Source organism: Legionella jordanis (assembly GCF_900637635.1).
GTDB classification, from domain to species: Bacteria; Pseudomonadota; Gammaproteobacteria; order Legionellales; family Legionellaceae; genus Tatlockia; species Tatlockia jordanis.
The window spans coordinates 2898356-2956026 of record NZ_LR134383.1 but is presented as its reverse complement, the minus strand read 5'-3'; the positions used below and the strand labels follow the sequence as shown (position 1 = coordinate 2956026).

Below are 57671 nucleotides of genomic sequence, written 5' to 3'. Positions count from 1 at the left end.
ATGAAGGTGAACTGTTTGTTTGCGGGCGTTTAAAAAATTTAATCATTATCAATGGTCAAAATTACTACCCTCATGATTTTGAGCAAGCCGCTGCTTATTCACATCATGCTGTCCGTAAAGGTTGTGTGGTAGCATACTCTGAGTTGGTGCATGGCAAAGAAGCTTTGCATATTGTTGCCGAAATCAAAGCCGGTACCGCCAGTAAATCCTACGGCGAAATTGTCCAGAACATTTTGAGTGAAATCAGCAATCAATTTCATCTCAGTCCTTACCAGGTTTTATTAGTTCCCCCGAAAGCTATTCCCAAGACAACCAGTGGTAAGTTGCAACGAATTAAATGTCAGGAAGAGATAACAGAAAAAATCATCGTGCCCTTGCACATTTATCAATCGAATGATTCAGCACCAGAAGAAAGTAAATTCAGCGAACAAGCCAGGCAAGCGGCTTCAACCGACGAGGGGATTGAAACAGATTGGTGGGGCATTTTAAAGCAAAGCAAACCCAAGCATAGAGAGGCGAAGCTTTGTGAATTGATAGTGGGATTAAGTAGGCAGTTATTAAATGTTCCCCCGGAACATCCGATTGACGTTGATAGCGGATTGTTTACTCTGGGGATTGATTCACTCAGTGCCGTTGAACTGCAATGTGGTATACAGTCGGCATTGGGTGGAAGAATTCAACTGGATCCTGCCTTGGCATTTAACCATCCAACCATAAGAAAATTATCCCGTTTTTTATTGTCGCAATTGTCATTCCAGCAGGATGAATTGAGCAAGTCTGAAGTCGAGACAGGAATGCAACTTAGTGGAAAAATTACAGCATATCCTCGCAACGATAAAGGCATTTACCCAGCCTCATATGCACAAAAAAGACTCCATTATATTCACCATTATGAGGGCTCAGGAGCCATAAATTATAATATTCCGGTCGTTTTGGATATCAAGGGGAAATTAAATATTCAGCGATTGCAAGACTCACTCAATGTATTAATCGAACAGCATGCCATGTTTAGAACATCTTGGCTATTTGATGCGGAAGGCTTACAACAAGTGATTCAACCCCAGCTGAAAGTCACCATTACAAGCCGGCAGATGAGCAGGGGAATGGCATTGCAGGACATGCAGATGCAGCTTTCACAAAGCTTTGACTTGCAAAGAGCCCCTGCGTTTCGGGCTCTGGTATATCAATATGAACCTGAAGCCTATTTGTTGTTCTTTAATTTTCATCACATCCTCATCGATTTCTGGTCTTGTAATCGAATATTCTTGCCTGAATTGTTTAAAATTTATGACGATTTACTTCAAAAGAACTCATCGGAATTGAAATCTCCGAAATTGGAGTATATTGATTACGCTCTTTGGCAGAAGCAAGCCTTCGAATCAGGGGCTATGGACAGACAAAAGCAGTTTTGGCGGGAAAAACTCAGTGATTTAAATCCAGCCCAGCTGCCAACACAAGCCGGCCCATTCATTAAAGGCAACCCTGTTGGCAGTATTCAGCAACATCTAAGCCCTGAGCTCTGTGAAGCCATTTATAAAACCACGCAACAACACAATGTTTCTTTGTTTATTTTTTTCAATACAGTGTTATCGTTTTTAATTTGGAAATACTCTGATCAGAAGGATATTTTAGTAGCTAGTCCAGCATCCAATCGTCACCATCAAGGTTTAGAAGAGATCATTGGCTTTTTTGTAAACACCATTATCACGCGCCATCAAGTAAATGAAACATTTCATGCCCATGACTGGCTTGCACATTGTCGAAAAAATTGCCTTGAAGCATTGCAAAATCAAGACCTGCCTTTTGATGAGGTTTTGAAAATCATCTCGAGAAATCAGGATAATCACCGTCACTCCATGTTTCAGGTGATGCTTGTCCTGCAAAAGCTCGGTTCGCTAGAAAAGATTGATGTGGCACAAATCAACTCCATTGAATGGCTGGATATTGAGGAATCGGCACGTACGGACTTAACTTTGAAAATCAATTTGCTTGATAACAAGATTGCCTTAAATTTTTGTTACTCCAAAAAGTTATTCCAAGAGCAGTTCATAGAACAGTTTTCACGGCATTTTGTAAGGGCGCTAGAGGCTTTTTGCAGCGAGGGAAATCCTCTGTTGACCGATATAGAGCTTTTAGCCGAAGAGGAAAAAACCAAAATATTGCACCTCCTGCAGGGAGACGTTCTGGACTATTCGTCTGATACAAGCCTGCATGGGAAGTTTCAACAGCAAGCCCAAGCCACTCCCAAGAGAATATGTGTGCAGGATGAAAGGCAATGCTTAACTTATGAGGAAGTGGATAAACGCTCCAGTCAAATGGCTAACTATCTCCTGGAGCAAAATGTCCCTCACAATGCAATCATTGCCGTCTACATGGAAAGAAATGTTGAGCTCTTGGTGATTCTGCTTGGAATTCTAAAGGCAGGCTGCGTTTATTTGCCTTTGGACTTAAACCATCCTAAAAAAAGAATTGAATTGATTCTTGAAAATGCAAAACCCTATAGGATTTTTACCCAGGCATCATTCATGCCGCTATTCTGTGCTGAGCAGACTATAAATGTAGAGCAGCTATGGCCTAAACTCGCAAGTCGAGATTATTCCCACAGCCAAGCGCTTCAAAGCAGAGAGAATGAGATAGCCTACATCATGTTTACCTCCGGTTCGACGGGGCAACCAAAAGGGGCATTAAATACTCACAGAGGTGTCCTAAACCGTATTCAATCGTCACAAAATCTCTGTCAAATTGGCGAATCTGATCGGGTCTTACATAAAACGACATTGAGTTTTGACCCTTCCATTCTGGAAATTTTTTGGCCCATTTGTCACGGGGCCACTTTAATCATGGCTCCTCCTAATGCCCATAAAAATCCCGAATGCCTGGCGAAAGTCATTAAACAACAGCAGATTACAGTCTGTTATTTTGTCCCTTCACTGCTTAGTATGATTTTAGAGATGGCCCCAGAACACGCTCTTGATTCCTTGCGTTATGTTATTTGCGGGGGCGAGCGCTTGTCCAAAGTCATCAATAGGCAATTTTTTCAAAAAACCAAGGCCATCCTATATCACACTTATGGCCCCTCGGAATGCTCCATCAGCATGACGGTTTTCAAATGTGATGAGGACATGGAGAAAGATTATGTTCCCATCGGGCGTCCGATTCTAAATACCAGAGCCTATATATTTGATTCTCAGCTAAAGGTGGTTCCACAAGGAGTGGTCGGTGAATTGCATATTGCCGGGGTTGCTGTAGGGAAAGGCTATTTAAATGACCTCAGGCAAACTGAAAGCAAATTTATTGCAAATCCCTTAAATCCCAATGAAACACTCTATAAATCCGGAGATCTGGTCAAACTTTCATTTGAAGGAAACATCGAGTTTGTGGGGCGAAAGGATCACCAAATTAAACTGAGGGGAAACCGAATCGAGCTTGAAGAAATTGAAACTTGTATTTTGCAGATACCTGGAGTGAACAATGCGGTGGTCAAAGCGGTGGAATGTCATGGCCAACAACTGCTGGTGGCTTATTATGTATCAGCCATTGCAGCAGAAAAAATCAAGGAAGAATTAAGAAACCGCCTGCCCGATTATATGATTCCTTCTTTATTTTACTCGCTTAAGGCAATGAAACTGTTACCTAGCGGTAAGGTCGATCGCGTGGGTTTACCTGCTCCCGATCATGGGCTGCGAAATGGCACTTCGGCAACAGCCATGCAAACGGAGACGGAGAAAAAGGTCCATGCAATTTGGCAGTCCCTATTTGCTATGGACTCTATTGCTCCACAAGAGAATTTTTTTGATTTGGGAGGACACTCTTTATTAGCGGTAAAGCTCGTTTATGATCTTAATCAACAATTGGGTTGCCACTTTACAGTAAAAGAATTGTATCAAAATCCAACCATTCGGGATAATGCTCTCTGGATTGAGCAGCATGGAAAAACTAAACCGTCGCTTGAAGATAGAAAATCAACGGCAGAGTTAAAGCAAATTTGTCCCCAATTACAGTTAACCCCTCTGGGTGACTGTGTAGATAAGCCTTTTGAAACTATTTTCCTGACGGGTGGGACGGGCTTTTTAGGTGTTTACCTTCTTCGTGATTTATTGCAGACCTTTCCGGCTGCCACAATTTATGTGCTTGTCAGGGCAGACGATACAGCAACAGGGCTTAAACGGCTTCAAAAAGTAGCGCAGCAATACAGGCTTAAGATTGATTTGGATCGCGTTGTCCCTGTTTTAGGTGATTTGGCCGAAGCGCAATTTGGCCTGGAGGCTGGTGAATATTTAGAAATGTCTAAACGCATTGACGTTATTGTTCATAATGGCGCACTGGTTAATTTTATAGATGATTACCAAAAACTTGCGGCGGTGAATGTGGATGGAACTGCAGAAGTTCTCAAATTCGCTGCCTTATCCCGTCATAAACCAGTCCATTATATTTCAACCTTATCAGTGGTTCCGAGGGATGTTGAAGGAAATAAACCTAAACCATTTTTTGAGGAAGGCGCCATTAACTCAGCCGGATTTATACAAGGTGGCTATGCGCAAACCAAATGGGTGGCCGAATGTCTTGTAGAAGAGGCGAAGGCTCAGGGTCTTAGAGTTAAAGTGTATCGCCCAACACGCATTGCCGGGGACAGTCAAACGGGGATTGGCAATGAAAATGATCTGTTCTATCGATTCATTCGCGGTTGTTTGCAATTAGCCGCTGTACCTGATGTGGATTTTAATTTGGATTTGGTGCCCATTGATTTTATTAGCCAGTTTGTTGCAATGGAAATGCGCTTGGGAAGCGGAAGGGACAGTTTTAATTTGCTCAATTCCAAAGCCATTCCCTTTAAAACCATTGTCGGCAGCATGCGCAAATACCGCAAAGTAAACCTCCTTCCTTATGAGGAGTGGTTAAAGCAAATCTCTGTGCCTGAAATTGAAGGGCAAGAGAATTACCTCTTTCCTCTGAAAGATATTTTCCCCAGAAAAGAACGAGATTTCTACAGCCTGGTTGCTCCACGTGATATTGACAACAGCAATATGTTGGCCACTTTGGAGCAAGGGAAGCCTTCGGTTAATCCTGAAATAAATGAGGAAGTTCTGGCCGCATTCATCGAATTTTCAATGACAAAAATTTAAAGGAGATAAAGAGGAATCGCTCTAATTTTACTGTTTCTAACCATATTGACAAAAATTTAATGCAGCATCTAATCTAGTAGAATATTGGAGAAAGCATTCTTTCCCCAAAACTCCCCTAAACATGCTTTGACTGAGTGTCAACTAGGGAGAGTCCCCCCTCCGTGTTGGAATAACAGGTGGGATTTTTAATCTAAGGAGAGATTATGTCATCACATTGCACTAGGATGTGCTATTGGGTGGGGTTAGTGGTTCTTTGTTTGCCTATGACTCTTTTTGCATCTAAATCCATTAAATCGATGGTGGTATTCGGCGACAGTTTGTCTGATATTGGAAATACCACCCATTTGTTAAAAAGTTTGCGGCAAGACGAAAGTCCTGCCTATCTTGTTCGCCCTTTAAAAGTCTTTGTGCTCAATAAAATGGAAGAGTTCGCGACTGAGTACTACGTCCCACAAGTGGTTTTGGATGCTGGTGTCGAAATCGTCACCAATTTTTTTGATACGGAATTCGGCCCATTTTTGGCCAATTTGGTAAGCAAAGTGAAGAAAGTACCGGTCCTTCCTGGTGAGCCTTATTGGCAATCCCGGTTCTCCAACGGTCGGGTATGGAATGAATACCTGGCGCCCATGATTGGCATTGATCGCGAGGATGCACATTTCTACAGCAACCAAGCGTTCGGAGGCAGCTGGGCTGTAACCTATGATTATCAAGTAACCACTTGGAACCTTATTCGCCATCCGCTTGCTACGTTAAAAACCTTAATCGTTGGAAAATTAATACCGCCAAGCCTTGGTTTAACGGTACAGGCTTATTTGATGATGAATGAATCTTTGGATGATAGGACCGTCTATTTTGTATTAACCGGGGCAAATGATTATCTCAATGTGTTGGTTTTTGAAGACAATTACAATCCCGCAGTTATGAATTTCTACATTGATAATGTATTGGATGGCATTTCTTCAGGCGTTCACAAGTTGGTGAAGGCTGGAGCCCGGCACGTTGTGGTGATGGGGTTGCCAAATATTGGCATTACACCGAAATTCGTGCAAACAACCGACAGGCCTGTGTTAGCGGCGGCTGTTGAGCAACATAATCAACGTCTGCAACAACGAGTTGCAGAGTGGCGCGAACAGTATTCTGAAGTTGATTTTCTGTACATTGATTTACAACAGTATTTGCAAAAAGCCTTAAATGAGCCACAAAAATATGGCTTTAGCAATATTACGGATGCTTGCATTGATATTAAGTTTCCCATGTTTCATGCTTTTGCAAACTCTCCGTTTGCCCATAATTATGTTCTGCAGTATGCGCAAGTTTTGCAATATCGCGATAGCCATTTTGGACCTAATGAAAAGAATTATCACCTTTGTGATAATCCTGAGAGTTATTTGTTTTGGGATGAAATACATCCGACAACCCATGCCCATCAGCTGCTGGCCAATGAAATTTGTGATGCGATGAAACAGCATGGTTATGAAACTTCCTGCCAACAACCAGCAAATCTTTAGATTTTTTCGCTGAATGTGGCATACTTTGGCAACTTTTTTCAGATATCCTGCCAAACCACTCACAAGGCGGGTGATATCAAGAAGATTAAGGAGTTTGTATGTGCGGGATCATGGGTGCTACATCACAACGTGATATCAGTAAAATTTTATTGGAAGGGCTAAGACGTCTGGAATATCGAGGCTATGATTCCGCTGGAATCGCAGTAATTGACGACACGGGCTCTTTAAAACGGGTTCGCATTCAAGGGAAAGTACAAGGTTTAGCCGATGCGATGCAGGAAACGGCAATCACCGGCCATTTGGGTATTGCTCATACTCGTTGGGCTACGCACGGTAAACCTTGTGAAGAAAATGCCCATCCCCATATGTCACATGATGAAATTGCTGTGGTTCATAACGGCATTATCGAAAACCATGATGCCTTGCGTGAGAAACTTAGAGCAAGTCATTATGAATTTACCTCAGAAACTGATACGGAGGTGGCAGCGCACCTGATTCATTTTTACTACCAGCAGCATGAAGATCTTTTGCAAGCCGTTCAACAAGCAGCTCGTGAAATGCATGGTGCTTTTGCTCTGGGTGTCATCCATCAGAAACGACCCAATGAATTGGTGGCTATTCGCAAGGGAAGCCCTTTGGTGGTGGGGTTAGGAATTAACGAACAATTTATCGCTTCCGATGCCCTGGCTCTTCGTTCTTTTGCCCAATCCGTTATTTATCTGGAAGAAGGGGACAGTGCTCATTTGACTGTCGATAAGGTTTCGCTGTTTAACTCAAAGGGAGAAGCCGTCAAACGAGACTCCCATCCCCTTAATGGTGACAACCAGGCGGTGAGTAAAGGGCCATACCGGCATTTCATGCTGAAAGAAATTTATGAGCAGACTAAAGTGCTTGCTGACACCCTCGAGGGCCGAATTGCTTCCCAGGAAGTTCTTAGGGCCAGTTTTGGTGAAAAAGCAAGTACTCTATTTACTCAAGTAAAACAAATCCATATTGTTGCTTGTGGAACGAGTTATCATGCAGGTTTGGTGGCTCGCTACTGGCTTGAGTCCTTAACTGGCTTGCCAACCCAGGTTGAGATTGCCAGTGAATACCGCTATCGCGATGTCGTGGTTAATGACAACACCTTATTCATTACCGTCTCTCAGTCTGGCGAAACGGCCGATACATTGGCTGCCCTTCATAAAGCCAAATCAATGAATTATTTAGGCAGTCTGGCGATTTGCAACGTCGCAACCAGTACCTTGGTTCGTGAAGCCGATTGCGTGTTTTTAACCCGTGCCGGAGTGGAGATTGGTGTGGCTTCCACAAAAGCTTTCACCACCCAATTGGCTGCTTTCCTCATGCTGGCTACGGCTTTGTGCAAAGACAAAAGGGCAGGGCAAGTCTTAACCCAGTTGGAAGAATTACCCGCTTGTTGTGAACGGGTCTTGCAGATGGATGCTGAGATTAAGAACCTGGCTTCTCTCTTTGTGAACAAGGCCCATACACTCTTCTTAGGCCGAGGTGTGCAATATCCGGTTGCCTTGGAGGGCGCTCTTAAATTAAAAGAAATTTCCTATATTCATGCTGAAGCTTATCCTGCAGGGGAACTCAAGCACGGTCCTTTGGCATTGGTGGACAAAGACATGCCAGTGGTTGCAGTTGCCCCCAATGATGAGTTGTTGGACAAATTAAAGTCCAATTTGCATGAAGTTAGTGCGCGTGGTGGGCAATTAATCGTTTTTGTCGATGATTCACAAAATTGGGAGCCCGATGGCGCACGTCTTATCCGAGTGCCAGGCTGTGGTCAGTGGATTGCCCCCATTGTTTATACCCTACCCTTGCAATTGTTAGCCTATCATGTCGCAGTAGCCAAAGGGACTGATGTGGATCAACCACGCAATTTGGCCAAATCGGTGACAGTTGAGTGAACCGTGCCAAGGAGTTTTGGCTAAGTATTTGGCAGGAAGGCAGAACACCATTTCATCGGGAAGAAGTTAATCCTGATTTAATCGAGTTTTGGCCTTCCTTAAAGCTGACTCCCCACGCCAGAGTGCTCGTTCCTTTATGCGGCAAAAGCCTCGACATGCTGTGGTTAGTCGATCAAGGGTTTCACGTAACAGGAATTGAGCTCAGTGAAACTGCTGTGCAGCAGTTTGCCAAAGAGAACCAACTGGAGTTTAGCAAGCGCAGCGTTCATGGCTTTGATTTATACTGTACTTCGGCGATTGAGATATGGCTTGCTGATGTTTTTGATCTAGGCCTAATGGATGTGCCCCCTGTAGACGCTATTTATGATAGGGCTGCCTTAATTGCTTTGCCTGAGAAGGTACGTCCTTCCTATGTTGAGCACTGCCTGCAATGGCTCCGGCCTGGTGGAGCTATCCTCCTTAAATCGATGAGTTACCAGGGAAGCATGGAAGGTCCTCCCTATAGCGTAGAACACAGTGAAATCAAAACGCTCTATCAGCAGGCCAGTCAGTTGAGCTGTTTGAAAGCAACTAAACAGAGCTTGCGTGGCGAGGATGCTTTGAAGGTCCGCGGCTTGGATGAGTATATAGACAGTGTTTGGCTTATTCATTATTGACAGCCAAGTAGCTAATCCCTTAGGGAATGGTGGCAATTTGCTGGGATTAACCCAGCAAACCGGCAGATTAAAGCGTATTCACGCTGAATTCTGACTCCGGCATTTCGGAGTTCTGCTTTGAAAAGGCTAATTGATTTTTTGAGGCAAAAAAAGTTGGAGTTTGCAGTTGTTGTCCATAGGCAAGATGGGAGTAAAATCTAGCCGGATAAAAGGGGCTATGAATTTCCCTTAATTTATTCTCTATTTGTTGCCGTCTTTCTGGAGTCATTGGGATAGTATCAATGGGCGAAGCTTGAATGGGACTTGGGAGATCGGCATTGGTTTGTGGGGGAGGATTATTTCCAAACTGAAGGTGTATTGATTCCTGATGCTCCTCTGCCAGGCATTCCACTGAACCAAATTGCCCACTATCTACACTTAAATTCATTTCAAATGGATGTGCTTGCATTGGTGCTGTTAAGACAGGAATGGACGGAGACGGCAGGAGTTGCGAAGTGGTTAGCAGTTGCTCTTGAAAGCTTTTTGGTATTCTGCTGAGAGCTCCCCAGGTTACTTCTTGACCATTCACATAGCATTTCCCGTCATGAGGATTGTATTTAAGATGGCGGCGGACCTCCTCGCGCGGTAAAACCTGTGAAGGCGTGCTCACAAGGCGGAATTTTCTAATAAAAAATGCCTCTTCAGTAATTATTTTTCGGCCATCCAATTGTCTAACGGCTTTGACCCAATCGGTTATTCGTTCTGCTGGAATAGGTTCACCATTGTCAAATCTATATTTTATTTTTTGTTTTGAATTCAAGTAATACCAATAACCAAGCGTGATGATTTGCCTCCCGCACGGTAATGTATAGGGTTGTTTCACTCGCGCATGCCCATTGTTTTGTGGGTAGAATGATTCGGGTACGAATTTCTCCTTTAAGGGAATGGCCCTCGGCATCAAATCCAAATAGACCCATTTGCGGCGATAAACAGAAGAGAATGTTGGGGTTGATGCATTTTTGACTGTATTCTCTGGAGGAGAGTTGTCTGGCGCCTTTCGTTTCCGAGGGGGACCGCTCTCTTGTGATTCTAAATGCCCAACTAAAGGTAGAGTTAGTCCAGCCATTGCATCTCCATGAGACTGCAAGGTAGAAGCATCCTCTGGGAAAGTAAATGCAGGATTAGAGGGTTCTATTAAAAAACCTTCTCTTTGAAAAGCATCAAACAATTCCTGAGGTAAATCAAATAACAGATTTTCTGTTTCAGACTCAATTTTAGGTTGCTGGGTGTTTGTACTTCCTGCGCCTTTTATTCCAAACATGCTTTCTCCTATGAAGATGCCTGACACACAATAATTCATCCTGCTACTGGGTTCAAATGTTTTAACGGAAAGCTGACAATAAATTTTTACAAAAAGTACAATAATTATTCTTTAATGCAGGGGAATGTATTATTATTTATCTATAAACACAGCATTAAGTGCATTTATTATGAAAAAATCCCAGTCGTTAAACCCTTCACTCTCTTCAGATGAGGAACAAAAACGCATTAAACAATCGGATTCTGAATCCAGCGATAACGCTTGGGAAAATTTAACCGATTCAAGCCGTTCAAATGCTGGCGAAAGTTCGCAGTATTCGACTGAGGAAGAGAAAACAACGGTCTACGTTAATCATATTATTGAAGATGAAAGCGCAAGCTTGGAGATAACCAAGTGCATTCCAGCCACAACCTCTTTGGCAGGCAAGTCTCTTGAACAAAAAGTTCCAGATACACCATCCAAGAGAAAAGCAGAAGAGGAGGTGGAGGGGACAGCCACTAAGAAAAAATCAAAGGAACCATCGTATTCAAGCTTTTTTAATTTGCAAAAACAAGACGAGCCAAAAGATGATGACCAAGATTCGAGCTTAACTCCCTAGAGCTGTTCTTGCTGTAAAAAACCATTTGTACAAGTATTGCAATTAATTTCATTAAAATTGCCCACGTCAAAGTTCGCAAAAGTTGAATTAATCGGTATATAATGTTTGCGTTTTTTTAAACGTTTTACGGGGATGTGAATGATTCAAGAGACATTGGCGGCAGCGACTATTATTGCTCATGAGCTTAAAGTCCAAGTTTCGCAAGTTGAAACGGCTATTCGTTTACTGGATGAAGGAGCAACCGTTCCCTTTATTGCGCGTTACCGTAAAGAAGCCACCGGTGGACTGGATGACAGTCAATTGCGGCATTTGGCAGAACGCTTGCTATACATCCGTGAATTGAGTGAGCGTCGAAATGTGATTTTGCAATCCATTCGCGATCAGGACAAACTGACGCCTGAACTTGAAAAAGCCATTCTTGCTGCAGATACCAAAACTCGTCTTGAAGATTTGTATTTGCCTTATCGCCCGAAACGCCGAACGAAAGCTCAAATAGCAAAAGAGGCCGGTTTGGAGCCACTTGCTTTGGCTTTGTGGCAAGATCCCAATTTACTACCAGAAAGCTACGCTGCAGATTTTATTAATGTTGAAGCGGGTATTGAAGACAGTAAAGCTGCTCTTGAAGGAGCTCGGCAAATTCTTATGGAGAAATTTGCTGAAGACGCAGAGCTGCTCAATGAGCTCCGTGAATACCTATGGCAACATGCAGTTTTAACATCAACCGTGGCTTCGGATAAGAAAGCAGCAGGTAGCAAATTTGCTGATTATTTTGAGTATGCTGAGCCGATTAAAAAAATTCCTTCTCATCGGGCCTTAGCCTTGTTCCGCGGACGCCGCGAAAGCATTCTGCAGCTCAGTCTCAGTTTGCCCAATGAACCAGAGTACGGTGAGCGACGTACAGCCGCCTATTTTAACATCAGCGATGGCAAACGTTCTGCAGATACCTGGTTATTGGAAACGGTTCGCCTCACCTGGAAGATTAAATTATTCACAAAATTGGAGTTGGAATTATTTTCTCGCTTGCGCGAAATGGCTGATGAAGAAGCCATTCACGTCTTTGCGCGCAATTTGCGTGATCTTCTCTTGGCAGCCCCAGCTGGGCATCAAGTGACTATTGGCCTTGATCCAGGAATCCGTACGGGTGTGAAAGTCGTGGTGATAGATGGGACTGGTAAACTGCTTGACTACACCACTGTTTTTCCATTCGCCCCGCAAAATGAATGGCACCAGGCAATTGCCGAATTGGCTAAATTTACAGCCAAATATGGGGCGAGCCTTATTAGTATTGGCAACGGTACCGGTTCTCGCGAAACGGAGAGATTGGTCGCGGATATGATGAAAATGTATCCCGATCTAAAAGTGAACAAAATTGTCGTGAATGAAGCAGGTGCTTCCGTGTATTCCGCTTCTGAATTGGCTGCCAATGAGTTTCCAGATTTGGATGTTTCTTTGCGCGGGGCGGTATCAATTGCCAGACGGCTGCAAGATCCTTTGGCTGAATTGGTCAAAATTGAACCTAAATCCATTGGGGTTGGACAATACCAGCATGATGTGAATCAAGCTCGCCTTGCACGCTCTTTGGATGGGGTTGTTGAAGATTGCGTGAATGCTGTGGGAGTCGATGTCAATACGGCATCAGTGCCTTTATTGACCCGAGTTTCTGGCCTTAATGAGGCCTTAGCGCGTAATCTCGTCCAGTACCGCGATGAACATGGTGCCTTCAAAAACCGTGAGCAGCTTAAAAATGTGGCGCGCATGGGGGAGAAATCGTTTGAACAAGCCGCTGGTTTCTTGCGGATTATGAACGGTGATAATCCCTTGGATGCTTCTTGTGTACACCCCGAGGCTTATCCTTTAGTTGAAAGAATTTTAACTGAGAAAAACGTTGAAATTGGCCAAGTAATCGGCAATCGCGAACTGTTGCAAAGCATTAATGCCGAGCATTATACAGATGGTCATTATGGGTTACCCACTATTCGCGATATTCTCAAAGAATTGGAAAAACCAGGCCGTGATCCACGCCCCGAATTCAAAACGGCTAATTTCAAAGAAGGGGTCGAAGACATAAAGGATTTGGAAGAAGGCATGATTCTGGAAGGGGTTGTGTCTAATGTCACCAACTTCGGAGCCTTTGTTGATATTGGTGTGCACCAGGATGGTTTGGTTCATATCTCTGCAATGACTGATCGCTTCATTAGCGACCCTCATTCTGTGGTGAAAGCAGGTGATATTATCAAGGTAAAAGTCATCGAGGTGGATAAAGAGCGTCGTCGAATTGGTCTCAGCATGAAGCTGAATGAAGAGAAAATGTCTACTGCAGCGAAAAAAGTATCCAAGCCGCAGCAGGTGGTAAATAAAAAAAGCCAGACTCCAAAAAAAGTGGCAGCAGTTAAAGCGGGTGCTAAGAAAGCAGAACCTAAGAAAACGGTTTTCAATACAGCCATGGCGGATGCATTGGCCAAATTAAAGCGCAGTTCCTAAGCTTATGAGCAGACCACGTGGAGAAATAACAATCCAAACCCTGGCCATGCCAGCAGACACCAACGCCAACGGCGATATTTTTGGCGGTTGGTTGGTGTCACAAATGGATCTGGCGGCCGGTGTTTTAGCCAAAAAAATTGCCCATGGCCGCGTTGTAACCGTGGCTATTCATAGCATGACTTTTCTAAAGCCCGTTCATGTTGGCGATATTGTTAGTTGCCACGTTGAGTTAATGAAAACAGGTAACACCTCTATGACCATCGCGGTTGAAGTATGGGCTGAGCCGGCTACTACAGGTGGACAATTCAAAGTCACTGAAGGAACTTTTGTGTTTGTCGCCGTTGATGAAGAAGGAAATCCCAGAAAGGTTCCCAACAATAATGACAGCAGACTTTGATAATTTAAAAATATGGATAAGGGACATGGCTGCGCTTATCGATCAAAATGCAGACCCTGATCCACAGCATTATACTCCCTTCCTGCAAGATCCAAATCTAGCCCTTGCAATAGTTAAACTCATTGAAACGCTTGAAGATGATGAGGTGGATAGCGAAAGGGCTTTTTATTCAGCTTGCGTGTTTGCCCTCGATATCTGCGTTGCTCAACTACAGGCTGCAGCAGAGACAGGCAATAAAACGGCAGGGAGAACGATTAATCAATTAATGCTTAGGATTGCCGAGGCAATCAATAAAGGCAAGCAGTCCTTAAGCTTTTGGTTGCCTATCTTAAACGCTTTTTATGAGGTACATGTCGAATTGTCTTCAGAGTTGCAAGATGCTTACCTCAATTTGGCAGGGCAGGAAGGAGAACTAACCGCCGAAGAAGAGCTTGATCACCTGAATGCCATCCGAGAAATGATTAACGATTTATCCGACTTATCTGAGTTCGACATTGCTGAAAATTTTTTCGCACAAAGCTATGCCATGCCTGCGGATTTTTTTGCCGATTTAATTTTGGATTTGTACAGCATAGAAGAGGGACAGGACATTGCAATTTTAACTTTACTGCATCCCAAAAAAGAAGTTCGCGATGTGGTGATGGCGGTTTTCGATCAATTATTTAAAACCGTGACGATAAGTTCCATCTCACTATCACGTTTGCAAGCAATTAAAAATTGGTATCCTTCAATTTATCATGATCAATTTGATTATTGGATAAAAATGCAGAGAATGAGGGGGGTAGTATTTAATGCTGATGAATTTACGCCTAAAATTCGCATTCAAGCCAGTGAGGTTGATGGCAGTGGCGCTCAAGGTGTTTTTATCCATGTAAAAAAGAATCGGAAACATCATTTATGCGGTTTGTTGTTTAAACAAGATTTCGGAATTAAAGACGCATGGGTTACTGCTGAAATTCCAGCAGGCGAAGTTCCCAAATATTATTCCGAAGCTTTTGATTCGAGCGTTACTTTACGAGAGGTCGAACCCAGTTATCTTAAAATGATAACCAGCCATTTTCTGGCTATCATGATCGCCCAAGGGGGCATGCCCGATTTGCATTTGCTTGAACTGCAAGAATTACTAAACTGGCATTTTCTTCCGCAGCTTATGGATATTCCCCATCTAATTGAGCATCTTAGCATTCAAATTAGCCCGTTTACTCCCGAGGCCATGGACAAATCTTTTCAACGTTCCAAATTCTGGCCAAAAAACAAGCGTTTTACCGAATCTTGGTTCGTCGAGAATCCACATATTGATAAATTAGTAAACCGCTGCTGCACCATTGTTGATGGTGTGAAAGCCTGTGCCATGGAGGAGGCAATCGATGCAGTCTTTAATCAGGAATTCGAAAAACAAAGGGAAAAATGGTTGTTTCATTTCCTATGGATTGCACTATGGGTAAAATCCAAAGCAACCCGAAGGGAAAAAATTTGGCAAGACAGTCTTTTTATTGCTTATGCCATTCATTCAGGGCGGCCTTTACGCGATATACCTATCATGAATGAAATTTGCTATCAAACAGTAATCAATAGCATTGAAACCATGAATGAAAGAAGGACTTATTTGAATAAAGAATGAGCTCCTGCAGGTTCCTTGCAATGCTGACAAAGACACTGTGGATAATTTTGTTTATAAAAATAATTTCTGCAAAAAAATAAGTCATGTACACCATTAACTTATTGAAATTAATAAAGAACTTTAAGTAAAAAGATAGAATGAATAATCCACAGAAACTGTGGATAAACTTGTGAATTTTAACTTGAATTGTAGAAAAAACCGAACCTTAGCTTACTGTTCTCCTTTCCGCCATTGACTTACATCAGGGACAATCCATTGCTTTCTATTCGCCACTTGGATAATCTTGCACCTTTTTCCAATGCTTGGATTTATGTCGGATCATATAGCTTCTTTTTTTCTTTTATTTAGTCACGCATTAATCATTATTCCTGTTCTTTGCATCGGCTATATATGGTTAAACCGGGAGTTATTTTTTAAACTCATTCACCTGGTATTGCTGACCATCCTGCTCAATATCGCTTTGAAGGTAAGCTTCCAAGTTCCTCTGCCTGCTTCTTTGGGTAAACATTGGTTTGCCTTTCCCAGCGGTCATATGCAATTGGCGACAGCCCTTTATGGCTGGTTTATTTATCAATGTTCAAATGTGTTTTTACGTGCATTGCTGCTGTTTTTGTTAAGCGGCATAGGTTTTAGTCTGGTTTATTGTGGCTATCATGGTCCTCAAGATGTAATAGGTGCCCTAATATTTTCCACCTTACTCCTTTGTTCATTTCAATTCCTGACCTTTCGCTATCCACAGCATTGGCATGGGGTTGTACTGACTGTGGGATTGTTATTGCTGCTATACAGCCAGTGGATGTGGCCTCTTCCGGCTCATGCCTGGATGGCTTTTTATTCTTTATTAGGCCTGAATTTGGCAGAGTTACTATTTAATGTCACTTACTTAAAAAGTTCGACAAAGAAAAAAATAATAGCTTCTGGGCTAATCCTCATTGTGGCTTGTCTACTACAAGCGGTTTTTCGTTTGACTGTTATCAAACAGGGGCCCATTTACTTACAGCAGAGCCAATGGTTATTTTTAGCATTTGCTTTTCCTTTGGTCTGCTGGCAAAGACGCTCATCGCGTCCCTTGCCCCATGCAGACAGAGATCAGTACACTATGTGAATACATGACTTTTAAATGGAATTAAATAACCTTAATTTTAGATTGAGAAAAATAATTACTGACCGGTTTCAAATTGTCAGGCAGTGGTTCTGGTTTCTTGATGGGTTCACTTTCATTTGGATGCCCAGGTTCAGTTTCCGGCCGTTCAATCGGTTCTGGCTCGGGTCTATCAGCGGGTAGAGGTTCACTGGGTTCTGGTAGTGATGGCTCTTCCATAGGGGGGGTGGGGATTTCCTGATTTTGTTGCAGTTGTTGATGGAGCATTCCTACTAATTGAAACAGCGCAATTTTAATTTCTACTAACTCCTCGGCGATACGGTTTAACTCAAAACTTGCTTGTACGGTTTCTTTTGAGACTTCCATTTCTAACTCCAAGTACCTTAAACGATACAGTTATTGTTTAGATAGGAAAGTAAAATTGTCCTCCCTAAAAAATAAATACTTTCCAATTGATAAAGTATTGAAAAAAATTAAACACTCACTTTAAACTTAACACAGTCAAGCGGCTTGTCAATTGGGTATGTCTTCGTATTTACAACAAGTAGTTAAGGCTAACCCTGCCTCATTTTTTTACGAAAGAAATTTTTCCGGTACCTTCCAGGTAAGCAAAGGCTATTTCTCTTGGATCATCACTGTGAATGGTACTTCGCATGGATGAGAACAGATCCGCTTCTGTAATGTGATATTTTCTCAATTGATGAAACAAAATTTTGCCATCTTTAATAATCAGATGGGATTCTCCTTTAAAGAAACATTCAATATTCTTAAAATAGAAAGTAGCCACCGCGATAAGCCGATGAAAAACAACAAGGCTGACTGTGGCTACAGCGCTGCTTAAAAGAGTGGCGGAACCATTGATCCCACGGCTAATGACGGAACCTAGGATAACCAACAACAAATAATCAAAGCCTGTGCTTAAGTTGAAACGGCGATTACCATAACGTATTAAAATGACACTTAGGGCGAACAACAGTAAGGAGCGAAGCATCACATACAAAATCCCAGGATTGGAATTAACATTTATCAGAAAATCCATTTTAAATACCGGCGTAAATAGTTGATTGTAAACAGGCCTAAGGTCAAGGAGCAAGGTTATCTTTGCAACAGTAGCTTCCCATTTCTAACGCACTCCTGGTTTATGACGCCTTAGGAGGTAAAATTCTTCTTCATTCCTAGTCTTGCTAATCATTAATTTAACAAAATTCATCTAGTCTAGGAGAATCTTCCCGATTTTATTCACTTAAAAAGTCACTACAGAATTATAATAATAGTGGATGAAGCCTCTAGAATTTCTAAAGCAAAAATAAAAAGCCACGTCCCCATGGAATCGTCTGCAAGAAATAGTGACTTGAGAAATTTTGCTAAAGTCCTATATGCATTTTTTATCCCAGGTATTTAATAAAAAACTCTGTCAGGATGATGCAGGTTCTTTATTAAAAATTGAAAGTGCAACTGCTGCGCCACCCAAGGCAATGGCTAAACAATATGACCTTGGACTGGTAGCCAGTCCATCGGTTTGGGGACAAATCTTTAAACATTTAAAAACTAATGAAATTGCAATGACAGTGGCTAGCCCAACTCATACTATTGCGACTCCCGTGGTGAATGGCGAGTTTAGAGTTTATGATCCCAGTCAAGGTAAAATCTATATTGCTAGCAACGAATCGCTCCTCGCTAAAAAAATATTGCCGCAGATTTTTTCTCAAAATAATGATGAGCTCCTTCCCCTTACCGTCAATGTATTTAGCCATCCTGATAAAATCAACCAGGTTCTCACCAAAACAATAATAATTTTGACTCTTTAGCAATGGCTGCTATGCAAAACTATGAAGAGTAACTTCGTTTGCTATTCAATTGGGGAGCCAGGAACCCAGAGGTGGTCTTAAATTAGCTGCAAGGGATAATCGTCTAAATCACTGGAAGTGCTTTTAGAAGAAGGGCATCGAAGGCTATTAAAAACTCTAAACAAATTTACCTGAAAACCTGTCTGATTTCATGGGAATCAGGTCGGCATGAAGCATTGAAGGGCTTATGAAAGACACAGAAATTGAGAATATTTTTTTGTCTTATCTAAGCGACACTAACAATAATTATTACCACTGAAATGGGTTGCTCAATCTGGTGGAATTGCTTGTTTTGAGCCACTGATTAATTATTATAAACATCAGGGAATTGATCTTGCCAATTAGATGGAATTGAAGAAATAATTGGCCATAACTGCAATCGACAGTTAATTTTGATCGCTTATCGATACTCCTAACAATTTATGGTTTTGAATTCCTGCCATGGTTATGCCACTTCAGCAATTAGACTTTGCCATTTAAAACGAGCAATTTGCAATTAAATTATTCACCAGGCCATCAAAGCCGTCATTAATGACCTGGTGGTATTCTAGACAGTTGTCGCTAAAAATTGCGGACACATCGAATGGATTGTGGGTTACTGGTTTTAATCGACTGGCCTTGGGTAGAGCCAACTGCGAAATTTTGTGTCCAGGCATAGAGGTTTGGGTTTACACTGGTATCTTCGCTGGAACTGAAAAAAGTGCCCACACCAAATCCACCAATATTGCCGTTTACCCTTAAGTTTGAATATATATTCTGAAGTAAAGGGCTACCTGAGCTACCACAACCACTGCCAAAACTTTGCCCATCATATCCCATCTGACAAATGGCCGGTAAATACCAGTCGGTAAAGCCCTGGGTTGTTTTATTGATGCATGCCTGGGCGGCTGGGAATTGTCCTACCGGTGTTGCCAGGGCGGCGGTGTTGGAAGCGCCATTGGTATTGCTGTTTACGCCGGTGATGCTGAAAACGGTTGACCATGAGAGGCTGCCTTCATTGGTCGTAGCCGCAACCTGGCCCCCGATACTGCCCGTGTTTGCTGTTGCATCGTTAACGGCAAACAAGAATCCCCCCTGATAAACGCAGCCGTAACCTAAGACAACGACGTTGGTCGACACAGCTGTGGCATTAGCCGCTGAAACCTGCACTACCCCTGCTACGGGGGCGGTGCCATTGGTGCAAGGGGTAGTGCCATTGGAAGTGGCCGTATTGCCGGGGGTAATGGTAATGGTGCAAGAACTCCCACTTCCCAGGGTGCTTCCACAATTGGTAGAACTTGTGGTGCCACTCGGCCAGGTGGGTGGGGTGACCGTCAAACCGGTCGCTGTGGTGCTTCCGGCGTTGGTAATGGTGATGATCCGCGGGTTGCCGGTTAACGCGGGGTTAAAAGCGGTATTATTTACTGACAGTGCCAAATCTGTAAGGCTGGTGGTTAAGGTGGTGGAGTCAATACAGGTTACCGCAACGTTTGTAACATTCCCACTTCCAATGGTTCCACTGCCATTGCTTACATTACAGACTTGCCCTGCGGGTTGGGTGAGTACTGTTACATTGTAAGGGGAGCCTTGAGCTAAAGGAGTAGAAAAGGTAAATGGGCCATTGCTGCTGATGCTCTCGTCATCGGCATTGTTGTTTTGCAAAACTACTGTCCCGGTTAAGCCGGATACGGTTCCACCCACAGTATATGTGTTTGCAGCACAGGTAACCAAGACATTGGTGACGTTGCCTGCACCAACCGTTCCGCTAGCATTGGTGACTGTACAGTGCTGGGCCGCAGGTTGAGACAGTACAGTCACATTATAAGTCGACCCTTGAGGCAAAGGGGTGGAGAAGGTAAAAGGCCCGTTGCTGCTGATGCTGTTGTTATCTCCGTTGTTATTCTGCAAAACTACCGTTCCAGTTAAGCCGGATACGGTGCCACCAATTGTAAACGTATTGGTAGTACAGCTAACCTGGACATTGCTGACATTGCTTGCACCAACCGTTCCGCTTGCATTGGTCACAGTACAGTGTTGGGTCGCGGGTTGGGAAAGTACGGTCACATTATAAGTGGAACCCTGTGCTAGCGGAGTGGGAAAGGTAAAGGAGCCATTGCTAGTAATGGCTAGGTCATCCGTGCCATTATTTTGCAATACGACAGTACCTGACAAGCCAGACACGGTTCCACCTATGGTGCGTCTGTTGGTCGAGCAAGTAACTACTATATTGGTGATACTGGCATCAGTAATGACACCACTGCCATTGGTTACCGTACAGGTTTGTGTCCCTGGTTGGCTTAAAATGGTGACGGCATAATGACTGCCGCTTTGGAAGCTCTCCGGAAAGACAAAGCTGCCATCGGCAGTCATTGTTATTGTTTCAGCCCCATTATTTTGCAACACCAGAGTCCCTTGCAGGCCAAAGACGGAACCCCCTACAGTATATTGGGCATCTCCTTTAATAATTTGGAGACTGCTAGCGGGGCTGGGTTGATAGCATTGGGAAATACTGCCTACCTGACATACAACAGGCCCGCCGCTAATGTTTCCGGGCAAAGCACTTCCTGTAATAGTTAAATTCAGGATGCAGGATTGGTGCCCTGCCAAGATAAAGGGGTTGGGGCAATTGCCTGCTGTGGTCACCTGAGTAATACCGGGGATGGCCCTCATTGCCAGGGTGTGTGCTTTGCTGGATTGGTTGGTAACCGTATACTTAACAGACGCAGTACCTGTCACCGGGACTGTCAGCGAGGTCGCCGTTAAAGCCGTGAATGTCCATAGAGGGCTTCCTGCATGGGCTATTGTTATAGCGAGGCTGCTTAACATTAAAAGGATAATCTTATTAATAAAAGAGCTTAACTTCATCATGGTGTCCTTACACAGAGATAGTGAGAGTAATAACGTGCCGGGCACTGAGGCAAACATTGCTCAAAGCCAGGCGACACTAAATACAAAGCTGAATTTGTTTATAATGGTTTGATTCTGATAGATTATTCTAACTATTTTTTACATCAAGGGATATAGAAGTATTGGAGAGTAATTTTTGAATTGGCTGGGTAGCTTTAACGAACACTATCCAAGTGCATGGAGAGTTTATTAAAAAAGTTAGCCTGGCAAGCATTGATGATTCGTGTGGTTGCTGAGAAATTTAATTGGCTTCCATTCCCTTTAAAAGGTTAACCAATGAAAATCAATATTTCTCCTGTATGCTCTGAGGGGGCAACGCTTATCAAGAGCGTTTGGTTTTCTTAGTCGTGGTTTTAGTGCCTGTTTTGGCACTGGTTTTCTCGGCTGAGCCCTTTGATGATTTTTTCTTGAGGCTCTTTTTTAATAGACTCATAAAATCCACCACATCATCGGATTTTCTGGCCATTTCTTCACTTTCTTTCGTTTCAACTTGCCGCGTACTGGTTTTATTTTCAATCCATTTCATCAGGGCTTCACGGTATTCATCATGGTATTTTTCCGGTTTCCATTCACCGCTCATATCATCCACCAGGGCGACCGCCATGTCTATCTCCCGAGGGCTGATGCGATATTCCTTTAAGTGTTTATCGGGCAAATCAAATTCATCAGGTTTCTTAATTTCCTGATAATAACGAAGCAAGTTAAGAACCAATCCATCTTCATAAGGCATGATAATAGCCAGGTATTGTTTGGTTCGGAGAACGACCTTGGCTACTCCAACTTTCTTGGTTTTCTTTAATGCCTCTCTCAGGAGCACGTAAGCTTTTTGATTGGCACTATCAGGAATAGCATAATAAGGTTTTTCAAAATAAATGGAGTCCACATCTTTGATGTCGACAAATTCTTCAATGTCGATGGTTTTAAATGCTTCAGGTGCAGCCCGTTCAAAGTCTTCATCTTTTAAAATGACGTAATTATTTTTCTTAAATTCATAAGCTTTAACTACATCATCCCAAGGCACTTCCTTTCCCTCCGTGTTTACCCGTTCATAATGAATGCGCGATTTATCACGAGAGTCCAGCAAATGAAAACGAAGCTCATTTTTTTTCTCAACGGTGTGTAAATTAATTGGGATTGCCACGAGGCCAAATGAAATAAAACCCTTCCAAACTGGTCTTGCCATAACCTGTCCTTATTTAATTTCCGCAACACTTACTTATATTGATTATAGGAAATGAATTGTTTTTTGAATAAAGAGGCACTTTGATAAATAGTGAACCTAAGGAAATCCTTCCCATAATCTTGCCAAGTTTTGCGCAATTAGGCATTTTCAACTATGATTAAAAATAAGCCATACTAGGGATTAACCATGGAAAAACACTGCTTTTTAGAATTAATTGGCAGTAGCTATGGCTTGCAATTGAGGCAGGAGGATTAAGCTTAAAAATAAGTTCTGGTTAATCTTTCTACTACACTGTTGGTTTTGCTAAGCCATGCTTATCAAAGTCTAAAAGCTAAAGCTACACTCAGTCTCAATTGAACCTTTAAACATGAATACAGGAATATAACTATGGACAGAGTATTTTCCTTAAAAACGATGGCTATTTTACTGTGCAGCAGTCTGAGTTTTGGAGCCTATGCTGCTTACACCAATAATGGTTCCAGTTCCACATTAACGGTCCAGCCTAACCCATCTCCCCCGACACAAAATCAAAATGCTGCCCAACCTGGTTTGAATCAGAATGTTTCCAGTCCCTCTAGCGTTGGGCCTGGTGCCATTCAATTAACGGATACCGCCTTGCAATCTTCAGTGCAAGCTGCACTGGGAGCTTACAAAGATAAAGTGAAAGTGAGCGTAAAAAACTCCGTTGTTTATTTAAGTGGGCAGTTAAATTCTGATACTGATTATGAAAAAATTGTGGCTTTAACACAATCCACGCCGGGTGTGGGGAACATCAATGTGGATAACTTAACTGTAAAAGGGAGCTCACAACCATTAACAGATAGCTTTTTAACCGCACGAGTAAAAGGTACATTAATTAAGGCTAATTTAATGGGCAAGGATTTACCTGCTTGGTCCATAGGAGTAGAAACAAAAAACGGTCAAGTTTATTTATCTGGCCAAGTTGTCTCCGAACAAGAAAAACAAGCCATTATTAATGTGGTGAAATCCGTACCGGGTGTAGTTCAGGTTCAAGATCGCATGGAAGTGAGCGGAACAAGTACTACCAATACAACTTCAGCCGATTACTAAAGGAGGTTGCTATGCCTAGTCAAATTGTAAATGCCGATGATGTTGTCGGTGTAAAAGTGCAAAATTTGCAAGGTGAGGATTTGGGCAAAGTTGAAGCCCTGATGTTAGATAAGTATGAGGGTTTTGTGTCCTATGTTGTATTGTCTTTTGGCGGCTTTTTAGGCATGGGGGATAAATTATTTGCAATGCCTTGGAGTATTTTTACTTACGACGATAAAAAAGATTGCTTCATTATTGCGGTGGATAAGGAAACTCTGAAAAATTCCCCGGGTTTTGACAAACATCACTGGCCCGATATGTCAAATCCAACTTGGGGAGCTTCCATTCACAAATATTACGGAGCGTTACCTAACCGTGCCAGACATTAGGAAGTGATTGTTATCAGTTAATAAATGGGGGGCACCCCCTGAAGGAGTCGCTATGCCTCATGGAAAACAGCAGCAACCACCGCAACATCAAGCCAAACAACCCGGCATTGAGGCCTTCATGCACCCAAAGCCGGAATACATCTCTCCTCAGTATAAAGGAAGCGACAAGTTGCTTGGCAAAAAAGCGCTCATCACTGGAGGTGATAGTGGAATAGGACGAGCAGTAGCCTGTGCATTTGCACTGGAAGGGGCTGATGTCGTCATCCAGTATTTAAATACAGAACAGCAGGATGCAGAAGAAACAAAAGAATTCATCGAAAATGCAGGTAGAAAGTGTTGGTTGTTGCCATCGCCGCTGGACAGTTATGAAGTTTGTGAACAACTCGTAAAAAGAGCCCTGGAGGCTTGCTCACATATTAACATTTTAGTTAATAATGCTGCTGAACAACATCCTAAGGGTAGCGTGGATGAAATCAGTCCTGAACAATTAGAGCAAACCTTTAGAACCAACTTTTTTGCTTATTTCTATATGGTTAAGTCTTTATTGCCTCATATGGAAAAAGGCGACGTCATTATCAATACCACTTCGGTGACGGCTTACAAAGGCAGTGAGCATTTAATTGATTATTCAGCGACCAAAGGGGCTATCCTCGCCTTTACGCGTTCCCTTTCGCAAAATCTAATTTCGAAAGGAATACGAGTAAATGGCGTTGCTCCAGGACCCATCTGGACCCCCTTGATTCCGGCAAGTTTTACCGCTGATGAAGTGGAGGAATTTGGCTCTCAGGTACCAATGAGCCGGGCAGGACAGCCCTCTGAGGTGGCACCTTCCTATGTATTTCTTGCTTCAGCAGACTCATCTTATATGACGGGACAGGTTCTCCATCCGAATGGAGGAGTAATTGTAAACAGTTAATGGATTTGAAAGGAGGAATTATGGCACAGGGTGATAAATCCAAATACACGGATAAACAAAAACGTAAAGCTCATCACATTGAAGAACATTATCGAGACAAAGGCGTCTCTAAACAAGAAGCCGAAAAACGGGCTTGGGCTACCGTAAATGAACAGGACAAAGGTGGAAAAAAATCCTAATGTCTAATTCTTTGAGAGGAATTTCTACATTAAAAGAAATTCCTCTCAGATTTTTCATTGTTATTAATGAAATCCACCGACAGTGGAAAATGATCTGAATCTCCACCATAAATAACCTGACTTTGAATGGGCGTTAAGGAAGGAGAGGAAAAGATTCTGTCCAGACGTTCTTTAATGGATAAGACTGCGATTCGCCAGCGCCAAGTGTAACCTCTAAATTGAGTGGCTTTAAGCGCATCAATGTAATTGCTTGCGCGCAAATCTTTAACAGCATGACCTCGATCCCCTTCATTAAAATCTCCAGCAATAATTGTGGGATAGTCTGAATTTAATTTGCTTTTCAAGTAATAAATTTCCCTTAATCTTATTGGGGCTGAAGTAAATAGGGCATGAAAGAATAAGCCCATGCTGGTTTCATTCTTCAATGGCGGTGTTAAGTGAAGATTGACAAATTGTACGGGCCCCAGAATGGTTTCCGCCTTAAAAATCCAAAGGGGATGCCATCCAATCTGAGGGTGTCCATATTCAAGGGTTTCACAGGGAAATTTTGACAGGATGGCCAAGCCACCTGCATTATCATGATGGCGAAAGTAACGATGGGGATATCTTTTCATAAAGTTTTTTTCAAGAATTTCCTGCCAAAATGGAGTGGTTTCTTGCAAGAGAATTACGTCAGCATGGGTCGCCTTTAACGCTTCCATGCTGGCGAGCGGAGCTGTAAGCTTCCAGGAGCCTTTCCCCCAGTTGATATTATAAGTAGTTATCCTTACAGTCTTTGGCATGATTATTTAGCATCTACCTAAAGATGATTCTCCCTGACTCTTTCCTTTAAATATAGACTAGGACTTATGGCCATTGCTTAAGGCTCAGTTGACTGGCTAGTCAGTATTTTTTTTTAAAGCTATACTGGCCTTTTCTAAAGCCTCATTTTCAGGAAGAAAATGCAAAATGATCAGCGGCGTTTATTAATTCTTTCCAGCCTTGGCGGGGTTTTAGAATTTTACGATTTCATTATTTTTGCTATTTTTGCGGGCTATATTTCTCATGCCTTTTTTCCATTAAGCAATCGCTTGTCTGGTTTAATGGTTGCATTTGCTACATTTGCTATCGGCTATTTGGTGCGTCCGCTTGGTGGAATTGTTTTTGGCCATTTCGGTGATCGCATCGGACGAAAAAAAACCTTTACTATTTCCATTCTGATGATGGCGGTGGCCACTTTAGGTATTGGTATTTTCCCAGATTACGAACATATTGGAATGGCAGCACCGATAGCAGTAATTCTTCTAAGAATTCTCCAAGGTTTTTCCATCGGTGGGGAAATACCTGGTGCCATTACTTACGTCAGTGAAGCTTTGGCAGAGCAAAAGGGATTGGGTTGCGGGATAATTTTTTTTGCACTCACTATGGGTATTGTGTTGGGTTCTTTGGTCAATGCCTTAATGAATAGCTTTCTTTCTGATTCTCAGATGCAGGCTTTCGGTTGGCGCGTTCCTTTTGTCTTAGGCGGTATTTTTGGCTTGTTTAGTTATTTATTGCGTCGTGGTTTGCACGAATCAACAGCATTTCTGACCATCGAACGCTCCATTGAACGATACCCCATTATTGAAGTGTTCAGGCAGAAATTGTTTGCAGTAATGGCCGGCATTTTTATTACGGCCCTATGTGCAGTTATAGTAACTTCTTTATTTCTTTTTACCCCAGCCTATTTTAATGAAGTACTGCATTTGCCAGCAAATGCCTATATATGGCAAAAGACCTTGGCAATTGGTGCTGGTTCGTTTCTGAGCATTTTCTTTGGTTATGTAAGCGATGTATTTAGTCCAAGAAGATTGCTGTTGATTTTAATAGGCTTAACCGCCGCTTTGGCCTATCCAATTTTTCTTATTTATGTCCATTATAAAGAGTTATATTATCTTGCGATGATGGCTAGCTCCTTGTTGCTTGGTTTTTCCGCAGGTGTCATTCCGCGAGTACTCAGCGAATTATTTCCAACGCAATTACGCTATTCAGGCATTGCCTTAAGTTATAACCTTGGATTTGCTTTTTTTGGCGGACTAACCCCTTTTATATCTCTTAGTCTAATTTACTACAGCGGGTGGTTAGCGAGCCCTTCTATTTATCTGCTGATTGTTTCAGCATTGGCTATCTTGTCGTTTTTTTTCATTCCGGTTCAGCACAGCAGCCATTTGCAATCAGAAAAGAAATTCGAAGCTCAAAGATCTATGGGTTCTTAATTGGATAGGTACCCCCCACATTTTATTGCTATAGTTTTAACATTTCCCTGTAAAAACGGAGTTCTTAATGTGTCGTTTTGTCGCTTATTTGGGCCATGAAGCGTTGTTGGCTGATGTACTGGTAAAGCCGATTAATTCCATCGTCATGCAAAGCCTGCATGCCAGGGAATCCAGCATGCCTACGAATGGAGATGGTTTTGGTCTGGGCTGGTATAATCCATCCATTAGCTCAGAACCGGCGCTGTTTACATCGATTTCCCCTGCCTGGAATGACAGGAATCTTTTACAACTTACCGCCAAGATTAAATCACCCTGCTTTTTTGCACATGTACGTGCGGCTGGAGCGGGAGGAGTAACCAACTACAATTGCCATCCTTTTACACATGGCTCATGGATGCTCATGCATAATGGTGACATTGCTGATTTCATCCTGGTTAAGAGGCATCTAAGGCATTTATTGGATGATGATATTTATCATTGGATTCAGGGAGAGACGGATTCTGAACACCTTTTTGCTTTATTTCTGCAGTTGGCCAAAGGGAAAGATCTGAGTCAATTAAGTGTGGTAGCAGACGTCTTGGAAGAAACCTTTGCCCAAGTGAACGAATTAGTAAAATATTTTGGTGCAAGTGATTCGTCATTTTTTAATATCTGTCTAACCGATGGCGAAAGGCTGGTTGCTAGCCGCTACACCACCCATAAAAAGATAAAACCGGAAAGTTTGCATTATTTCCTAGGCGATTGCTTCGTAACTTTTGGTCATCAATCGTCAGAAACAACCGATCAGATTCATCAATGTGTTTTGGTTGCTTCGGAAAAATTGACGGATTTTAAAACAGATTGGCAGGATGTTCCCGCGAATCATTTTTTATTGGTGGATAAAAATCATGGAATAAGTATACGACCGATAAAATGACCCAGAGACAGGTTGGATGAACCTGCCTTGGGTTAAACACGCTAACTAGGCACAACGTTTAACAGCAGTAAAATAACCAGGATAAGAACCAGCAGACCTACCCCTCCGGCCGGCCGATATCCCCATCCGCGGCTATAAGGCCAAGCTGGCGCAACTCCGACCAAAATTAAAATTAGAATCAATAGGATGACGAGACTCATTTGCATACTCCTTTGCAAGGTATTTACGTCATTTACAGTATAGCAAAGGTGAAATGTAATTATACAAAAGGTGATTTGCTATACTATGTTTAAACTGATGTTATTAACCCACTAAGGAAGGAGAATAGATAATGGAAATTCGCATCGGAGGCAACTCCCACACTAAAGAAAAAGCCAATGAATTGCTGCAAGAAGGTCGTGCTCGCGCTGAGCAATTGTATGAAGAGGGAAAACATCGATTAATGGATGCGGGTGAAAATATTAAGGAGTATTCCGAAGTAGTCTTTAAAAAAGTGCAAGAGAGACCCGTGGCTTCTACTTGTTTAATAGCTGGCGTAGGTTTAATTCTGCTCGCGGCTTTTTTGCGTCGTTAACCCTGAACCTTTCAAAGAGAAACTGAATAGCTCCTTTAAGCTATTCAGTTTTCCCTTATCTCTTTTTGCATCTCGTGAAATTCCTGCCACTCAAAATCAATGTAGTCTTCAAGCAATTTTTTAATTTCGTTTTTTGCCCCTTCTTTGGTGGGGTGTTCAGTGTGAAATTTTTGGGGGGCTGTTGATGTTTCTTTTTGTGTGGGTCGAATGGCATAGCCATCCGCTTTGTACAAATTCGAGTTTTCACTCGAGGGTTGAATGCTGTAGCAGATTTTAAAACCCTTATAGACATATTGAGTCATGTCACCTTCCTTGCAGGAGCCTGGTTAAATTAATTATCCTTTTCACGGAATAAAGTCCCTTGTTTATTACTATAGCTCATATAAAAATTTATTTTTGCAATCTTGTGAAACTTTACTTGATTTCAGTGGGAGGGACTCAGCACACAGCGTCCCACTCAATTTTCTCTTATTTTAAGAAAGAAATTTGAAAAAATCCTGGGTTTTTCCTATTCTTTTTACACTCATTCGCAAAAGCAATTATGGATTAATCACAACTTGATGAGGGAAATAAAATGATAAAAATTACTAGGGATGAATTTTTAACCTTAGCTTTAATACCTGACATTGCTGATGCGAAAGATATCGAATGGTTTAAGTCGAATAATGAGAACAAACTGGGGCTAATTATCCAACTTAATTCCAGCAATAGGTATGATTATTTGGTGTATGAGAAGGATCAGGCTGCTGAATACATTCTTTATCCCAATGAGCATGATTTCTCATCCATAGACTACGATAAGGTTTATCAGCATCTGGAGCAGGAATTGACTTCACCCATCAGAAATAATTAACTACTGAAAGTATTCTGCAGAAAGTGCTGGAAATCGGTTACATCAAGGGGCTTACAAAAATAATATCCCTGGACGCCGTTGCATTGACGATCCTTTAAAAAATCAATTTGTTCTTTTGATTCAACGCCTTCAGCCAATACATCAAGGTTTAAGTTTTTAGCTAAAGTGATGATGGCTTCGATGATTATTTCATCGACTTTACTCGAATGAATATGAGTAATGTAGGATGGATCAATCTTTAGGCGGTCAATGGGGAATAGTTTTAAATGGTTCAAGATCGTATACCCTGAACCGAAATTGTCCAAAGCCAGATTAACGCCCAATTGTTTTAAATCATTAAAAATGGACATGGCTTCTCTTCCTGTAAGCACAATGTTTTCGGTAATTTCAATTTCCAGGTCTTGGGGGTTTAAACCAGTTTCTGTCAGTATCCTTTCGACCACTGTCTTAAAATTGCGTTGCTTAAGCTGCTTGGTTGCCACATTGACAGCCACCCGTATCCTCGGAAAGCCTAATTCTTGCCAACGTTTATTTTGCCGACATGCTTCTCTTAAAACCCATTCACCAATTGGAATAATTAGGCCGGATTCTTCGGCAACGGGTATAAAGTCAATCGGCAAAATAATGCCTCTCTCGGGATGTTGCCATCGTATTAGCGCCTCAGCAGAAACCAATTTCCTTGTGGCTAAGTCAATTTGCGGTTGATAGCATAAGATGAATTCTTCATTTTCAATTGCTCGGTGTAATTCACTTTCAAGTGTCAGTTTGGCTAGGCTCTTTTGGCCAAGACTGTGTGTATAAAATTGAAATTGATTGCCGCCTTGCTCTTTGGCTCTGTACATGGCGATGTCGGCATTACGTAGTAATTCATCGATGCTCTCGCCATCTCGAGGATAGGTCGCAATGCCAATGCTGGCTGTAACTGTGATTTCATGGCCATTGATAATAAATGGGTCAGAAAAAACCTCGAGTAGTTTTTGAGCAATGTTTGCCGTGTGTGCTTCATCTTGTAACGAATCAAGAACAGCAATGAATTCATCTCCCCCCAATCTCGCGAGAATGTCTTCTTCACGCATCACGGCACGAAGACGCCGAACCACATCTTGCAGCAGTTTGTCACCCGCAATGTGGTTAAAACTATCATTGATAAGTTTAAATCTATCTAAATCAACAAATAAAACACAAAAATGATTTCCATGCCGTCTTGATTGAGAGAGAATTTGCGATAACCTCTCGGTGAGTAAAATACGGTTGGGCAGATCGGTTAAGGAATCATGCGTAGCCTGATATTGAAGTTGCTCTTCCAGCTGAGCCCGTTTAGTAATATCGCGAAAGCACCAGATTCGACCTGAGACTTTATCCTTCATTTTATAAGGTTGAGTGTAAATTTCGAGGATATGATTGTCTTTGCACTTTAAAGAGATTGTTTTGGTTTTGCTGTTCGATTTCGAAAGTTTTTCTGCTAAGGTCAAAAATATATCTGGTTGCGATATTTTCTGAGCAATATGATGGAGGAGATAATTGGCGTCTTTGCTTGAAATAACTTCATCGGGAATTTTAAATAATTTTCTCAAATTCTCATTAAAATCAATAACCTGATTCAGATTGTTCATCACTAGAATGCCATCGGCAGACGATTCCAACGTGCTTCTCGTTACTGATAATAATTCCTGCAGGGACTGGGTTCTTTCCTGTACTTTGTTTTCTAGTTGTTCCGTGTACTCGCGGGATTCTTGTAGCAATTGCCATTTATGGCAAAGTGCACAGCAAAGTTGCCTAACCGTAATGGGGTCAAACGGTTTTTTCAGAATGAGTAAATTGTCTCTTTGTCCCAGATAGCGGATGGTTTCTTCCCAAGTGTAATCAGAATAAGCCGTACAAAGCACAATTTGTATATTGGGATCGAGCTGCCAAATTTTTTTTGCTGTTTCAATTCCATCGATTCCGGGAGGCATGCGAATGTCCAAAAACGCTACTGCATAAGGCTCATTCTGCTTCAATGCCTGATCAACTTTAACAACGGCTTCATATCCCTGCATGGCACTATCAAGTTTAAAATGAGGGAAGCCTGAACTGTTGCCGGGTTCATCGAACAACTGGCTGTCCAAGCTGTTTAATCTCAGATGCTCAATTGATTCCTTGGGACCTAATATTTTTTTAAAATCCGCATGGATAGCAGGATTATCATCAATAATGAGGACTTTTATATTGCTCTTTGTGTCGTACATTCAGTAGCTCCCGGTCGCCTGCAGAGGCAAAGGGCCAAGATAACCTGAAGTCCAACTGCTTAAGATACCTTTTTAATTGGCTTGCTATCCCGCGAGTGTTCTCCATTTCTTCAAATTATCGAATGTGCCCCAGTTTACACCGTCAATTGTTTCCTTTAATTCTTTTTAGTATAAACTCATATGGAAAGTTTTTGCACAAACTTACAAAAAATTGACGTTGTGTTATTTTAGCAGCTTTAAAAATTATTGCTCAGTTTGACTAGTCGAGTGGGTTGTCATTCGCTATAGTTGTATTCTTGTTAACCAGCTGTTCCCAATCATGGATTTCGCATTTAATTTGTTGATCATCATCGCCGATCAATTCATGCTCTTTATCATCAACATGCTTGTAGCCAGGAATGCGGGTCCGGCTTTATTCGGCGACTTTACTGTTGCGACGAATGCATTGTTGCTTATCGCGACAGTAATTACCTTTGGCATTGATTCCATCATAGCCTATTATGTACCAAAATTTTACGTTAAAAAACAATACCACGATATTGTTGCCCTAACCGTTTCCGTCAAAAACTTTTTGACTCCTATCTATAGAACGTTGTTTTTAGGCGGCATTCTGCTAAGCCTTGGAATAATTGGATTAAGTTTTTCCTTAGAACACCTTAAATTCTTTGAAATTGGCCATCCACTGGCTCTTTTTCTCTGGGGAGCAGTGGCCATTTCGCTATACAGCATCTATTTGCAATTTTTAAGGGCAGTGGATTACATGCGCACTGCCGTCATCATGAGTTTAGTGCAGACAATTTTTTATTTTCTGGGCGGCTTGGTTACTTATTTTTATCTTTACCCTCTCATTTTTCATGATGATCCAAATTATTTTCCGCACATCATGATCATGGCTTTTTTACTTAGCTATATGCTTTTTCTTATGGTCATGGTGGTCCTGCAGCGCAGCACGAAATTGCAGATATTTCTGAATTTAAAAGGCAAAACTGCAATGCCTATTGAGGTTTGGAGAGTGAAAATTTATGGATACACCATACAGAATCTCAATAAATATATTTTTACTGCCATTCCTCTTTTAGTGATTGAGTGGCTTGGCCATAATGACCATGAAGTGGGGCTGTTTTCAGCTGTGGTATCCATCATTTCTCTGGGATTCATTGCCATTAGCCCAATCGGTATTTTGATAGGGCCGGATATTTCTGCTTCCTTTGCCCATGGACGAGAAGTTTTATTGAAAACCATGCGAAAATATTTGGCAATTTGCGCCGCCATTGCCTGTATCATTGCATTAATTCTTGGTTTGTTTGCCGAGGAAATTTTAAAGTTGTATCAATCCAGTTTCCTTGATGCTCTTCCTTATACCTATATTTGTTTGATTAATATTTTTACCTATGCGATATCAATGCCGTTGTCAAAGATGATTCAGTATTCAAAGGAAGGAAGCAGGATAGGGGCTCGGTTAGCGATTTCTCTGTTGCTGTTGCAATTTATGGCTTGTGCCTTACTCATCCCTACATTGGAATTGAAGGGGGCCATTATTTGTTATATTGGTATAAATATAATTTACAATATTTGCATGATAGCTATTGCCGTTGGCATTTACAGGTATGATAGTTTTGCCAAGGATTTTTAACAGCACCGCGGCAAATGTGAATTTAAGTGCTTAGGGGATGCCATCATCACTGAGCAAAGTGGCTGCTTATCTCAGCTGGCTGTCTTGTTAGGCTTGTTGAGCCAGCAATTCCCTCGCATGAGAGCGAGTTTGTTCTGTAATGGTTAAGCCACCCAGCATACGGGCAATCTCATTCACCTTCTCATGTTCATCCAGGGCGATGATGCGGGAATAAGTGTGCTGGTTGTCACTGTGCTTCTCAACAACAAAATGATGATGGGCGCAAGATGCCACTTGCGGTTGATGAGTGACGCAGAACACTTGTAGGCGCTCACCCAACTTCCGAAGCAATTGGCCAACCAATGCCGCTGTTGGACCACCGATACCCACATCCACTTCGTCAAACAATAAAGTGGGTGTTGAGCCTCGTTGCGCAGTAATCATTTGAATGGCAAGGCTAATTCTTGAAAGCTCTCCTCCGGAAGCGATTTTTGCCAAACTGTCCGGTGACTGGCCCGGGTTGGTGCAGACTTTGTATTCAACCCTATCCAGTCCATGGGCTTGCATCTTATCCAAAGGAGTAATATCAATGCTGACTTGGCCCTTTGGCATGCCAAGTTGTTGGATAATGGATGTTATGTCTGCGGACAATTTCTTCGCATGCAGTTGCCTTGATTCTCTGAGTTTATGAGCACTTGCTTCAAATTGCTTAAGCTGAGCTTGATAATCGCGTTGCAGTTGTGCAATTTTATGTTCAGCATTATTAATTTGTTGCAATTCGTCTTTAAGCACCACCACATGTTGTGGTAGAAAATTTGCATCCACATGATATTTGCGTCCCAGCTGATGCAAAACACTCATGCGTTCTTCCACTTCTTGCAATCGCTCAGGATCCAGTTGTATTTGCTCGGAGAACTGCTTAATTTCATCAAGCACTTCTTCGCACTGAATTATGGCATTGTTGATGAGTTCCTGACTGTTTTTTACATGGCTTTGTTCCTGAGGTAACGTTTGCAGTATTTGCAAAATCTGATTTAATGCCTGACCAATGTTAAACGCATCATCGTCATTAAGCAGTTGATGAATTTGCTGCGCGGCCTGCAAATAATCCTGTGCGTGGTGCAGCAATTGGTGTTCTTCATGCAGCAATTGCATTTCATTGGCTTGAATATTAGCAGCTTGCAACTCTTCAATTTGAAATTGCAACAGCTCAATCTTGTGATTGGCTTCTCCTTGGCTGGTTAAAAAATCCAATTCCTGCTTAATTTTTTGACATGATTTATGCAATCCTTGCACTTGCGCCAGTAAATCGAAATGGCCAGCATAACGGTCGAGCTGCTCTCGGTGAGTACTGTGTTGCATGAGGGTCTGATGTTCATGTTGGCCATGAATATGAACCAGCATTTCGCTCAATTCCTTCACTTTTTGCAAAGGAAATGGATGGCCATTAATGTAGGATTTAGAACGTCCTTCGACATAAAGAACTCGTCTTAAAATAACCGTTTCTTCTTCACAGTCTAAATCATTCGCCTGCAACCAACGAAATGGTTCTGAGTCTTTTTCTATTTGAAAACTGGCACTGATGTCGCATTTTTCCTCGCCGGGCCTTATGACTGAAACATCAGCGCGTCCACCTAAAGCCAAGAGTAAGGCATCGATCATGATGGATTTTCCAGCTCCGGTTTCACCAGTAAAAGCCGTCATTCCAGAAGAGAAATCAAGTTCTAACTCTTTAACGATGGCAAAATGTTCTATGCGAAGGGTCGTTAGCATGCTCTATCCTTGATGTCTGGATTCCCAGCCTAATTTAAGGCGTAATGTATCATAATAATGATAATCAAGAGGATGCAATAGACGAAGTTGTTGCGTGTTTTTTTCAATAGAAACCAACTGGCCTGGTTTAACCAGTCGAGACTCATGCCCATCGCAGCTGATGCGCAAATCACTTTCGTTCCGGGCGCTGATTTTTAAATCAATTTTGACTTCACCATCGACCACAAAAGGGCGTGAGTTCAGGCTGTGAGAAAACATGGGTACTAAAACGATGGCGTTTAATTGTGGGTGCATAATGGGCCCGCCTGCTGATAAAGCGTAAGCTGTGGAACCGGTAGGTGTGGCAAGGATCATCCCATCCGAGCGATAACGGCTAACAAAGCGTTGATTAATGAATACATCAAATTCAATCAGATGGGTTTCATTACCACGGCCTAAGACCACATCATTAAGGGCATCTCCTTCGAAATAAATGGTCTCGCCATCGTGAATGCAGGTGTGAAGTAGAAAACGATGCTCCTCTTCGTACTTACCTGATAAAACGGCTGAAAGTTGCTCCTCAATGTTATCGGGTGAAATATCGGTTAAAAAACCCAGTCGTCCACGGTTGATGCCAATGACCGGTACATTAACTTTAATGGCCATGCGGGCAGCCGATAACAAGCTGCCGTCGCCACCCACAACAACAATTAAATCCTGTTTTTTTCCCATTAAACGGCGTTCAAGAGTGGGTAGATTGACGTCGAAATAGGTGGCGGTATCTACGTCGAGATAGGTATCCACTTGTGCGCGATGCAAAAAGTCAACCAGGCGATGTAAGCTTTCGTTTACCCCTTGGTTGGCTCGATGTTGGCGGGCATAAAGGATTACGCGTTTAAATTTTTGTTTCATGATGTGAAGTAGTTAAGACCCCGAGCAATTATTATTGTATAACATATCGGTTAACTATTTTGAGCAAGAGTATGATCTTGCTCAAATGAGCCCCTATTTATTCTTCGCTACTTCTTGATGCACGTTTACGTTCATTTTCTTTGAGTGCTTTTTTGCGCAAGCGAATGGATTGTGGAGTCACTTCAACGAGCTCGTCATCATCAATGAACTCCAGTGCTTGCTCCAAGGATAACTTAATTGCCGGCGTCAACAAGATGTTCTCGTCACTTCCTGACGCTCGAATGTTCGTTAATTGTTTTTCCTTAGTCACATTAACCACTAAATCGTTATCGCGTGAGTGAATACCGACAATCATTCCCTCATAACACTGGGTTTGCGGTTCAATGAACAATCGGCCACGTTCCTGCAAGTTAAACAAGGCAAACGCTCTGGCAGCTCCCTGGCAATTGGCAATCAGAACGCCGTTATTGCGTTTGCCAATTCGTCCACGAACGGCTGGGCCATAATGATCATAGACATGATACATTAACCCGGTTCCGGACGTGCTGGATAGAAATTCAGTATGAAAGCCAATCAAGCCTCGCGTAGGGATAACGTAATCGAGGCGAACACGACCTTTGCCATCGGGAAGCATATTTTGCAGCTCGCCACGACGCTCGCCCAACTTTTCCATAATAGTGCCCTGGTGGGTTTCCTCAACATCAACGGTAAGGCGTTCGTAGGGTTCCTGCTGCTCGCCCTCCTCTTCACGCAGAATCACTTCAGGTTTGCAGATGGCCAATTCATAGCCTTCACGTCGCATGTTTTCAATTAGAATGGATAAATGCAACTCACCACGACCGGAAACACGGAATTTATCGGGATCTTCTGTATCTTCAACACGAAGAGCGACATTATGCAACAATTCGGTTTGTAAGCGCTCCCTTACTTTGCGACTGGTCACAAACTTTCCTTCTTGTCCGGCAAAGGGGGAATCATTGATTTGAAAAATCATGCTGATGGTTGGTTCATCCACCATCAGAGCTGGCAAAGCTTCAACGTGGTTGGGGTCGCATAGGGTATCTGAAATATTAAGCTGCTCGATGCCGGTAATGGCAATGATATCTCCTGCTCGAGCCTCTTCAACTTCAACGCGCTCAAGCCCTTTAAAGCCAAGTAACTGCAACAAACGACCGCTGCGTACCTCGCCTTCTTTGTCGATGATTTTGACCGCAGATTTTGCCTTGATTTGACCACGGGTGATTCGGCCAATGCCTATGGTGCCGACGTAGGATGAATAATCCAAAGAGCTGATTTGCATTTGGAAAGGTCCTTCTTCATCCACATCAGGAGGTGCCACTTTTTCGATGATGGTCTGCAATAAGGGTGACATGTCATCAGAATGGTCATTCAAATCAAGTTTGGCATAACCATTGAGCGCGGAGGCATAAACGACTGGAAAATCAAGCTGCTCATCCGTTGCACCAAGATTATCAAATAAGTCAAATACCTGATCCATCACCCAATGGGGGCGAGCTCCAGGTCGGTCAATTTTGTTAATAACCACGATGGGTTTTAATCCTCTGGCAAATGCTTTTTGTGTTACAAAGCGGGTTTGTGGCATTGGGCCATCGACCGCATCAACCAAAAGCAAAACGCTGTCTACCATGGTTAATATTCGCTCAACTTCCCCGCCAAAATCAGCATGCCCCGGGGTGTCGACAATATTGATTTGATAGCCTTGCCAGTTTACGCAAGTATTCTTGGCCAGAATGGTAATGCCTCGTTCCTTTTCCAATGCATTAGAGTCCATTACGCGTTCAACTTTCGGGCCACGCTCACTTAGGGTGCCTGTCTGCTGCAACAATTTATCAACTAATGTGGTTTTACCATGATCGACGTGGGCGATAATGGCAATATTGCGAATTTTTTCAATCATAACGAACCTATTTGGAATTACGAAGAGCTAGCCATCTAGACCAAAGACATAAAATATTGGCACTGCCGTGATGCATCCTTTGCGGGAGGTCAATGCACAATTTTTCATAACTAATCCTGACTACTGCTTTTACGACGACTAATTAGAGTACATGTGTTCATGGATTCGTCATTATACTCGGAATAATGACGAATTCCTATTCGACTTTAGCTAAACTGAAATTCTTAGACCTATTTATCTGCTTACATGCCAACCGCGCAGCCTTTTACACTATCCCCGTAGAGCTCGAGGAAAGAAATGGTCGTGCAATTTCTCTCCCTGTTATTAATATAGCTTTCTTTGGGCTCAAATATTTCAGTGATGTTTTCAACGTACTTGTATAATGAAAAAATCAGCAGACCAGCACAAATGGCTGTACCGGCAATACCAAATGGATCGGCAACGATGCTCGCCGCGAAAACCGCAGTGCCTATAAGCGCAACAGTTGCCACCCCAAGCCAAAAAACGGCAGCAAGTGCATTGGCAATTCGTTCTAAAACCTCATAGGCAACCAAAGTGGAGTTATTATTTTTAAGATCTTTGATGAAGTGTTGAGTATTGCATTCGCGATTATTGGCTAGGCCATTTAAGGCCGTGAACAGTTCTTCGTATTCAGCGAGCAGTTGATGCTTGCGCAATGAACTGTTGGTGTTCATCAGGCAATAACGATATTTGTCTACCACGTGAGCCATTTCTTTGGCCGCATCAGTCAGTGCAGTTGCCAGTTCTGCTTTTTCCTGTTGACTGGCTAATAAGGCCCCGTTTTCCAGGATATGTTTTAATTTCTCAAATTCTTTCGTTTGGGTATCAAATTTTTCGGCAAAATTATTCATGAAGAAAAGGGCCATAGTTATCTCCTTATATTAGTTATATCAATGCATGGCGAGTGGTAGGCACATTAACAAGGTCATTACATAAAAGACGGTCTTTTTTAGAGACTGCCGACCTTTGATTACAATGGCCATCAGCGTCAATGCAATAATTCCTGGATAGGTGAGTTCAAGGATTGGAGCCAAGAAAGCAGCAATGCCCTTAAAGTCCATTAGGGACATGATAAAAGATAAGCCAGTGGTAAACAATAAGACAATTGAGAATTTATTATCCTGTAGTTTTAGCATTGAACAGAGGTAACGTGCATACAAATTATTGAGGGCCACAGCAGTGGTTAAACAAGATAAAAACATCGCAACTCCCATAAACAGTGTTGCAAATTCCCCTAATGCTTCTTTCGCAATGGAGGGCAACATCAGTTCTGGGGCACGATTCGCGATTAGAAAAGCATAATGAGAGCCTAAAAAGACAAAACCCAAATAAATCAGCGACAACAGCAAAGCTCCCAAAAGACTGGATTTGACGGCAAAAATCAACACCTCACGGGGTTGGGCCTGGGGTAGGGCTTGCTGGATTTGTGTAAAAATAAGGGCAGAAAAAAAGAATGCAGCAAACAAATCCATAGTTTGGTATCCAGTCCTAAACCCATAGCCAAAAGCACTGGCACTGGATGCATGGCTCATGTTTCCAGGCGCTTTAAAAGCCGCAATGGAGATTAAGACAATGAGTGTTATGAGCAGAATGGGGCTCATCCATTTGCCAAGGATTTTAATCATCACCTTATCGTTTAAGCAGAAAATGAAAGTTAAGGTGCAAAAAAGAATGCTGAAGCAAGCCAAATTAATATTGGGCATCAAATAAAGAAAACTGCCATAAGCAACGGTAATGCAGCGAGGTACTACTCCAAAAGAGCCTAGTAAAGACAACATGAAAAGAGGCAGGAGCACGGCGGCAATTTTTCCTGCTTCCCCAAAAAAAGCCTGATAATTGCCTTGATAGAGCTTAATAACAAATAATCCCGTTAGAGGGAGAAATATTCCAGTTAAAAGCAAGCCAAAAAAGGCAACCATCCAGCTGTCGCCTGCTGCCTGGCCAATTTGCAGTGGGAAAACCAAATTGCCAGAACCGAAAAACATGGCAAAAATGGCGAAGCCATAGATGAATATTGATTTGTATTGTCGCATAATCTTTCCTGCTAAATGCTGTTGTGTAATGTGGCTGATGTAGGGGAGGGGAGTTAGATGGCCGCGGGGGCCACATTGATGACTAGAATCACCACGGGGGAAAACGCTGAACGTGCAAAACCATAGTCAGCAGGAGCTAATGAAATAACACAATTGTGATTGGATTTATCTTTCATTAATTTTGAATATTTCTCTTACAGACAAGTTTTCTTTTATACACAGTCGCTGCGCAATTTGCAAGCATTTTATTATTAATGCTCCTTTCCGATGTTCGTCAGCCAGACAATAAAGAATGGGATAAATGCTCAGGATAACAGGCCAATAAGCAAACAAAAAAACACAAATTTTGTTGCAGCTGTGATATAATTGCGCAGTTTAGCCGCAAGAGTATTAGCTATGTTGAAATTTTTTGGTTTAGGTAAAGAGAAGAAGAAAGAAAAAACGAGAACATTGGTTGCTAGCGCCAGTAGCCCTGAAACTAAGTTGGCCATTTCTGACGAAGGGGGTAGCAAGGGTTTTAAACGCACCAAGAGCACATCGTCGCTAGCGAAAATTTCCCAAAATAAGAATGAAAATAAAGGGTTTCGCAAGGGCATTTTCTTTAAAAGCCAGAATTTAAGTTCCTCTGCCCAGGAAAGCAATAGTCCTTCTGAAGCCATTGATAATTTTATTAACAAGCTTAAACAATGTCGAGGCTCAGCAAATCAACCAGGTTATTTTGCTGCTCTTGAGCAGAATGAGTATACCTTGCTGCAAACAGTGGCTCATGATGGTTTTTTTGATGAGATTATTCACTTTCTTGAGCAATTTCACCAGTATCGTCAAAAGCAAATCAGTGGTATGACCTTGTATTCACTTTTGGAACCGCTGAACTTGAATGATGATGAGGACAAAAAAAGCCTGGATGCGCTCTACAGTGCAGACATGAAAGACAATAAGGGCTTATTAGATGGGGAAGAAGCAAGGATTCATTTTGGCAAAATAGAAGAATCCATGTTTGATATGCTTTCTTACAATTTGAGAATAAAACGCGATTCGATTCTCAAAGCAATGCACCAGCACAATGTCTCAATGTGCAGCCTCTAGTCATTCGCAAAGAATTATTTATTAATAATTTGAATTGCATCATCGCGATCGGCTGCCAGGATTTCATTCAAATAACGATGTAAGATGGCAGCTTCAGTCGCCAAGCCTATAAGATAAGCTTTAGAATTGAGAATGGCTACATCTGATGGTGAGCCGGCGCCAAGCTTTTCTATGTATTTAATCAAGGGCTCATTGATCTGTACGCAAAAATCAGGTTTCCTGACAAGATTACACAGGGCCAGAGGGGCTTTGCTTGCAGCGGCTTGTGCCAACTCTGCGCAATGGATTAAACCGATAAACCGCCCATTCATTTCCTCCACGGCAAGGACATGCATGTCGGTATCAGATGTTTTTTGCAAGGCCTCTTCAATCGGGCTGTCGATGTGAACTCTTGGGGGATTATTCAGCGGTACTTCAAGAAAGGTCAGGCTTCGCAAACGTCCTATGTCTCGTGGGCCAAACAAATCATTGCCACGGATGTGAAAGCGCCAGGTCGAAAACGAATAGCCAAACCAATAACGGGTTAAGTGACTGGCAATGATAACGGTAATGGCGGTAGTAACCACTCCTGTTTGTAGGCCTGCAGTCTCAACCATTAACAAGACAATACCAATGGGTGTGCCAATGATGGATGTGGCTACAGCTGCCATCCCGGCAACTATGGCCAAATCCCGCGGAATATCCGTGCCATACAAAGGAACGATCAAAATGGTGTATATGATGTATCCTAAAGCCGCTCCTAGAAACAATGAGGCCGAAAATAATCCTCCTCTGAAGCCTGAACCCACGCAAGCTATGGAGGCCATGATTTTTCCACAAAGGATTATCAAAATGGCAGAAAATAAATGGTTGCCTGCTAAAATCTCATTGATGCTATGATGGCCTGGTCCCATGACATCGGGTAATTTTAAAGAGAGGAGGCCAAGAATTAATCCCCCCAACAGAGGCCTAAATTGCTGTGGTACGCGAAAATAAATGAGGCCTTTTTCAAAGGCTGTTGTCCCCCGCATGACAGCAATACCAATGACAGTGGCAGTGATTCCCATAGCAATGGCCAATGGAAAATGCCAAAAAGCAGGGGGCCCTATGTCTTTTGCGAAAAAAATGGGTTCATATCCAATCAGCAAATAAATCATATGGCTACTCAAAGCGCTGGCAAGTAAGGTTGGCAATAGAGCTCGCATGGCATAGCCACCTACAACCAGTTCAAGGGCATAGAAAGTTCCAGCGAGAGGGGCGCCAAAAATTGCGGCAATACCCGCTCCCGTGCCGCAAGAAACCAAAATTCTTAATTCTCGTCGCTCTAGCTTTAAGCGTTGTCCAAGGAAACTGAGAAAGCCCGCTCCTAACTGAGTCATGGCTGCTTCAAAACCAACGGAGCCGCCAATGGTAATGGAAACGATTGAAAGCCCAACCAAGATCAAGCTGTCGCCTAGAGACATTTTTCCTCCCTCTAGGGCATTTGCTTCGACGGGGTCAATAATGGCTAAGCGCTTAAATTTTGCAGCCAGTTTCAAGAGGAAACCAAGAAACAATGCTCCTAGCAGGGTCACCAATAAAATACGCCAGGCTGGCACACCGGCTGAGCTGTCTAAATTAACGTCCTTACCAAATAGGAGAAGCTGCATTAGCCCAACCCCTACGCGAATGCAGGCCACCGCAGTTCCAATAATTAATCCACCCACGGCAGCCAGGGCGAGAATTTTGGTGTTTTCAAACGGGGGGTGGGCTTCAGTCCTGTTGTTTAGTGACGCAATAGGCATCCTGGGCTTTTTGTTGAACCATTTTCATTGAATATACTGAAAATATTTGGAAAAGTAATCCAAGTCTTGGTTATTGGCAGTAATCTTCTGGTTATTTATTTTGGCTTAATGAACCGTGGGCGTTCACAGTTAAACTCCTTTTGCGTTAAAATAATACTAAATTTCCATTTTGCTAAACACATGAAACGTTCCATTTTCAAACCCAAGAAGCGTTCACTTACTGTACAAGAATACCTGAGGGAAACCTTAATTGATGCGAAACGGATTCAGGAATCCAAACGAGGGCAACAACGCTATAGTGGTGCACAATTTGAATTGGCTCTCTATTGCTTCTGTGATTTTACAAGGCTTAAGCAGGAAATGGATTCGGATCTTGTTGTTGATTTTGCAAGCGACATGATTAAGGAGGATTGGGGAGCTGGTTTTGACTGGCTGGATTTATCGGTGAGCCATCATGATCAAGAGGCAATCCATTATTTCAAGCAAAAAATAGCAGAGGATGCTATTTTCTTAAAAGCTTATCATCAATATAAGACAACAATACGTCCTGATTGTGTTTTGGAAGCTTATGAAGCCAAAGCGGCCTTACAGCATGGCTAGTATTTAATGAGGGTAATGGATTATATTATGGAAAGAAACAGTATTCTCGCCTGTGTTTCTGTAACCATGAGGCTGGTGAGCATCAAAGCGTATGCCCTCGCCGCATTCTAAAGCTTGCCAGCTGCCATTAACTAATACGTCCATTTTTCCCTGGGTCACAATGATGTGCTCAATTACGCCCTGCTCATGTGGGCTAGAAAGCTGTTCGCAACCTGGAAGCAATTCGATTACAAACAATTCAAACCGCAATTGTTCATCAAAGGGGAACAGCGCTTTGATGCAAATTTTTTCTCTGGCAGACTCGTTTTCATTGCCATGACGGTAGATAAGGCTTTGATTTAGTTTGTTTGATTCTTCAAGAAAGGAAGAAAATGACACGCGAAATCCGGTCGCAATTTTCCAAAGAGTGGCGACGGTTGGACTGGATTCCTGGCGTTCAATCTGGCCTAGCATGGCTTTACTGACGCCTGTTTCCCTGGCTGTTCGCTCAAGGCTCCAGCCGTGTCGCTGGCGTAGTGTTTTCAAATACTGCGCAATATGTGTTGATATACTTTTCATCATTAATTTCAACCAGAGGTTTGAGCGTTATAACGCACGATGGTATACTGGCTGTTATAACGCATGAAGCTTAGCAAACATTGCGGAAATTTACGAATGGATGAACGGCATGATTAAGACTTCTCCTCTTTCAAATCTGGTTGCTGGTTTTGTAGCAGTGATGGTTGGCTTTACCAGTACGGCTGTTTTGGTGTTTCAAGCGGCTGCGGCGGTAGGGGCAAATTCCGCTGAGGTCAGTTCTTGGTTGCTGGCTTTAGGCATTGGCATGGGTGTAAGCTGCATTGGTTTATCCTGGTACTACCGTGCTCCTATTCTAATAGCTTGGTCAACGCCTGGAGCTGCTTTGCTGGCTGGCAGTTTAAATGGCTTTTCCCTGGCAGAGGCAACAGGAGCGTTTATCTTTTCCGCTATACTCATCACTCTGTCTGGATTGACTGGCTGGTTTGAGAAAGCAATGGACCATATCCCAAAGGCCCTTACTTCGGCTATGTTGGCTGGTATTTTATTGCATTTTGGCCTTGATGTTTTTGTGGCAATGCAAAAACAGTCCTTATTGATTGGTTTGATGCTGGTCGTCTATTTGCTAGGTAAACGCTTTTTTCCCAGATATGTGATCTTAAGTTTGTTGGTGATAGGAGGGATTGTTGCCAAATTGCAAGGTTTATTTCAATTTAACGACTTTCATGTTGTTCTATCAAAGCCAATTTTTACTGCTCCGGTTTTTACCGGGTCTGCGCTGATGAGTTTAGGAGTTCCCTTATTTATTGTAACCATGGCCTCCCAAAACTTGCCAGGAGTTGCAACCCTGCATGCCTCGGGTTATAAGCCTCCAATTTCTCCTTTAATCACCTGGACCGGTCTTTTGACGATGTTATTAGCGCCCTGGGGTGCCTATGCTTTGAACCTGGCGGCAATTACAGCGGCCATATGCATGGGCGATGAGGCTCATCCGAATCCCGCAAAGCGATACCGTGCAGCAATGTATGCTGGCTTGTTTTACCTCATCACGGGGTTTTTCGGGGCAACGGTGGTGGTGCTGTTCACCGCTTTTCCTAAAGAATTGATTTTGGCGGTGGCGGGTTTGGCCTTGCTTAGCCCTATAGCTAACAGCTTGAAAGCCGCCATAGAAGATGAAGCCCAACGGGAAGCTGCATTGATTACTTTTTTACTCTCTGCCTCCGGAATTTCCTTATTCGGCATCGGGGCAGCTTTTTGGGGTTTAATCTCCGGTATACTATCCTTAATGTTATTAAATAGTCGGAAATCTCGTCTTGAAAGGGCTTAGTTGGTCTGGACAAACGATTAAATATTTTGCTTTAGACCCCAAAAAATCGCCAACTTACTTCAACTTGCATCGCCATTTGCAAGCACTGGGTTGGCTCCCCTGTACTTTTAATTGGCAGGCGAGTTTTAGTGAGCGCAATTTTGAATTCAACACAGCCGCTTCCCAATGCCTGGAGTATAAACATTTATTGGCGCAACTTCTTAAAAAATATAATCTACCATTTAGTCCAGTTACTTACTGCATTGATGATGGAAACTGGCCCAATATCCTGGCTCAAATTGCCGAAGAGCATTACCGCTGTGAGTATGGTTATCAGGATGAAAAAGCCAATTTGACCTGGATTCTTAAACCCTCACTGCTTAACAATGGCCAGCAAATAAAAATATTTACGCGTTTAAGTCAGCTCGAACGGCATTTTTTGAGCGCCGATAGACTTGGTGGCGAACATGTTTTGCAGGAGTATGTGGCTAAACCACATTTGTTAAGGCCTCCTCAGGGACATAAATACAGCATACGGATGTTTGTTGTTTTAACCAATTATACCGGCTGCTACTTGTATCCTTTTGGTTATTTTAATGTGGCTCTCCAACCGTTTCAAACCGGAGAATTCCAGGATCTGCGCTCACATTTAACTAATGAGCATCTCTTGGGGAGTGAAAGCAATGTGGTTCAGATTCCTACTGAACGCTTTGATTTTTTCCCTAAGCTTTATCCTCAGATAAAGGGGCAGGTCACTGAAATTTTAAAGGCCTTAAAACGGGAGTATCGGCATGCATTTGACTGTCAAAAAAATCCAGCTTTGGCTATTTTCGGTTTTGACTTTTTGGTTGATGAGGAACAACGCTTATGGCTATTGGAAGCGAATCATGGGCCTTGTTTCCCAAGAGAAGATAATCATCCTTTGCAAACCCATCTGTATGACAATTTTTGGCAAGCCCTGATTCAGGGATTTGTCATTTCCATTGCCAATCGACAGCAGGAGACTGGCAAAGAATTATTTGATTTTATTTCAATGAACTAATCTCCATTTTTCAAGTCATTAACCTCATTTTGGTATGACGTTTGCTACACTAACAGTAAAGCAAAAGGATGAATGGGGGATATTATGAAGCAGTTGATTTTGCATCCCACCGAAATCAGTCAATGGCATGCTTTGGTAAATGAAGCTCAGGCTTCCACCCGCTTGGTTCTCAATGAAAGCACGGAAAGCTATCTGGTTTTTCTGTTAATGCGCTTCACCCAAGGTCCACGGTTAATTGAGTCCGTAGTTGCCCTGGATTTCCTGGAGTCCATGCATAATCCCAGACGTCAGGTTGAGCTGCTGAAGGACGTTGGCGATAAAAGTTTGCTCTTTTGTGGCCTTTTCCCTGGCATCGCGAAAAAAAGACATGTAAGCCTGGAATATTTTGCGGATATCGGGCAAGCAGCCTATCTTACGGTAGGTGAGTTGCATGACAATCAAACTGCAGATTTATATTTTCAATTAAGTGAGCAATTCCCCTCGCTGCAACAGATTTTGCGTGCAATGCGAGGGGAATGGCTACAAAACTCTTCCGAAGACAACTTGTTGATTTCTAAAGTACGCTCTTCCTTTCAATGAGAAGGCAGGGCGTGCTTAAGGTAAAGCTAAATACTGTTCAGAAATAATCTGCTTTAACCATCGATAGGCGGGATGTTTTTTAGAGCTTATGAGGGTTAAATGCATATTACCGTTGCGATTTTCCATGTAAGTGGGGTGATAACTCACTGTTTTGATTCTGGTTGTGCCATTTTCTTTCTCCAATTGTAAAGAAAGAAGGCCGCTGCTGCGGTTTTTCAGGCTGCCCTGATTGGAGATAAAATTCCCTAAGGAATAAGCGACAAAAACCTTTCTGCTCCCTAAGCCTTCAATCCAGGTGAAGGGTTGTACAGAATGTGGGTGAGAGCCCAGGATAGCCAATGCTCCTGCCTGGGCAAATTCATAAGCTAAATGTTGCTGGGTCTGATTTGGTCTGGTTTCATATTCAATTCCCCAATGCGGAGTCACAATGACTGCATCATATTGGCGAGATAAATCCCGAATGAGCGATAGAATTTCCGACTTATCTCGGTGACATTGCAAAACCTGCTGATGATGGTCTGTCATGCCATTGCTGTCTTGTGTGCAAGCCAGCCAGGCAATGGCAATGTCGTGAGTTCGCGTTTCCGCAAACCAGGGATTTGCATGTTGACTTGAGCGCGTTCCGGTAAACGCGAGGCCATTTTGATTCAATACTTCGATGGTTTTGTCTATTCCAATCGCCCTTCTATCCAGACAGTGGTTGTTGGCGGTAGAAAGGACATCAAACCCCGAGAGTTTTAAAGCCGCCAGAAGTGTAGGAGGATAATTAAACATCGGAAAAGAAGTATAAGCCTCATTCCAGTTGCTGGTGATTTTGCCATAGGCGTCAAGCATTTCCGCAGAGGGCCCTTCCAAATTACCATAGGTAACATCGGCTTGTTTAAGTTTGGGTATGGCTGCAAGCCAAAGACTTGCAAAGCCTTTGCGAATCCCCTGGTGTTGAACCGGCTTATGTAAGAGTACATCGCCCACAGCTATGATCTGCACACTGGTCTTAGCGATGAGTAAGAAAGGGCATAGGCAAAAAAACAAACCAAGCGACAGTCTAAATTTCATCATTGGCATAGATTTCAAGAAATATTATTTCTAATCCAAGAAAAATGCCAAAATAGACTAGCCCAGGCTCAGGCCCTGTCTAATAGCCCCTGATAAGAAGGTGATGGATGCCTGAGCTATTCAAATGCTGCAATCAATGGGCTAATTTAATGCGGCTTATGAAAAAGCATCGTGACATCAATCGGGTCAAAGCTGTATTTTTTATTGCAAAAATCACAAGTCACTTCGATCTCCCCTCGTTCTTTTAATAACTCTTTGGCTTCATCTTCGCCAAGGATGGTCAATACTTGTTTCATTTTCTCTTCGGTACAACGACACTGAAAACTTGGGCTTCGGCTGTCAAAAAGCCTTAGTTCAGTTTCATGATAGAGGCGGTGCAGCAGGGTTTGATTATCCAAACTTAGCAATTCTTGTTCACTGACTGTTTGGCCGAGTTGTACGGCATATTCCCAGAAATGTTCCCGTTCGAGGCTGTCCTGGCCAGGCATCAGTTGCAATAGCATTCCTGCAGCCATGCCCTCATTGACAGCGAGCCAAACACGACTTGCAATTTGTTCGGATTGGGCAAAATAAGTCATCAAATTTTCACCCATTGAGGTGGATTGAATGGGTACAATGCTTTGATAGGCACTGGTCTGATTATACTGATTGATGGTTAAAACCATTTGGCCTTTCAAAAAAGCTTCAGCGTAATCAATATCCTGCAAATTCTCCTCACATTTAGCGAAAGCCCTTAGATGGAGATTGTGATCACATTGCACCAGTAATAAGGGGAGGCGTTTGTCTCCTTGAAATTGTAAGCTCAAATCCCCTTCAAATTTAATGCTTCCTGCCAAAAGCAAACAGGAGACGAGGGCTTCTCCCAATAAATTTTTAACCATAGGGGGATAGGAGCGTTGTTCCATTATCGTCTGATAAGTCTCCTGCAAGTGGGCGATTTCGCCGCGAATGCTTGCGTGTTCAAACATAAAACGTTGTAAAGAATCCTGTTCTCTCATGCCTGACCTTTATATTTAAATTCCTTTATTCTAGCATAAAGACGATTGCATGCCTGCTTTTGGCGCGCGATAATGCTCTTTTTTTGCACGGGATTTAGAGATGCTCAACCCTCAACAAACGGCAGCTGTAAAATACATTGATGGGCCTTTGTTGGTGCTGGCTGGCGCTGGTAGCGGTAAGACGCGAGTAATTACTCATAAGATAGCTTATCTAATCCAAGTTTGTGGCTATTCAGCTTCAAGTATTTGCGCTGTGACATTTACCAATAAAGCAGCCAATGAGATGCGAGGGCGAATTGCCGATGTCATTCCCAGTCAGCTTCGCCGTGGATTAAGGGTTGCTACTTTTCACACGCTTGGCTTAAGCATCATCAAACAACATGCAGCCTTGTGTCATTTAAGGCCTGGCTTTTCTATTTTTGATAGCGAAGATTGCCTGCAGATTTTGCGTGGTTTTTTTCCGGCCAGTAAAGCGAATGATCGGGAATATCTGTTTCAGGCCCAGCAACAAATTTCGCGTTGGAAAAATGAGTTGCTGTCTCCCGATGAGGTAATCAGGCAGGGTTTAGCTTTAGACAATCAGGAGCTTAGTATTATCTATGAGCGTTATCAACATGCCTTGAGGACGTATAATGCGGTCGATTTTGACGATTTAATCCGCCTGCCAGTGGAGATATTAAGTCATCATGAGGAGGTCCGTGATAAATGGCAAAATAAGATCCGTCATTTGCTTGTTGATGAATATCAAGACTCCAATGCATGTCAGTATTTGTTGGTTAAGCTGCTTACAGGTAGCCGTGAGCAATTTACGGTAGTTGGTGACGATGATCAGTCGATTTATGCCTGGCGGGGAGCGCGGCCTGAAAATTTGGCGCAATTGCAGCGCGATTATCCGCGTCTGAAGGTCATCAAATTAGAGCAAAATTATCGCTCGACCAGGCGCATTCTCCATGTAGCCAATCATTTGATTGCAAACAATTCTCACTTGTTCGACAAAAAATTATGGAGTGACTTAGGCCATGGTGAATTGCTGCGTGTTTTAGTTTGCAAAGATGACAATGATGAGGCGGAGCAGGTTGTGGCGGATTTGATCAGTCATAAGTTGCGGCATGGAACCAGGTATGGGGATTATGCCATTCTGTATCGCGGAAACCATCAATCACGTGCCTTTGAAAAAATTTTTCGACATCACGGAATTACTTACCGCATCAGCGGCGGTGAATCCTGGTTTTCACGTGCAGAAATTAAAGACATCTTTGCCTATCTTAAGCTGCTCTGTAACCCCACGGATGATGCGGCATTTCTGCGAGTAATCAATACACCACGTCGGGGAATTGGTGAGACGAGTCTTGATGCACTGGCCAGATACGCTCAAAGTCGAGGGCAAAGCCTTTACCAATGCGCCGATCATCTGGCATTAAGTCATCAGCTTACAGAAAAACCACGCGCTGCCTTGCAAGCGTTTAAACAATGGTTAGAGGAAATAAAGGCACGCTTGTCGCGAGACAATGCCCTTGAGGTATTAAAGGAAATGGTGGAGGAGAGCGGCTATGAAGCTCATGTTTATGAGCAATGTGATAGTCCGGCCAAGGCACAAAAACGCATGGAAAATATTTGGGATTTACTGGATTGGGTTGGCCGTCTGCTGAATAAAAAAGAGGAGCATCAATTAATCGATGTGGTCAACAAACTCATTCTTATTGATATTCTTGAGCAATCCAATGAGCAAGACAAGGACAGCTTACAATTGATGACTTTACATGCTTCAAAAGGATTGGAATTCCCATTTGTCTATCTCGTGGGAATGGAAGAAGAGTTGCTCCCTCATCGTGTCAGTATTGATGAGGATCAGATTGAGGAGGAACGGAGACTTGCCTATGTGGGCATCACAAGAGCACAAAAGGGTTTGTGCTTGACTTTGGCACGTCAACGTCGGCGAGGGGGAGAGCTACAGGATTGTCAACCCAGTCGATTTTTAGACGAGCTGCCGCAAGACAGTTTGGAGTGGTATGGCAAACATGGTGAGCGTGATGAAGCCAAGTCTCGGGCATTGGCGCAATCTCATTTGGCTGGGTTAAAAAATTTGCTGGAAAATAGATAAACTCTAAATTTCGTGATCAAAATTGAGGCGTTCGTCCATTTCTAAGTCTTCAAAAAACCCGTTTGAACCAGCGGAGCTGAAGAATTGAAGTTTCGATGCAAAGCACCCCTTTTTCCTCAAGCTGAGCTCCGAATTTTCGTAACTTTTGCGCTTACCGCTGCGGTTGCGGCTGATTAAATCTTCATCAACATCTTGCAGGAGTTCTCGTTCAAGTGTGTCTTCAAAAAACTGCATATCCATGGAAGATTCATGTTCCAGTGTAAGATTTTGGTTGGTTTGCTGGACAATTGGGTCAAGCGGACCAATATGATGCCGCTCCAAATTCAAATCACCATAATCCGACTGAACAAGCTGCGCATCAAGATCACCTTGCCAAACATCAGGAATAGGATAATCAATCGGGCTAAGAGTCACAAAATAAACTGGCTCACCATCTAAAAAATTCTCAGTGCTTTCCAAGCCTGGATCAACGATATCTAGAGCTTCAGGGGATTGAAGCCGCTTATCAAGCAGAAAATTTTCCAAACTTTCATAGCTGTAGAGCTTTTCTCCGGGTTTGCTGCCCTCTGAAGAATTATTGGTATATGAATGATCATCCCTGGACGGGACACTAAGCAGTATTTTATTGCTCTCGATGTAATCTTTGAACATCTCTACGCTGATGAGAGGCAAAATAGGATTTTTGGCCCATTCGGCCAATCGTTTATTAAGCTGTTCTCGATAAATTCCTGCGGCATAGACTTCTGTTAAAATAGTAAAGCTGCCGTCTTTAGCTAAGCCAACACTTTCAATTAAGGAAATCCAGAGCTGCTTTGCCATTTCTTTTTCGCAACTCATCGGCTGATTCATCAAATTAAGGTTGTTGGCATCGATGAGTAGCCAGTTATTTTGCTGAAATACAACTGTGACAGTATGCCATGGACAAGTTCCGTTATAACTTGTAAGCACAAGGACTACAGGATCTTCAAACGGGGTGGGAGCTGATAAATTATAATCAAGAGAATATAAATAATCGGCCATGGAATTGGCCCGGAGATTCGCATGAAACGCTTCCACCGGCTTTTCTATGCCACCTAATGATGTTAGGGCTGGTGGCATGAGCATGGGTATCAAATTCCAATTGCTTGTATCTTCTAAAACTAGCTGTTTAAGGGATCGAAATTGATAAAGAACAATCGCATCGCAGAAAGCATGGATATCATTTAAACAATTGTACTGAGGTTGTTGGCGCATGGATTTGACCAACTCGGGATTAGTGAGGATTTGTTCATTGAAGTATTGTTCAAATTCAAAACCAAAGTCGATTTTCGGAAATAAAATTTTTAATTGAAATGGTTCCTCGCCAAAAAAAGCTGCATTATTGTTTAATTTTTCAGAGAGTATGTACATCAGGTTGAATCTGATTTTCGTGATTGTCAACGCTTCAAGAATTGCTGCAGGAATTACTGCATGAGCAATGCCATAGCAAAAGCCCTGGTGCTCTTTATCGCCGATTTGCCCACCGTTCCCTGGCTCATAACCTAAGCGTTTTAGGAGTTCTAAAAGCCAGTTTTGATTAATAGGGAGTTGAAAGGGAATTACATCTAAATTTCGCATTACGGCACAATAAAAAGAAAAACTGTAGCTATTTTAAACAATATTTCTTAAATTAAGCTTAAATGGCAACAGACGGATGTATAAAGCCCTTCTCCATTGAATGCTTATTCTTGTATTTTTCACATAATGGGTGAGTATTTTAGGAGTTAATGCTACCTTTCAATATAAACTGGAGCTGATAAAGGGAGAATTCATGATTGATATAGAAAGCACCGATTTGTTTAAACCGACCACACTGGATTCATTAACGCTGGCGAATCGAATTGTCATGGCGCCACTAACAAGAAGTCGGGCAGCTAAAGGGGATGTACAAGGTCCGATGAATGCTCGTTATTATGCGCAGCGTGCCAGTGCGGGGTTAATTATCAGTGAGGCAACACAAATTTCCCCACAAGGAAAGGGTTATGCCTATACACCAGGGATTTATTCAAAGGAACAAACTAAGGGGTGGAAATTAGTCACCGATGCAGTCCATGAGCAAGGGGGTGTTATCTTTGCCCAGCTTTGGCACGTAGGACGGATTTCGCATCCCGACTTACAACCTGAGCATCAATTGCCCGTTGCACCTTCGGCCATTAAACCGGCAGGGCAGGCTTTTACTGAAAATGGTTTTAAAGACTTAGTCACACCTCGTGCCTTGGAAACATCGGAGATCCCGGGCATCATCGAGGATTATGTCCATGCTGCGCAATGTGCAAAAGAAGCTGGGTTTGACGGCATAGAATTACATGGGGCAAACGGATATTTAATTGATCAATTTTTAAGAGATAAAACCAACAAGCGAACTGATCAATACGGAGGAAATTTGCGTAATCGCAGTCGTTTCCTGGTGGAACTGCTGGAAGCCTTATCACAAGTATGGCCAGGTTCACGTACCGGCATTCGCTTTTCTCCCGTTAGTCCTGCTAATGACATTGCCGATAGCAATCCTATGGAAACATTTAGTTATATGGTTAAGGCCATTAATCCTTTTGGCCTTGCTTATCTCCATTGCGTTGAAGGAGTGACGATTGGGCCAAGGACCATCCCCGCTGATTTTGATTTTGCTGTACTTCGCTCCCTTTTTAATGGTCAGTATATGGCGAACAATGGTTATGATTTGGCGTTGGCTTTAAAAGCCAGACGCGAAAACACGGCTGACTTGATCTGTTTTGGCCGGCCCTTTATTGCCAATCCCGATTTGGTGACCCGATTGCAACGGGGTGCCCCATTGCACGAAGCCCCTAAAGAATTATGGTATGGGGGAGCTGAGCATGGATACACAGATTGGCCGACTTTAGATGAAGAAACGGTGAAATAATCGAACAAACTCCGCAGGTTTACTGCGGAGTTTCTCTGATGATTAGGCAACAGGGGAAATTTGCGAAGACAATTCCTCCAAAAATTGTTCCGTTTTGCTTTTGCCTTTACTGGCAAAAAAGCGTTGCCGTTGGTAAATGGGCTTTTTGAGTTCTTCAGAAATTGAGTCAACTGCTTCAGCGTCCTCAGTTCTTAAATCCTCCTGAAGATGATTGAGTCCTTGCATTTTTTCAGTGGCGATGGATTGCTGCATGATCACTTTATTTAAGTGTTTTTCTTTAAACCGTTCTATGCGATAGATGGCATAATGAGCTTGCCAGTGTTTGGATGGTTTTGCACAATGCTCAAGAGATACGCTGTTGATGGACTGTTTTCCTGTTTGTTTTTCCCAGGCTTGGTTAAAATTCAGGACGTTTCGAGAGCTATCCTGGTTTGATTGACTGGCCCAACTATCCCAAAGGGCTGCCAGCGCAAAAAGTGGTGTAAATAATAATTTCAGCAAGCGACTGGGAATATCCATCTCATGACTATGGCTGTGCTTGCTTCCCAGGCGCTCTTCTAGAATAGATTTCCAAGCCTGTCTAGCATGGTCCTTTTTGTGGGGCAAAGCGTGAAGCTTGTGGCCATGCTGATGATCATGGTGGTGATGCTCATGGTGGTGATGTTCATGGCTGTGGCTATGTTCAAAAAAGTAATGGAAATCTTCAAATCCTTCACTGATGATTCCTAGTAAGGCTGACAAAATTTCATTAACTCCAGGAACACGATCAGAAGTGACGCCAATGCTCACCAGATGTCCTAAAAAGAAGAGAATGCGCAGAGGGGTATAGGTCAGCTTAATAAGGATTCTAACTGGGTTAAAAATTTGAAACCAATTTTCTTTGGCTCGAATATTGGCCCAACCATCTGCAATCGCTTTAGTGATTCGGCTGAGAAAACCTCGTTTAACCTTGGTGGCTTCATCAATCATTTCCAGTGATTCACTGGTATTTTGCAGGTTAAAAACGAGGGACGATAAACCGGTTACTATTGGATGAATAATCGCCATGACAAATCTTGGCATTTTGGCCATCCAGCTGAATAACGGAGGGGTATTTTTAACCACCGTCCACCAGGTTCCTGCCGTACAGACAGTCAGAGCTACCGCTAAGGTGAGCAATATTATGGCAGCAAAGGCAATAAATAAGGAACGGGGAGTAAGGCCTTTCGATAAATAATTGCTTATCTTGTTGTACCAGTGCTTAATGGTATCATGGTTAATCATGTCGGTGATGGCATTATATGTCAGAAAACCATAGGAAGCACCGGCAATCAAAGCCATCGGAGCAATAAAGAAAGGCAGCAAGGCTGGTGAAATGGCCGCTAAAATAGGGATGGCTGCAAAAGCCTCCACGAGCAAATAAGTAGTGCCTAAACCCATAAAGGTCGCAGCCACGACACTAAATAGTTTAACAAAATTGAATGTTCTTTGACGTTTTATAAGCTTTTGTCGCAGTTCCTCTTGCTTTCCTTCCTGCGACAGCCACTCTCTTACAGCACGCTCATAAGAAGACAAATTGTCATGTTTTTTAGTGGAGAATAATTGTAAGGTGAACCATTTCTCCATGTTCCGAAGTGTTTTTTCAATTTTCCTTTTTTTTAAGCTGCTGCCAGCATCCAATTCCTTACCATGGAATAAGTGAAGCAACTTAAGTTGCGCTTCGTAATCTTTATAAAATTGTGGGCATTGCTCATCTTGAGTATCTGGAAAATGATGCAATAAATATTCATTCCCCAGATGATGTTTTAAATACTCTCTCTTGAAGAATAATTTATTTAATGAGCCCTTAATATTTTGTAAATAAATTTCTCCCTCATAAGCCACAGATAAAACGAACGATCCTAACGCCAAAGGTAAAATGGGTAATAAGACAAACATACCGCCGAAACTCAAAAAACCAAGAATTAAGCTTGCGCCCATAGTTAAAAGGATAAGAAGAAGATAGTAAGGGATTTTTTTAGCTTTCATTGCTCACCAGAAGGTGGATTAAAAGGAGGTGAAACTTTATAACAAATGAAAATGATTATCAATAAGATTGCGAGCAAAAAACAGGCATCTTGTTTTTGTCCTAACTGCCGAGGTTTAAAATGACAGAAAGGCTCATGAAAGGCCGTAAAAAAGGAAGTGAATTATTTTGCATCATCATGTACCATCAATTGCGAATTCATCATGAATACAAGGAGCGATAATGCGTTTTTTTCAAAGGACGATGGGACTTTCTGCAAGTCTTATGTTTGTGCTGAGTCCCTCATGGGCTTCAACATCGCCTAAATTTGAGCAAATTCAAATCCCTCTGTGCCTGGCCACCCAATTGCCATCCACTTATGAGACCTTAGCTGAAGACAAGCACTTTAAAATTATTGAAATACCCTCTGCCGACATGAATAAATTGGCACATTTTGCCGATGAAGTTCATTGCGGGCGTTTTGTAAACGTTAGCCACCGTTTAAGCACAACGCAGGCATTATCAAAACAACAAGCAGCGCAGCACTTGTTGGCACAAGTAAAAAACAAGTCCACGGATTATCGTTCTCCTATTTATGAGATTAAACACCAGGAAGAAGTCAATGCTGCATTGGCCCAAGTGGACAGCAACAACATTATGGCAACACTGTTGCATTTGACCTCCTACTACAACCGCTCTGCAACCAAACCACGCGGCAAAGAAGTTGCTGATTGGCTGCAGAAAAGTTTTGACAACATGGCCCAAGAATACCAGCGCAGCGACGTAAGCAGTTTCCAGGTGGAAACCGGTTGGTATGAGCAACCGTCCGTAGTTACTGTGATAGGTAAGGATTTGAAGGCCCCAGGGATTGTTATCGGTGCTCACATGGATACATTGGATGGGCGCATGCCAGGCGCTGGCGATGATGGCAGTGGCTCCTCCAGTGTGATGGAAATGGCTCGTGTGTTGCTGTCTTCGAAATTAAGTTTGAAGCGTCCAATTTATATCATCTGGTATGCTGCTGAAGAACGTGGATTAGTCGGTTCCCAATACGTCACCGAGTATTTTCAAAACAATTCCATTCCGGTTAAAGCCGCCATTCAATTTGATATGACAGGTTATCGCAATAATCCAGATGATCAAACCATATGGGTTTTCCGTGATTATACGGATAAAGCTTTGAGCAATTACATCGTTGACTTAATCCAAACCTATGTAAAAGTTCCTGTGGATTACTCAAGATGTGGATACGGTTGCAGTGATCATGCCTCATGGACAGACATTGGTGTTCCAGCTGCATTTCCCTGTGAAACCAGTTTTGAAGACCATAATCCCTATATCCATACAGAAAAAGATAAGGTCAATCTTTTATATCCAGAACACATGACTAATTTTAGTAAATTGGGATTGGCATTTGCTATTGAACTTGCCAGCGAATGATGATTGAAGTGAGGCATTCATTTGCCTCACTGCTCCCCCATGACCCCTCATTACCACCACTTCGTATTCAGCAGATTAAATTAGAACCATCCAATCACAAGC

48 protein-coding genes (1 of these 48 cut by a window edge) are annotated in these 57671 nt (G+C 42.6%); 27 read left to right on the top strand and 21 right to left on the bottom strand.

The window, feature by feature from the left end:
• From EL203_RS13350 to tmpT, 4 genes are all read left to right on the top strand, one after another.
• Positions 1 to 5123, top strand: partial view of a non-ribosomal peptide synthetase gene (locus EL203_RS13350; protein WP_058471748.1) — the 3' portion only. It extends 1450 nt beyond the left edge of the window; 5123 of the gene's 6573 nt are visible here — the last part of the coding sequence; the start codon falls outside the window, past its left edge; its stop codon occupies positions 5121 to 5123.
• Positions 5124 to 5326: 203 nt separating this feature from the next.
• Positions 5327 to 6631, top strand: a complete 1305-nt coding sequence (gene plaC, locus EL203_RS13345) for a lysophospholipase/glycerophospholipid:cholesterol acyltransferase PlaC (RefSeq protein WP_082647192.1) — start codon at positions 5327 to 5329, stop codon at positions 6629 to 6631.
• 98 nt (positions 6632 to 6729) lie between these two features.
• A complete protein-coding gene (glmS, locus tag EL203_RS13340) occupies positions 6730 to 8544 on the top strand; it encodes a glutamine--fructose-6-phosphate transaminase (isomerizing) (RefSeq protein ID WP_058471750.1) in 1815 nt (604 codons plus the stop codon).
• Positions 8541 to 9200 (top strand): thiopurine S-methyltransferase, encoded by a 660-nt coding sequence (gene tmpT / locus EL203_RS13335; protein ID WP_058471751.1) that lies wholly within the window; start codon positions 8541 to 8543, stop codon positions 9198 to 9200. The genes glmS and tmpT overlap by 4 nt, the downstream gene beginning before the upstream one ends.
• Positions 9201 to 9267: 67 nt before the next feature.
• On the opposite strand, the gene EL203_RS13330 is transcribed toward tmpT, so the two are convergent.
• Positions 9268 to 10500, bottom strand: coding sequence for a hypothetical protein (locus EL203_RS13330; protein WP_058471752.1), 1233 nt, complete (start codon positions 10498 to 10500; stop codon positions 9268 to 9270).
• A gap of 169 nt (positions 10501 to 10669) precedes the next feature.
• On the opposite strand from EL203_RS13330, the gene EL203_RS13325 reads away from it, so the two are divergent.
• The 5 genes from EL203_RS13325 to EL203_RS13305 all read left to right on the top strand — a co-directional run bounded on the left by EL203_RS13325 (position 10670) and on the right by EL203_RS13305 (position 16702).
• Positions 10670 to 11098, top strand: coding sequence for a hypothetical protein (locus tag EL203_RS13325; protein ID WP_126320129.1), 429 nt, complete (start codon positions 10670 to 10672; stop codon positions 11096 to 11098).
• Between the two features lie 138 nt (positions 11099 to 11236).
• Positions 11237 to 13579, top strand: coding sequence for a Tex family protein (locus EL203_RS13320; RefSeq protein ID WP_058471754.1), 2343 nt, complete (start codon positions 11237 to 11239; stop codon positions 13577 to 13579).
• Positions 13580 to 13583: 4 nt separating this feature from the next.
• Positions 13584 to 13976, top strand: coding sequence for an acyl-CoA thioester hydrolase YciA (yciA, locus tag EL203_RS13315; RefSeq protein WP_058471755.1), 393 nt, complete (start codon positions 13584 to 13586; stop codon positions 13974 to 13976).
• Positions 13960 to 15597, top strand: a complete 1638-nt coding sequence (locus tag EL203_RS13310) for a hypothetical protein (RefSeq protein WP_058471756.1) — start codon at positions 13960 to 13962, stop codon at positions 15595 to 15597. Before yciA ends, EL203_RS13310 begins: the two co-directional genes overlap by 17 nt.
• A 310-nt stretch (positions 15598 to 15907) precedes the next feature.
• Positions 15908 to 16702: a phosphatase PAP2 family protein gene (locus EL203_RS13305; protein ID WP_058471757.1), complete on the top strand. Its 795-nt coding sequence runs from the start codon at positions 15908 to 15910 to the stop codon at positions 16700 to 16702.
• A gap of 21 nt (positions 16703 to 16723) precedes the next feature.
• On the opposite strand, the gene EL203_RS13300 is transcribed toward EL203_RS13305, so the two are convergent.
• Together EL203_RS13300 and EL203_RS13295 are read right to left on the bottom strand one after the other, a co-directional pair.
• Positions 16724 to 17065 carry a hypothetical protein gene (locus EL203_RS13300; RefSeq protein ID WP_058471758.1) on the bottom strand — a complete coding sequence of 114 codons (342 nt, stop codon included), beginning with the start codon at positions 17063 to 17065 and terminating at the stop codon, positions 16724 to 16726.
• A 199-nt stretch (positions 17066 to 17264) separates the two neighbouring features.
• Positions 17265 to 17738: a DUF421 domain-containing protein gene (locus tag EL203_RS13295; protein ID WP_058471759.1), complete on the bottom strand. Its 474-nt coding sequence runs from the start codon at positions 17736 to 17738 to the stop codon at positions 17265 to 17267.
• 322 nt (positions 17739 to 18060) lie between these two features.
• On the opposite strand from EL203_RS13295, the gene EL203_RS13290 reads away from it, so the two are divergent.
• Positions 18061 to 18507, top strand: coding sequence for a hypothetical protein (locus EL203_RS13290; protein ID WP_232003963.1), 447 nt, complete (start codon positions 18061 to 18063; stop codon positions 18505 to 18507).
• A 600-nt stretch (positions 18508 to 19107) separates the two neighbouring features.
• On the opposite strand, the gene EL203_RS13285 is transcribed toward EL203_RS13290, so the two are convergent.
• Both EL203_RS13285 and ku read right to left on the bottom strand, forming a co-directional pair.
• A complete protein-coding gene (locus EL203_RS13285) occupies positions 19108 to 21393 on the bottom strand; it encodes a beta strand repeat-containing protein (protein ID WP_126320127.1) in 2286 nt (761 codons plus the stop codon).
• Between the two features lie 361 nt (positions 21394 to 21754).
• Positions 21755 to 22615 (bottom strand): non-homologous end joining protein Ku, encoded by an 861-nt coding sequence (gene ku / locus EL203_RS13280; protein ID WP_058471762.1) that lies wholly within the window; start codon positions 22613 to 22615, stop codon positions 21755 to 21757.
• A gap of 387 nt (positions 22616 to 23002) precedes the next feature.
• Here ku and EL203_RS13275 point away from each other — a divergent pair, with 387 nt between their 5' ends.
• From EL203_RS13275 to EL203_RS14470, 4 genes are read left to right on the top strand one after another with little or no spacing between them, the layout of a single operon-like run.
• Complete coding sequence (locus EL203_RS13275; protein ID WP_058471763.1) at positions 23003 to 23686, top strand: BON domain-containing protein; 684 nt, start codon at positions 23003 to 23005, stop codon at positions 23684 to 23686.
• Positions 23687 to 23697: 11 nt separating this feature from the next.
• Entirely contained in the window at positions 23698 to 24054 is a 357-nt protein-coding gene (locus EL203_RS13270; protein WP_058471764.1) for a PRC-barrel domain-containing protein, read from the top strand.
• Positions 24055 to 24106: 52 nt separating this feature from the next.
• Positions 24107 to 24970: an SDR family oxidoreductase gene (locus tag EL203_RS13265; RefSeq protein WP_058471765.1), complete on the top strand. Its 864-nt coding sequence runs from the start codon at positions 24107 to 24109 to the stop codon at positions 24968 to 24970.
• A 20-nt stretch (positions 24971 to 24990) separates the two neighbouring features.
• The gene (locus tag EL203_RS14470; protein ID WP_058472256.1) at positions 24991 to 25149 is read left to right on the top strand and encodes a hypothetical protein; all 159 of its coding nucleotides are present in this window, start codon (positions 24991 to 24993) and stop codon (positions 25147 to 25149) included.
• Between the two features lie 29 nt (positions 25150 to 25178).
• On the opposite strand, the gene EL203_RS13260 is transcribed toward EL203_RS14470, so the two are convergent.
• Positions 25179 to 25931, bottom strand: a complete 753-nt coding sequence (locus EL203_RS13260; protein WP_058471766.1) for an endonuclease/exonuclease/phosphatase family protein — start codon at positions 25929 to 25931, stop codon at positions 25179 to 25181.
• A 159-nt stretch (positions 25932 to 26090) separates the two neighbouring features.
• On the opposite strand from EL203_RS13260, the gene EL203_RS13255 reads away from it, so the two are divergent.
• Positions 26091 to 27383, top strand: a complete 1293-nt coding sequence (locus EL203_RS13255) for an MFS transporter (protein ID WP_058471767.1) — start codon at positions 26091 to 26093, stop codon at positions 27381 to 27383.
• A 67-nt stretch (positions 27384 to 27450) separates the two neighbouring features.
• Positions 27451 to 28299 (top strand): class II glutamine amidotransferase, encoded by an 849-nt coding sequence (locus EL203_RS13250; protein WP_058471768.1) that lies wholly within the window; start codon positions 27451 to 27453, stop codon positions 28297 to 28299.
• Between the two features lie 41 nt (positions 28300 to 28340).
• Here the strand turns inward: EL203_RS13250 and EL203_RS13245 are convergent, their stop codons facing one another.
• A complete protein-coding gene (locus EL203_RS13245) occupies positions 28341 to 28499 on the bottom strand; it encodes a DUF3309 family protein (protein WP_197723118.1) in 159 nt (52 codons plus the stop codon).
• 131 nt (positions 28500 to 28630) lie between these two features.
• Here EL203_RS13245 and EL203_RS13240 point away from each other — a divergent pair, with 131 nt between their 5' ends.
• On the top strand, positions 28631 to 28873 hold the full coding sequence (locus EL203_RS13240) for a hypothetical protein (protein WP_058471769.1): 243 nt from the start codon (positions 28631 to 28633) through the stop codon (positions 28871 to 28873).
• A gap of 44 nt (positions 28874 to 28917) precedes the next feature.
• On the opposite strand, the gene EL203_RS13235 is transcribed toward EL203_RS13240, so the two are convergent.
• Positions 28918 to 29175, bottom strand: coding sequence for a hypothetical protein (locus EL203_RS13235; RefSeq protein ID WP_058471770.1), 258 nt, complete (start codon positions 29173 to 29175; stop codon positions 28918 to 28920).
• Between the two features lie 272 nt (positions 29176 to 29447).
• On the opposite strand from EL203_RS13235, the gene EL203_RS13230 reads away from it, so the two are divergent.
• Positions 29448 to 29726, top strand: coding sequence for a hypothetical protein (locus EL203_RS13230; RefSeq protein ID WP_058471771.1), 279 nt, complete (start codon positions 29448 to 29450; stop codon positions 29724 to 29726).
• Here EL203_RS13230 and EL203_RS13225 read toward each other — a convergent pair.
• Positions 29723 to 31954 carry an EAL domain-containing protein gene (locus EL203_RS13225; protein ID WP_058471772.1) on the bottom strand — a complete coding sequence of 744 codons (2232 nt, stop codon included), beginning with the start codon at positions 31952 to 31954 and terminating at the stop codon, positions 29723 to 29725. The genes EL203_RS13230 and EL203_RS13225 overlap by 4 nt on opposite strands.
• Before the next feature lie 319 nt (positions 31955 to 32273).
• Here EL203_RS13225 and EL203_RS13220 point away from each other — a divergent pair, with 319 nt between their 5' ends.
• Positions 32274 to 33587, top strand: a complete 1314-nt coding sequence (locus tag EL203_RS13220) for a lipopolysaccharide biosynthesis protein (RefSeq protein WP_058471773.1) — start codon at positions 32274 to 32276, stop codon at positions 33585 to 33587.
• Positions 33588 to 33674: 87 nt separating this feature from the next.
• Here the strand turns inward: EL203_RS13220 and recN are convergent, their stop codons facing one another.
• The 6 genes from recN to EL203_RS14700 all read right to left on the bottom strand — a co-directional run bounded on the left by recN (position 33675) and on the right by EL203_RS14700 (position 40378).
• Positions 33675 to 35339: a DNA repair protein RecN gene (recN, locus tag EL203_RS13215; protein ID WP_058471774.1), complete on the bottom strand. Its 1665-nt coding sequence runs from the start codon at positions 35337 to 35339 to the stop codon at positions 33675 to 33677.
• A gap of 3 nt (positions 35340 to 35342) precedes the next feature.
• Complete coding sequence (locus tag EL203_RS13210) at positions 35343 to 36230, bottom strand: NAD(+) kinase (RefSeq protein WP_058471775.1); 888 nt, start codon at positions 36228 to 36230, stop codon at positions 35343 to 35345.
• A gap of 97 nt (positions 36231 to 36327) precedes the next feature.
• Complete coding sequence (typA, locus tag EL203_RS13205) at positions 36328 to 38148, bottom strand: translational GTPase TypA (protein WP_058471776.1); 1821 nt, start codon at positions 38146 to 38148, stop codon at positions 36328 to 36330.
• A 242-nt stretch (positions 38149 to 38390) separates the two neighbouring features.
• On the bottom strand, positions 38391 to 39035 hold the full coding sequence (locus EL203_RS13200) for a hypothetical protein (RefSeq protein WP_058471777.1): 645 nt from the start codon (positions 39033 to 39035) through the stop codon (positions 38391 to 38393).
• Positions 39036 to 39059: 24 nt separating this feature from the next.
• Positions 39060 to 40202: a branched-chain amino acid transport system II carrier protein gene (locus EL203_RS13195; RefSeq protein WP_058471778.1), complete on the bottom strand. Its 1143-nt coding sequence runs from the start codon at positions 40200 to 40202 to the stop codon at positions 39060 to 39062.
• 53 nt (positions 40203 to 40255) lie between these two features.
• Complete coding sequence (locus EL203_RS14700) at positions 40256 to 40378, bottom strand: hypothetical protein (RefSeq protein ID WP_259637636.1); 123 nt, start codon at positions 40376 to 40378, stop codon at positions 40256 to 40258.
• 220 nt (positions 40379 to 40598) lie between these two features.
• Between EL203_RS14700 and EL203_RS13190 the strand changes: the two genes are divergently transcribed.
• A complete protein-coding gene (locus EL203_RS13190) occupies positions 40599 to 41288 on the top strand; it encodes a hypothetical protein (RefSeq protein ID WP_058471779.1) in 690 nt (229 codons plus the stop codon).
• A gap of 14 nt (positions 41289 to 41302) precedes the next feature.
• Here the strand turns inward: EL203_RS13190 and EL203_RS13185 are convergent, their stop codons facing one another.
• Positions 41303 to 43051 carry a chloride channel protein gene (locus tag EL203_RS13185; RefSeq protein ID WP_058471780.1) on the bottom strand — a complete coding sequence of 583 codons (1749 nt, stop codon included), beginning with the start codon at positions 43049 to 43051 and terminating at the stop codon, positions 41303 to 41305.
• A 180-nt stretch (positions 43052 to 43231) separates the two neighbouring features.
• Between EL203_RS13185 and EL203_RS13180 the strand changes: the two genes are divergently transcribed.
• On the top strand, positions 43232 to 43651 hold the full coding sequence (locus EL203_RS13180; RefSeq protein WP_058472257.1) for a hypothetical protein: 420 nt from the start codon (positions 43232 to 43234) through the stop codon (positions 43649 to 43651).
• 3 nt (positions 43652 to 43654) lie between these two features.
• Here EL203_RS13180 and EL203_RS13175 read toward each other — a convergent pair whose 3' ends face one another.
• Entirely contained in the window at positions 43655 to 44209 is a 555-nt protein-coding gene (locus EL203_RS13175; protein ID WP_058472258.1) for a helix-turn-helix domain-containing protein, read from the bottom strand.
• A 109-nt stretch (positions 44210 to 44318) separates the two neighbouring features.
• On the opposite strand from EL203_RS13175, the gene EL203_RS13170 reads away from it, so the two are divergent.
• The 3 genes from EL203_RS13170 to EL203_RS13160 all read left to right on the top strand — a co-directional run bounded on the left by EL203_RS13170 (position 44319) and on the right by EL203_RS13160 (position 47094).
• Entirely contained in the window at positions 44319 to 45494 is a 1176-nt protein-coding gene (locus tag EL203_RS13170) for a benzoate/H(+) symporter BenE family transporter (protein WP_058471781.1), read from the top strand.
• Positions 45481 to 46515, top strand: a complete 1035-nt coding sequence (locus tag EL203_RS13165) for a YheC/YheD family protein (RefSeq protein WP_058471782.1) — start codon at positions 45481 to 45483, stop codon at positions 46513 to 46515. Before EL203_RS13170 ends, EL203_RS13165 begins: the two co-directional genes overlap by 14 nt.
• 84 nt (positions 46516 to 46599) lie before the next feature.
• On the top strand, positions 46600 to 47094 hold the full coding sequence (locus EL203_RS13160) for a hypothetical protein (RefSeq protein ID WP_058472259.1): 495 nt from the start codon (positions 46600 to 46602) through the stop codon (positions 47092 to 47094).
• 15 nt (positions 47095 to 47109) lie between these two features.
• Here EL203_RS13160 and EL203_RS13155 read toward each other — a convergent pair whose 3' ends face one another.
• Positions 47110 to 48153 (bottom strand): CapA family protein, encoded by a 1044-nt coding sequence (locus EL203_RS13155; RefSeq protein ID WP_162262755.1) that lies wholly within the window; start codon positions 48151 to 48153, stop codon positions 47110 to 47112.
• 143 nt (positions 48154 to 48296) lie between these two features.
• Positions 48297 to 49148, bottom strand: coding sequence for an Hsp33 family molecular chaperone HslO (gene hslO, locus EL203_RS13150; RefSeq protein ID WP_058471784.1), 852 nt, complete (start codon positions 49146 to 49148; stop codon positions 48297 to 48299).
• 100 nt (positions 49149 to 49248) lie between these two features.
• Between hslO and EL203_RS13145 the strand changes: the two genes are divergently transcribed.
• A complete protein-coding gene (locus EL203_RS13145) occupies positions 49249 to 51249 on the top strand; it encodes a UvrD-helicase domain-containing protein (protein ID WP_058471785.1) in 2001 nt (666 codons plus the stop codon).
• 3 nt (positions 51250 to 51252) lie between these two features.
• Here EL203_RS13145 and EL203_RS13140 read toward each other — a convergent pair whose 3' ends face one another.
• A complete protein-coding gene (locus tag EL203_RS13140; RefSeq protein WP_058471786.1) occupies positions 51253 to 52845 on the bottom strand; it encodes a hypothetical protein in 1593 nt (530 codons plus the stop codon).
• A gap of 193 nt (positions 52846 to 53038) precedes the next feature.
• Here EL203_RS13140 and EL203_RS13135 point away from each other — a divergent pair, with 193 nt between their 5' ends.
• Positions 53039 to 54145 carry an alkene reductase gene (locus tag EL203_RS13135; protein ID WP_058471787.1) on the top strand — a complete coding sequence of 369 codons (1107 nt, stop codon included), beginning with the start codon at positions 53039 to 53041 and terminating at the stop codon, positions 54143 to 54145.
• A 42-nt stretch (positions 54146 to 54187) separates the two neighbouring features.
• On the opposite strand, the gene EL203_RS13130 is transcribed toward EL203_RS13135, so the two are convergent.
• Positions 54188 to 56152 (bottom strand): hypothetical protein, encoded by a 1965-nt coding sequence (locus EL203_RS13130; RefSeq protein ID WP_058471788.1) that lies wholly within the window; start codon positions 56150 to 56152, stop codon positions 54188 to 54190.
• 220 nt (positions 56153 to 56372) lie between these two features.
• Here EL203_RS13130 and lapA point away from each other — a divergent pair, with 220 nt between their 5' ends.
• Positions 56373 to 57569, top strand: coding sequence for an aminopeptidase LapA (gene lapA, locus EL203_RS13125; protein ID WP_058471789.1), 1197 nt, complete (start codon positions 56373 to 56375; stop codon positions 57567 to 57569).
• Positions 57570 to 57671 lie beyond the last annotated feature (102 nt).

What these genes read in the sequence shown, in the direction of transcription:
- plaC (WP_082647192.1), top strand. Translation starts at nt 5,327, where the DNA reads ATGTCATCACATTGCACTAGGATGTGCTATTGGGTGGGGTTAGTGGTT.
- glmS (WP_058471750.1), top strand. Translation starts at nt 6,730, where the DNA reads ATGTGCGGGATCATGGGTGCTACATCACAACGTGATATCAGTAAAATT.
- EL203_RS13330 (WP_058471752.1), bottom strand. Translation starts at nt 10,500, where the DNA reads ATGTTTGGAATAAAAGGCGCAGGAAGTACAAACACCCAGCAACCTAAA.
- EL203_RS13325 (WP_126320129.1), top strand. Translation starts at nt 10,670, where the DNA reads ATGAAAAAATCCCAGTCGTTAAACCCTTCACTCTCTTCAGATGAGGAA.
- EL203_RS13320 (WP_058471754.1), top strand. Translation starts at nt 11,237, where the DNA reads ATGATTCAAGAGACATTGGCGGCAGCGACTATTATTGCTCATGAGCTT.
- yciA (WP_058471755.1), top strand. Translation starts at nt 13,584, where the DNA reads ATGAGCAGACCACGTGGAGAAATAACAATCCAAACCCTGGCCATGCCA.
- EL203_RS13310 (WP_058471756.1), top strand. Translation starts at nt 13,960, where the DNA reads ATGACAGCAGACTTTGATAATTTAAAAATATGGATAAGGGACATGGCT.
- EL203_RS13305 (WP_058471757.1), top strand. Translation starts at nt 15,908, where the DNA reads ATGTCGGATCATATAGCTTCTTTTTTTCTTTTATTTAGTCACGCATTA.
- EL203_RS13300 (WP_058471758.1), bottom strand. Translation starts at nt 17,065, where the DNA reads ATGGAAGTCTCAAAAGAAACCGTACAAGCAAGTTTTGAGTTAAACCGT.
- EL203_RS13295 (WP_058471759.1), bottom strand. Translation starts at nt 17,738, where the DNA reads ATGGATTTTCTGATAAATGTTAATTCCAATCCTGGGATTTTGTATGTG.
- EL203_RS13285 (WP_126320127.1), bottom strand. Translation starts at nt 21,393, where the DNA reads ATGATGAAGTTAAGCTCTTTTATTAATAAGATTATCCTTTTAATGTTA.
- ku (WP_058471762.1), bottom strand. Translation starts at nt 22,615, where the DNA reads ATGGCAAGACCAGTTTGGAAGGGTTTTATTTCATTTGGCCTCGTGGCA.
- EL203_RS13275 (WP_058471763.1), top strand. Translation starts at nt 23,003, where the DNA reads ATGGACAGAGTATTTTCCTTAAAAACGATGGCTATTTTACTGTGCAGC.
- EL203_RS13270 (WP_058471764.1), top strand. Translation starts at nt 23,698, where the DNA reads ATGCCTAGTCAAATTGTAAATGCCGATGATGTTGTCGGTGTAAAAGTG.
- EL203_RS13265 (WP_058471765.1), top strand. Translation starts at nt 24,107, where the DNA reads ATGCCTCATGGAAAACAGCAGCAACCACCGCAACATCAAGCCAAACAA.
- EL203_RS14470 (WP_058472256.1), top strand. Translation starts at nt 24,991, where the DNA reads ATGGCACAGGGTGATAAATCCAAATACACGGATAAACAAAAACGTAAA.
- EL203_RS13260 (WP_058471766.1), bottom strand. Translation starts at nt 25,931, where the DNA reads ATGCCAAAGACTGTAAGGATAACTACTTATAATATCAACTGGGGGAAA.
- EL203_RS13255 (WP_058471767.1), top strand. Translation starts at nt 26,091, where the DNA reads ATGCAAAATGATCAGCGGCGTTTATTAATTCTTTCCAGCCTTGGCGGG.
- EL203_RS13250 (WP_058471768.1), top strand. Translation starts at nt 27,451, where the DNA reads ATGTGTCGTTTTGTCGCTTATTTGGGCCATGAAGCGTTGTTGGCTGAT.
- EL203_RS13245 (WP_197723118.1), bottom strand. Translation starts at nt 28,499, where the DNA reads ATGAGTCTCGTCATCCTATTGATTCTAATTTTAATTTTGGTCGGAGTT.
- EL203_RS13240 (WP_058471769.1), top strand. Translation starts at nt 28,631, where the DNA reads ATGGAAATTCGCATCGGAGGCAACTCCCACACTAAAGAAAAAGCCAAT.
- EL203_RS13235 (WP_058471770.1), bottom strand. Translation starts at nt 29,175, where the DNA reads ATGACTCAATATGTCTATAAGGGTTTTAAAATCTGCTACAGCATTCAA.
- EL203_RS13230 (WP_058471771.1), top strand. Translation starts at nt 29,448, where the DNA reads ATGATAAAAATTACTAGGGATGAATTTTTAACCTTAGCTTTAATACCT.
- EL203_RS13225 (WP_058471772.1), bottom strand. Translation starts at nt 31,954, where the DNA reads ATGTACGACACAAAGAGCAATATAAAAGTCCTCATTATTGATGATAAT.
- EL203_RS13220 (WP_058471773.1), top strand. Translation starts at nt 32,274, where the DNA reads ATGGATTTCGCATTTAATTTGTTGATCATCATCGCCGATCAATTCATG.
- recN (WP_058471774.1), bottom strand. Translation starts at nt 35,339, where the DNA reads ATGCTAACGACCCTTCGCATAGAACATTTTGCCATCGTTAAAGAGTTA.
- EL203_RS13210 (WP_058471775.1), bottom strand. Translation starts at nt 36,230, where the DNA reads ATGAAACAAAAATTTAAACGCGTAATCCTTTATGCCCGCCAACATCGA.
- typA (WP_058471776.1), bottom strand. Translation starts at nt 38,148, where the DNA reads ATGATTGAAAAAATTCGCAATATTGCCATTATCGCCCACGTCGATCAT.
- EL203_RS13200 (WP_058471777.1), bottom strand. Translation starts at nt 39,035, where the DNA reads ATGGCCCTTTTCTTCATGAATAATTTTGCCGAAAAATTTGATACCCAA.
- EL203_RS13195 (WP_058471778.1), bottom strand. Translation starts at nt 40,202, where the DNA reads ATGCGACAATACAAATCAATATTCATCTATGGCTTCGCCATTTTTGCC.
- EL203_RS14700 (WP_259637636.1), bottom strand. Translation starts at nt 40,378, where the DNA reads ATGAAAGATAAATCCAATCACAATTGTGTTATTTCATTAGCTCCTGCT.
- EL203_RS13190 (WP_058471779.1), top strand. Translation starts at nt 40,599, where the DNA reads ATGTTGAAATTTTTTGGTTTAGGTAAAGAGAAGAAGAAAGAAAAAACG.
- EL203_RS13185 (WP_058471780.1), bottom strand. Translation starts at nt 43,051, where the DNA reads ATGCCTATTGCGTCACTAAACAACAGGACTGAAGCCCACCCCCCGTTT.
- EL203_RS13180 (WP_058472257.1), top strand. Translation starts at nt 43,232, where the DNA reads ATGAAACGTTCCATTTTCAAACCCAAGAAGCGTTCACTTACTGTACAA.
- EL203_RS13175 (WP_058472258.1), bottom strand. Translation starts at nt 44,209, where the DNA reads ATGAAAAGTATATCAACACATATTGCGCAGTATTTGAAAACACTACGC.
- EL203_RS13170 (WP_058471781.1), top strand. Translation starts at nt 44,319, where the DNA reads ATGATTAAGACTTCTCCTCTTTCAAATCTGGTTGCTGGTTTTGTAGCA.
- EL203_RS13160 (WP_058472259.1), top strand. Translation starts at nt 46,600, where the DNA reads ATGAAGCAGTTGATTTTGCATCCCACCGAAATCAGTCAATGGCATGCT.
- EL203_RS13155 (WP_162262755.1), bottom strand. Translation starts at nt 48,153, where the DNA reads ATGATGAAATTTAGACTGTCGCTTGGTTTGTTTTTTTGCCTATGCCCT.
- hslO (WP_058471784.1), bottom strand. Translation starts at nt 49,148, where the DNA reads ATGAGAGAACAGGATTCTTTACAACGTTTTATGTTTGAACACGCAAGC.
- EL203_RS13145 (WP_058471785.1), top strand. Translation starts at nt 49,249, where the DNA reads ATGCTCAACCCTCAACAAACGGCAGCTGTAAAATACATTGATGGGCCT.
- EL203_RS13140 (WP_058471786.1), bottom strand. Translation starts at nt 52,845, where the DNA reads ATGCGAAATTTAGATGTAATTCCCTTTCAACTCCCTATTAATCAAAAC.
- EL203_RS13135 (WP_058471787.1), top strand. Translation starts at nt 53,039, where the DNA reads ATGATTGATATAGAAAGCACCGATTTGTTTAAACCGACCACACTGGAT.
- EL203_RS13130 (WP_058471788.1), bottom strand. Translation starts at nt 56,152, where the DNA reads ATGAAAGCTAAAAAAATCCCTTACTATCTTCTTCTTATCCTTTTAACT.
- lapA (WP_058471789.1), top strand. Translation starts at nt 56,373, where the DNA reads ATGCGTTTTTTTCAAAGGACGATGGGACTTTCTGCAAGTCTTATGTTT.